Raw genomic sequence first — 56,739 nt, forward strand, 5'->3', positions numbered from 1 at the left:
CCGCAGCGCCAGCGCCATGGCCCGGGCGTACTGCGTCGGATCGTGCGCCTGCCGGTCGTGGGTGTGGTGGGCGTCGGTGTGGTGCGCGTCGGTGTGGTGCGCGTCGTGCGTCGCCCCCCAGCCGGCCACCTCGCCGTAGATGGTCGCGCCCCGCTCCCGCGCGTGGTCGAGCTCCTCGACGACGAACACCGCGCCGCCCTCGCCGGGCACGTAACCACCGGCCGCCACGTCGAACGGCCGGTAGGCCCCATCCGGGTCGGTGCCGCTGCTGAGCAGGCCGCCACGCAGCTGGCAGGCCAACGCGTACGGGCTCAGCGGGCACTCGGTGCCCCCGGCGATGACCACCGGGGTACCCCGCCGGATCATGCGTACCGCCTGGGCCAGGCTGTCCAGGCCGCCGGCGGTCTCCGACACCAGTACCCCGCACGGACCCTTGAACTGGTGGTGAATGGAGAGCTGGCCGACGCTGGCGGCGTAGAACCAGGCGATCGACTGGTACGCGCCGACCGTGCGCGACGGCTGGCTCCACAGCCGCTGCAGCTCCCGCTGGCCGAACAGGTTGCCGCCCGACGAACTGGCCAGTACCACCCCCACGCCGTACGGATCGTCGGTCACCTCGGCCAGCCCGGCGTCCTGCAGAGCGAGCCGGGTGGCCGCGAACCCGAGGTGCGTCCAGCGGTCGGTCTGCACCACCCGCCGGCTGTCGGCCCACTCCAGCGCGTCGAACTCAGTGATCTCGCCGGCCAGCGTGGTCGGGTACCGCGCCGGATCGAACAGGGTGATCCGCCGCAACGCGCTCTCCCCGGCCAGCACCCGCTTCCAGTGCGCGTCCACCCCGACCCCGGTCGGGGCGACCACCCCGACCCCGGTGACAACCGCCCGCTGACGCTCGCTCATCGCACCGCCTCCGTGAGCCGCCGGAAGACCATTGCCGACTGAAATCCGCCGAATCCGCTGCCCACCGACAGTGCGACGTTCACGTCCACCTCGCGCGCGGTGTTGGGGACGTAGTCCAGGTCGCACTCCGGGTCGCGGGTGGCCCAGTTGGCGGTCGGCGGCACGACTCCGGTCTCGATGGCCAGCGCGCAGGCGGCCATCTCGATCGAGCCGATCGCGCCGAGCGAGTGGCCCACCATCGACTTGATGGAGCTGATCGGCAGCTCGTACGCCGTCTCACCGAGCGCCCGCTTGAACGCGGCCGTCTCGTGCCGATCGTTCTGCCGGGTGCCCGAGCCGTGCGCGCTGATGTACGACACGTCGCTCGGGTTGAGCCGGGCCTCGTCCAGCGCCGCCGTGATGGCCAGCGCCATCTCCGCGCCGTCGGGCCGCAGGCCGGTCATGTGGTACCCGTTGCTGCGGTTGGCGTAGCCGACCACCTCGCAGTAGATGGGCGCCCGGCGCCGGCGGGCGTGCTCCAACTCCTCCAGCACGAGCACCGCGGCCCCCTCGGCGAGCACGAACCCGGTCCGGTTGCCGTCGAACGGCCGGGAGGCGTGCGCCGGGTCGTCGTTGGCGGCAGTGGTGGCCTTGATGGCGTCGAACGACGCGACGGTCACCGGCGAGATCGGGGTGTCCGACGCGCCGGCCAGCATCACGTCCGCCTCGTCGTCGCAGATGAGCTGGTGGGCGTGGCCGATCGCGTCGATGCCCGAGGTGCAGCCCGTGGAGACCACCTGGGCCGGCCCGTGCAGCCCGTGTCGGCAGGCGACGTCGGCGGCCAGGCTGCTCGGGATCAGCGCCTGGTAGAGGAACGGCATGGTGCGCTGGTGGTCGACCAGCCACTGGGCGCCGGAGTCGCTGGCCACCACGTACTCCCGCTCCAGCGCCATGGTGCCGCCCACGGCCGAGCCGAGCACGACCCCGGTCCGCTGCCGGGTCGCCTCGTCCGTACCCAGCCCGCTGTCGGCCAGCGCCTCGATCGAGGCGGCCAGCGCGAACTGCACGTACCGGTCGGCGCGCTGCCGCTCCAGGCAGGTCAGCCCGGCCGCCACCGCGTCGAAGTCGCACTCGGCCGCGATCTGCGAACGGAACGGGGACGGGTCGAAGAAGGTGATCCGCCGGGTGGAGGTCCGCCCCTCGGTGACGGTGGCCCAGAACCGGTCGCGGGTGACCCCACCGGGGGCCACCACGCCGATCCCGGTCACCACCGTGCGCCGGCGTGTCATGTCGAGGTCTCCGCCGGCGCGGCCGCGACCGGGGCGGACTCGGTGTCCACGTGGCCCAGCTCCGGCCGGGGTGCCAGCGGACCCAGGTGGAAGACGGCCTCGGCCGGTTCGGTACCGGCGTTGCGCAGCCGGTGCCGGGTATGCCTCGGGATGAACAGCCCCTCGCCCGGGCTCAGCGAGATGGGTTGATCGTCCAGGTCGACCGTGATCTCGCCACGGGTGACGTAGAGGAACTCCTCGCTGTAGGGGTGGTAGTGCTCGCCGATCCGCTCCCCCGGCCGCAGGGTCGCCACGCCCATGAAGCCCGAGGTGCTGCCCACGGTCTTGGGACCCAGCAACACCCGCAGCTCGCCGCCGCGCCGCCGGTCCACGGGTACCTCCGCCACGGCGATCACCCGCCCGGCCTCCCCAGCCGCCGCCTGACTCACCGGCGCCTCACTCACCGGCGCCTCACTCATCGCCGCCTGGCTCATCGCCGCCTCGGTCATCGCCGTCTCACTCATCGCTGCCTCCCGGTACCGTGGCCGGCCGCTGGGCCGCCGCGCGCTCCACGCGTTCGCGGATGACGTCCAGTTGCGGGCGCGAGTTGGTGTTGAGCCGCTCGGTCATCTGCCGGTTGTTCACCGGGGCGGTCGGGCGCATGGAGAAGTCCTGGACCCAGGTCATCCGCACGCCCTCGGGCAGTTCGTCGTAGCGCCAGAAGATGCGCATGTACTCGAACGGCCCGGTCTCCACCCGGTGCGCCCGCACCTCGTGCCGTACCGGGTCGCAGGTGCGCTCGCTGACCCAGGTCCAGCTGATCCCGTTCTCGTCGGGCACCATGGTCAGCCGGAACAGGACGGTGTCGCCGTTGCGCTCCAGTACCTGGACGTCGGCGTACTCGGTGAACAGGTCGGTCCACCGCTCGACGTCGTTGGTCATCCGCCAGACCAACTCCAGCGGCGCGTCGATGACCACGCTGTTCTCGGTGTGTCCCGGCGGATCGGGATTCGTCGCCTCCTCGGTCGGCTGGGCCGACCCGGTGGACTCACTCGGGCGCGCCGACGCGGTGGATTCGGTCGGCTCCGAGGCGGTGCGCTGAGCCGGCGCGGCGGGGCCGGTCGAGGAGGGCGGTGTCGCCAGCGGAGGATCGGTCGGGCTCGTCGCCGCGCCGTCCAGCACGCCGGCGACCTCGTCGATGGTGAGCTGGCCGGCGTTCTCCGGCACCCGCACGCCGTAGCGGTCGGCCACCACGGCCTCCAGCTCCAGCAGGGCGAGCGAGTCCAGGCCGAGCTCGGTCAGGGTCGCGTCCGGCGCCGCCGCGGCGGCGTCGGGATCCAGTCCGCAGTTGCTCACCAGGATCGCGGTGATTTCACCGGACGCGGCCTGCCGCCGGTCCGAGGTGTTGAGAGTCATCTGGTCTCCCCAGCCGTCAGTGGGTTGCGTCCATCAGTCGCTCGACCAGTGCGGTCGAGTAGCGCCCCTTGCGGAACGCCGCGTCGTCGAGAATCCGGCGCAGGAACGGGATGGTGGTGCGTACGCCCGCGCCGGCGATGTCGAACTCGTACAGCGCCCGGTCCATCCGGTCGAGGGCGAGATCGCGCTCGGGTGCCCAGACAATGACCTTGGCGAGCAGCGAGTCGTAGTACGGGCCGACCAGGTAGCCGGCGTAGCCGTGGGTGTCCACCCGGGTGAACGGGCCGCCCGGCGGTTGGAACCGGTCGAGGCGCCCGGGCGCGGGTGCGAAGCCCCGCTCCGGATCCTCCGCGTTGACCCGGCACTCCACCGCGGTGCCCCGCAGCCGGATCTCGTCCTGCCGCATCCGCAGCGGTATGCCGGCCGCGATGTGCAGCTGCTCGTGTACCAGGTCGATGCCGCTGATCATCTCGGTCACCGGGTGTTCCACCTGGATGCGGCAGTTGGCCTCGATGAAGCGGAAGTTCTCCGCCTCGTCCACCAGGAACTCGAAGGTGCCCGCGCCGCAGTAGCCCACGGCGAGCGCCCCACGCACGGCGGCGTCGGCGATGGCGTCCAGGGTGCGGGCGCACAACCCCGTCGCCGGGCCCTCCTCCACCAGCTTCTGGTGCCGGCGCTGCACCGAACAGTCCCGGGTGCCCAGGTGCACACCGTTGCCGTACGAGTCGCAGAGCACCTGCACCTCGATGTGCCGGGCGTTGACCAGGTAGCTCTCCAGGTACACCCGGTTGTCGCCGAATGTGGCCTGCGCGGCCAGTTGGGTGCGCGCGTACGCCTCGACGAGCTCGGACGGCGACCAGACCACCGCCATCCCGCGCCCTCCGCCGCCCGCGACGCTCTTGATGATCACCGGGTAGCCGATCTCCTCGGCCACGGCGCGGGCGGCCGCCGCGCTGGTCACCGGCTCGGTGCTGCCGGGCGAGAGCGGTAGGCCGGCCTCGGCCATCAGGGTGCGCGCCCGCGCCTTGTCGCCGAAGCCGCGCACCACCTCCGGCCCGGGGCCGATGAAGACCAGCCCGGCCTCCTCGCACACCTCGGCGAAGTCGGGGTCCTCGGAGAGGAACCCATAGCCCGGGTGGATCGCCTCGGCGCCGGTCTGCCGGGCCGCCTCGATGATCGCCGGGGTGTTCAGGTAGCTGTGCCGGCTGGCCGGCGGCCCGATCCGGACGGCCTCGTCGGCCAGCCGTACCGCGGCCGAGTCGGCGTCCGCCGTTGAGTAGACGGCCACCGTGCGCACGCCGAGTTCCCGGCACGCGCGGACGACCCGTAGCGCGATTTCGCCGCGATTGGCGATCAGTATCTTCTCGAACATCGACGCGCCCCTCCCCCGCCACTCACGCCGGCGCCAGTGCGATCAACGCCTGCCCGAACTCGACCGGCTGGCCGTCGTCGACGAGTACGTCGAGCACCCGGCCGGCCTGGCCGGCGGTGATCTCGTTCATCAGCTTCATCGCCTCGACGATGCCGATCACTTTCCCGGGTTCGATCAGATCGCCGACCGCCACGAACGGCGCCGCGCCCGGCTCGGCGGCCCGGTAGAAGGTGCCGACCATCGGCGACACGATGCTGGACTGTCCGGCCCGTTTCGCCGGCTCGGCCGGGTCCCGCTGCGCCGGCGCGGTGCCGTTCACGGCTACCGGTGCCGGCTCGGCGGGTGGCGCGGCGGCCGGTCGCGCCGGCCCGGCGACCGTTGTCTCGCCGTGCCATTCGACCTCGACGGCCGCGTCGCCGCGGGTGATCTGGATGCGCCGCAGCGGGCCGGTCACCTCGGCCGCGAGCAGCCGGGCCTGCTGGCGCAGTACCGCCAGCACGCCATCGTCATCGTCCGGATTATTCATGGATGCTCCCCAGTTCGGCGTGGACCCGATCGCCGGCGGCACAGAACCGGCGGAACCGCTCCCGGCGGCGCCTCACCAGTTCCTGGCCGGGTACGTCAAGCAGCGGCGCGAGCGTCCGCGTGAGGGTGTCGCGCAATCCGCCGGCCCCGGCCGGCTCGTCGACTATCCCGTCGATCACCCTCATCCGCAGCAGCTCGGGCGCGGTCAGGCCGAGCGCGTCGGCGGCCCGTGGCGCGGCGGCCGGATCGTTCCACAGGATCGCGGCGCAGCCCTCCGGGCTGATCACCGAGTAGACCGCGTCGTGCAGCATCAGTACCCGGTCGGCTACGGCCAGAGCGAGCGCTCCCCCGCTGCCGCCCTCGCCGGTGATGACGGCGACGACGGGCACCGGCAGGTCGGCCATGGTCGACATGCTCTCCGCGATGGCGGCGGCCTGACCCTGCTCCTCGGCCTGGATGCCCGGGCTGGCGCCCGGGGTGTCGATGATGGTGACCAGCGGCAGCCCGAGCCGGGCCGCCAGTCGCATCACCCGCACCGCCTTGCGGTAGCCCGCCGGGCTGGCCATGCCGAAGTTGCGGTCCAACAGTTCCGCGGTGCGGTGGCCCTTCTGGTGCCCGATCACCGCCAGGTGGATCCCGTCGAGGCGGGCGAGGCCCGCCACGATGGCCGGGCAGTCGGCGCTGAACCGGTCGCCGTGCAGCTCGACGAAGCCGTCGAAGTCCGTGGCCAGATAGTCCAATGTGGTCGGTCGGTCGGGGTGCCGCGCGGCGCGCACCACCCCAAACGCGCCGCCCGGGGACGGCGCCCGCGCCGCCGCGCCGGCCGGCAGCGCGAGTTCGGTCCGGCCGGGCCGCGGCGACGTCGACCCGGTCGCCGGCGCGGCCGGCTTCACCGGCGCGTCGAGCGCCGGCCACGGCTCGGGCCCGGGCGTCGCCGCGGACAGCAGCGCGCGCAGCGTCGGTCGCAGCGCCCGGCGCTCCACCACCATGTCCACGTGACCGTGACGGAACAGGAAGTCGGCGGTCTGGAAGCCGGCGGGCAGGGTCTGGCGCAGCGTCTGCTGAATCACCCGAGGACCCGCGAAGCCCATCCGGGCGCCATTCTCGGCGATGATCACGTCGGTCGCGGTGGCGAAGGACGCGGCCACGCCGCCGTACGTGGGATCGGTGATGACGCTGACGCTGAGCAGCCCGGCGCGCCGCAGCCCGGCGAGCGCCTGGACCGTCGTGGCCATCTGCATGAGCGAGAGCACGCCCTCCTGCATGCGGGCCCCACCGGAGGCGGTCACCACGACGAACGGCAGCCGCCGCGCCTGCGCCCGCTCCACCGCGCGCACGATCAGCTCACCGGTTACCGAACCAAGGCTGCCGCCGAGGAACCGGAAGTCCATCGCGGCGACCACCAGGCGGTGGCCGTCGATGGACGCCTCGCCGCACAGCACCGCCTCGGTCAGGCCGGTGGACGCGCGCGCGGCGGCCACCCGTTGCGGGTACGCGACCAGGTCGACGAACCCGAGCGGATCCACCGGTGCGACGTCGGCGGCGAACGGCGCGAAGCTGCCGGGGTCGACGAGCTGCTCGATGCGCTCGGTCGCGCCGAGCCGGCGGTGGTCACCGCACTCGGGGCACACTCCCAGATTGCGGTGTAGCCGTTTGCGGTACAGCAGCGTCGCGCACGACCCGCAGCGCACCCAGGACTGCCGCTCCGCGGTGGCCGGGCCGGTCATGGCCGGCACCTCACGGACAGCGGTGCGTGGCGACGGTACCCGTGCCGGGTCGGGGTGCTGGGTGGACAGTGGATGGTCGCCGGGCACGGCGAGAGGTAGGGAACGGCGGCGGGTTCCGGGCCCGCGCCGATCGGTGATCGGTCCATGTACTCCCCCAAGGTGGATCGCCGCACCACCGTGGAACGAGGGGTGTCAATCGCCTGTCACAGAAAACTCACAGGTTCCGTCGAACTATGACGCTGGGGTGACGCCCCGTGCCGCAGGATGGGTCCTGCGGCAGGCGATCCCCTCGCAGGTCAAGCCGGGTTTTTATGGGTAAGGATTCGGTCACACCCCCGCCCGAACCGTTGACGCAGCGTAGTAGCGATTGATAACGTTCGTCACGCTTTGATGGGTAAGCGGGGGTGTTCGATCGGGGCCCCCCGGTTGCCCGGAGCGGTGTCGCACCAGCCACCTCCGGCAGCGCGGCTTTCCACATGAGAGCTTCCGTGCAGGGGGTTCAACGATGGCCTCTGAGAACAGCGTGCCGGCTTCCGCGCGGAAGAGACCTCGGCCCGCCCCCGACGGCGACGCCGACATCCATTTGCTGCTGCTCGGCGGCTTCCGGCTGCTGCACGACGGCAAGCCCATGGCGGTACCGCGCGGCCTGCAGCGCACCATCGCGCTGATCGGCCTGCGCCCCGGCGCCACCCGCACCCACCTGGCCGGGCTGCTGTGGCCCGACACCCCGGAGGAGCGCGCGCTGTCCTCGCTGCGCACCGCGCTGTGGCGGCTGCGCCAGGATCGCGCCTGCCCGATCGTGACCGCCGGCGACACCGTGCGCCTCCATCCGATGGTTCACGTCGACGTCGACGAACTCGTGCGGGCCGCGACCGAGGTCAACCACGGCGACGATCCGCGGCGGGCCACCCCGGTGCTCGCCGCCGGCCGGCACGACCTGCTGCCCGGCTGGTACGACGACTGGGTGCTGTTGGAACGGGAACGCATCAGGCAGTTGCGGCTGCATCTGCTGGACGAGACGGCCCGCGCCCACCTGCGTGCCGGCGAGCACGGCGCGGCGCTGCAGGCCGCACTTGAGGCGATCGCCGCGGAGCCGCTCCGGGAGACCCCCCACCGACTGGTTGTCGAGACCCACCTTGCCGAGGGGAACGCCTACGAGGCGCTGCACGCGTTCTACGTCTACCGCGATCTCCTCCTCCGGGAGTTGCAACTGGAGCCGTCCGCGGCGATGTACGGACTGATCAACGACATCCTCTCTCCGATCTGTACGCCCGAGCAGCAGCGCCGCCCTCGTCCGGGTATCGATCCCCTGCGGAACACCCGGCCGGTCTGACCGCCGCGAGCACATCGACAGGCGTTTTTGGCGACGACAGGCGTTTGGGCGACGACAGGCGTTTTGGCGACACCGACAGCGATCCTGCGCGGCCCGGCGTCCCCGCACCGTCACCGGTAACGCCTCACGCCGATCGATGCGTGGTGACGGTAGAAAGACGCGGCGGCCGGCAAGGTCGCTGCCGTCGGGTCCGGTCGCGAGGGCCGGACGGTACCGGTGGTAGGAGGTCAACATCGCTACCTGTGCCCGTCCGCCGGGATATCTCAACTACCTAAGGAGCAGCTATGACCTTCCGAAGCGTGATTGTCGCTCGCATCGTTCCGGGCAGCGAGAGCAAGGTCGGCGATGTCTTCGGGTACTACGACAGGACCACCCGCCCGCAGGATAGCGGTGTCATCGGCCGCAGCCTGCTGTCGCTGGACGACCTGTACATCCACGTGATCGAGCGCAACGTCGACCCGAAGACGCTGGAGCGGCCCCGGGGGCTGCCCGCCTTCCAACAGATCGCCGAGGCCATCGCGCCGTACGTCACGCCGTACCCGAAGAACTGGAAGGTTCCGTCCGACTCCGTGGCCCACGAGTTCTACAGCTGGGAGGCGCCGGAGCAGCCGGCGATGTCCTCGCCCGACACCAACCAACTGGTCATCGTCGCGCACATCAAGCCCGGGGCCGAGCCCGAGGTCGCGAACATCTTCCGCGAGTCCGACGAGGGGCCGCTGCCGGCGAAGATGGGCGTCACCGGGCGCTGGCTGTATTCGAACGACGACGTGTACCTGCACCTGATGGAGCGCACCGACGCGGCCTTCGCCGACGTCGCACAGGAGAACCGCGAGGTGCCCGCGTTCGCCAAGATCATGGACGACCTGAGGCCGTACATCAGCCCGTACAGCCCGCAGACCTGGCACAGCCCGGAAGACGCGGTGGCCAAGGAGTTCTACCACTGGCGGGCCGAGGACTGATGACCGGGACCCGATCCGTGTCCCGCCGCGGCGGGCGGTGCCACCCGGCGACGGGCGGACCGCCCGGCCGCGCCGCCGAGGAGTGCCGGTGATCAGGACCATGCTGCGGGTACGCGCGCACCAGGGGCGCGAGGACGCCGTCCAGGCCGCGTGGCACGCCGTCGCCGGCCGGATCGGCGCGCTGCCCGGCAACCTCCTGCGGCAGCTGCTCCTGGACGCCAGCGACCCCCGCTCGTTCGTGGTCGTCACGGAGTGGGACGGCGAGCCCGCGCTGCGGGACTACGAGGACGGTCCGGTCGCCGCCAGCCTCGGCGAGGCGCTGCGCCCGCTGCGCGAGACGCCCTCGGCCCGGCCGGCCGGGTCCGCCCCGGACGGCTACCGGGTGATGCTCGGCCCCGAGGGGCTCGGCCCCGAGCGGCGCGAGTCGAGGATCTGCGTGGACGTCGAGGTCACCGTGCCGGCCGACCGGCGCGGTGAGTTCGAGCGCGGGTACGCGCAGGTCCTCGCCCGGATGGCCGGGGTGCCCGGGTACGTGCGCGAGGACCTGCTGCGCGAGCCCGGCTCGGACATCTACCACATCTTCGCCGAGTGGAGCAGCGAGGCACAGTTCTTCAGCTGGATCGGCAACCCCGCGCACGCGCAGGAGGAGGCGGGCCCGATCGCGCCGTTCCTGCTCGACTTCCGGCGCCGCCTGTTCCACCTGCCGGCGCACCCGCCCCACCTCCCGGCGCGCCCCTCGCACCTGCCGGCGTACGCCCTTCACCCACCGGCGAAACCCCAGCACAGGCCAGAACCCAGCATCGGCAAGGAGACCGACGTGGACAGGACAACGGACGTACTCATCGTGGGGGCGGGACCCACCGGCCTGACCGTCGCCGTCGAGCTGGCCCGGCGCGGCATCGACTGCCAGGTGGTGGAGCGGCTCGCCACGCCGCCCGGGCAGGCCGACAAGGCGATCGGCGTGCACTGCCGCACGATGGAGATCTGGGACGAGCAGGGGGTCGTGCGCGACGCGATGGACGCCGGCATCTGGCTGACCGGCCAGATGGTTTTCGTCAACGGCGAGCAGACCCACCGGATGAGCTGGGAACTGCCGGAGCTGCCGTACGCGCACCTCGGCCTGCCGCAGTACGAGACCGAGCGCATCCTCACCGAGCGGCTGGAAAGCCTCGGCGTACGCCCGAGTCGCGGGGCCGAGCTGATCGCGTTCACCCAGGACGACGACGGCGTGCTGGCCACCCTGGCGCTGCCCGCCGGCGGCGAGCACACGATCCGGGCCAAGTACCTGGTCGGCTGCGACGGCGCGCACAGCAGGGTGCGGGAGTTGCTCGGGTTGACGTTCTCCGGCGGGCTGGGCCATTTCCCGCAGCTGTTCATGCTCGGTGACGTGGACGTCGAATGGGACATGCCCGAGGGGCACCTGCTGCGGTTCATGCACGAGACCGACGGCCGGATGGACAACATGCTGGTGTGCGTGCCGCTGCGCGGCGAGTCCCGGTACCGGATAGCGACGCTGGCGCCGGCGAGGTTCTTCGCGCAGACCGGCGGGAAGGACGCCCCGCCCGGGTTCAGCGAGGAACTCGCCGAGCCGACCCTCGCCGACGTGCAGGCCGCCCTGGCCCAGCTCGCCCCGGCCGGTACCCGAGCGTCGAACCTGCGGTGGTCGTCGGTGTTCCGGATCAGCCACGGCATCGTCGACCGGTACCGCGACCGGCGAGTGTTCGTCGCCGGCGACGCGGCACACCTGCACCCGCCGGCGGGCGGCCAGGGTATGAACACCGGCATCCAGGACGCCTGGAACCTCGCCTGGAAGCTGGCCCTGGCGGTGCGCGGAATGGCCTCCCCCGGCCTGCTGGACAGCTACGAGGCCGAACGGCGCCCGGAGGGCGAGGAGATCGTCGGGCGTGCGGTGCGGATGGCCTTCACCGACGAGTTGGACCGCGAGGACCTCAAGCGCCAGTTCCTGCAGGAAATGTCGATGCTGCTCAGTTACGCGGACAGCCCGATGGTCGGCGAGTCGGTGTCCACTTCGGACACGCCGTGGGGCGGCCCCCGACCCGGGGATCGCGCGCCCGACGCCGCCGGCCTGTACCGCCGAGGGGTCGGGCACCCGCTGCGGCTGCACGACCTGACCCGCGGCACCCGGCACACGCTGCTGGTCTACGCCGACCGATCGGCCGGCGAGGCGGTGACCGCCGCCCTGGAGAAGCTGTGCGCCGACGTCCGCGAGCAGGCCTGCGGCGAACTCGACGCGTACCTGATCGTCAGCTCGGACGCCCGCGTGCCGTGGATGCTCGACCCACCCGTGATCCGCGACAACGCCGACGGGTTCCGTAACACGTACGCCGTCACCGGCACCGCGCTGTATCTGGTGCGCCCGGACGGGCACATCGGGTTCCGCAGCCGGCCGATCGACGCCGACGCGCTTCGCGGCCACCTGCAGACCGTGTTCGGTGGTGCGCGATGACGGTACGCACGGTGCTGGCCATGCGCGCCCGGGAGGGCTGCGAGCAACGGTTCGAGAAGGAGTGGCTGGAGGCGGCCGAGGAGATCCGCGCGCTGGACGGGTGCCTGAGCCAGGACCTGATCCGCGACGCCGACGACCCGCGCAGCTACCTCATCATCAGCGACTGGGCCGACCGGGAGCGGCTGGACGCCTTCGGTCGCAGCGTTCACCGCGACCGGCTGCTGCGCGTGATCCGTGACCTTCGGGAATCCGCGCAGCGCAACACCTACCAGGTCCTGCACAGCGTCCACCGCGAGCCCGAGGAGTCTCGATGACCGACCAGGTAGTACCCCCGTCGGAGTTCTACACCGACGATTTCGCCGCCGACCCCTACCCCGCCTTCGCGCGGCTGCGCCAGGACACACCCGTGTGTCCGGTCGGCGGCCCGCGCTTCGACTCGTACCTCATCACCCGCTTCGAGGACGCGAAGGTGGCGCTGAACGATCCCCGGCTGTCCAAGGACCTCTACGGCCCCGAACAGCACTACCTGCGCATCTTCGGGCCGAACTCGGAGGGGTTGAACAAGAACATGCTCAACTCCGACCCACCGGAGCACAGCAGGCTCCGCCAGGTGGTGTCGCAGGCGTTCACCTCGCGCCGCATCGAGGCGCTGCGCCCGAGGGTGGCCGAGACCGTGGACAACCTGCTCGACAAGATCATCCCGCAGGGCCAGTCCGACCTGATGCACGACTTCGCCATTCCGCTGCCGATGATGGTGATCTGCCAGCTGCTCGGCATCCCGGAGACCGACCACGAGCGGGTACTGGGCTGGACCCAGGTCATCCGCACGTCCGGGTCGTCCAGCCGCCCCCCGGAGGAGGAGCGGGCCGCCGTACAGCTGGCCCAGCTGCGGCTGCACCAGTACCTCACCAGCCTCGTCCAGTACAAGCGCGCGCACCCCGGCGACGACCTGATCGGTGCGCTGGTCGACGCCTGCGACAACGAGGGGAAGCTGTCCGAACGGGAACTGGTCACCACCACGTTCCTGCTGCTGTTCGCCGGGCACCAGACGACCGCCGACTTCATCGGCAACGCGACGGTGGCGCTGCTGACCAACCCGGACCAGCTGGACCTGCTGCGCACCAGACCGGAACTGCTCCCCTCCGCGGTCGAGGAACTGCTCCGGTTCGACGGCCCGCTGCCGGTGGCCAGCCCCAGGATCGCCACGGAGGACGTCGAGTACCAGGGGGTGCACATCCCCCGCGGGTCGATCGTCGGCGTGGTCATCAACGCGGCGAACCACGATCCGGCGCAGTTCGCCGACCCGGACCGGTTGGACCTGAGCCGGGTACGCGGTCCGCACATCGGCTTCGGTCACGGGGTCCACTACTGCCTGGGGGTGTCGCTGGCCAGAATGGAGGGGCAGATCGGCATCGGGGCGCTGCTGCGCCGGCTGCCGGGACTGCGCCTGGCGGTACCGGCGGACCAGCTGCGCCGGCTACCGGCGGCGTCGCCGTTCCGCGGCCTGCTGGAGCTCCCGGTCGAGTTCACCACCTGACCCGGTCCGGTCAGGGTGCCGCTACCCGGTGGCGCCGCAGGTGTGCCATCACCGCGTGGTTGGCCTCCCAGCCGTCAGGGAACTTCGCCGGTACGTTGAGGTGTACCGGCTCCGTCGAGGGGTGCGCGTCCAGCAGCTCCGTGATCCCCGCCCGGGCGACCACGACGCACGCGTGCCGGTGCCGGGAGGTGAGCACGCACAGCCGCCCGGACTCCAGGTGGAACGCGGTCGCGTCCCGCCGGCCCGACAGCGGGTGCAGCACGATCGTCACGTCGTACTCCCGGCCCTGCAGCCGGTTCGCCGTGTCCACCGTGATGCCGTCGCCGGCCGGACCGAGCGCGGCACGGATCGCCGCCACCTGATCCCGGTGCGCCGCCCCGATCGCTATCCGGTCCGCGGTCACCGGCGCGCCCCGTTCGGACCGCTCCGAGTAGGCCACCGCCCCGCGCTCCAGCATCCGCACCGCGAGCTGGGCGCAGGCCGTCGCGGCCTGCCCGTCGGTGCGTACCGCGTGCCGGGCCGGCAGTTCGTAGAGCGCCCAGCCGGTCTCGGCCGCCAGTTCCACCGCCTCGTCCAGCGGCCCGCGCCGCGACGTGGCCGTGGTCAACGACAGCCGCCGCTGTCCCGGCCCGGTGCCGGAGGTGAACCCGGTGAACGGGTAGAACGCCTCGGAGACCACCGGCGAGGCGGTGTGCGGCAGGCGCCAGGAGACCGGCAGCCGGTGCACCGGAAGCGGGTTGTGCCGCAGCAGCATGGCCACCGCGCTCTGCATCGGGTCCCAGGTGAGCCCGGTCCACCGGTCGATGTCCACGGTGGAGAACGGGTCCAACTGACCGGGGTCGCCGACGAACAGGGCGCGGTCGAACCGGTTGGCGATGCGCAGCAGCATGTCCGAGCGCATCTGGTACGCCTCGTCGACGATCGCCCACCGCCAGGAGCCGTCGGTGACGGTGGCCCACTTGGCGGCAGTACCGATGAGCACCCGCCGGCCGGGAAGGTCGGTGGCCTTCGCCCCCACGGTGACCGCCGCCCGGTCCAGGATCCGCGCGGAGGGCTGGTAGTCCTGAGCGGAGAGCCGGCCGATGGTCAGCCCCGGCACGGCGTCGGCGAGCCGGACGGCCAGGTCGTCGACCTGCTCGTTGGTCTGCGCCACGATGATGAGCGGGTCACCGCCGCCGGCGAGTTCGGCGGCGGCGCGGACCACCAGGGTGGACTTGCCGGCGCCGGGTGGGGAGTCGACCACCACGCCGCGGTGGGCGCCGGAGTCCAGGTCGGCGAGCACGTCCGGCAGGACGTCGGTGGCGCTCACCCGAGCGCCTCCGCGCGCAGCCGGGCGGCCAGCCGCAACAGCTCGGCCGCCTCGACCTGCTCCGGGTCCGGCGCCACGGTGCCCTCGGCGAGGCCGAGCGCCCGGTCCACCGTGTCGACGCCGCCGAGGTCGTCGCGGACCGTCCGGCCCAGCGTCGCGGTGTGGCCGTGCGCCTCGTCCCGGCAGAAGTACGCCAGGTCGCAGCTGCCCAGGCACTCTGGCGCGTACCGGGCGTCGAGTCGGTCCAGCGCGTGCACGAGGTCGGGCACCGGCCGGCGCGGCACCCCGGCCGGATCGGGGGCGAGATCCAGGGTCAGCTGGTCGGGCAGCTCGGCGACGAGGTCGCCGATGCGCGACAGGCGGGACAGCTGCCGGCGCAGCACGGTCAGCTGCTTGCGCACGTCGACCCGGGCGGCGGTGGGCCGGTTGGCGAAGTTCTCGGGGCAGACCAACACCACCTCGTCGGCCACCGTCTCCGGCCCGTACCCGAGTTCGGCGAGCAGGCCGCGCAGCGCCAGCACGTACACCGCGGCCTGGGTGACCGCCGCGGCCACCTTGTCCCCGTCGGCCTGGCCGTCGATGATCGCGAACGACTTCACCTCGACCACCCAGAACTGGCCGCGCACCTGGAAGGCGATCAGGTCCGGCTCCAGGTAGGCCGGCCGCCCGCCGACGTCCAGCCGCAGCATCGGGTGGTCGAACAGGGTGCCGGCGTCGTCGCCGGCCTCGGCGGCCCGGGCCAGCAGCCGGCGGGTGCGGGCGTGACGCGCCTCGCGGGTGTCGTCACCGTCCACCGGCTCCAGGTCGTCGTAGGACACCCGCGGGATCGGCAGGTCCAGCTGCTCGCGCAGCAGTCGCAGCAGTTCGGCGCAGCCGTCCGCCTTGACCTGGGACTCGAACGCGTTGCCCCGGGTGATGGCGTACCGGGACTGCCCGGCCTGCACGGGGAAGCCGATATGGGCGGCCAGCCGCTGCTTGTCGAGTCCGGCCGCGTCCAGCACCGCCCGGCGGGCGCACCCGGGATTGCTGGTCAGCGCCGCGATCGTGCGCGCGTTGTGATCCAGCGGCTTCGCGGTGCCGCGGATGCGTTCCAGTCGTACCTCAGTGTCGTTCACGGCTCTCGTACGGCGCTCCAGCCTCTTCCGGCAATGATCAGTCGCATGGTAGCCGGCGGTGCCCAGGTTGGTTGACGTCCGCGCGCCGAGTCCTCACCCGGAATCGCGTTCGGCCGCGTCGCGGGACCGGGCGGACGGGTGCCGTGCGGACGACTGCGTCATGGTGCGGTAGACCTGGCCCGGCCTCATGGCCGGCTGGCTCAGCGGGTGGGCGCGCTCGGGCCGGATGCTGTCGAGGAACAGTTCGACATTGCGGCGCCACGCGCGCGGGGCGATCGCGCGGGTGACCTCCGCGACCCGGCCGTTCGACAACATGATGAAGATCAGGTCCTCGACGGTGAAGTCGGCGCGGATGGCGCCCGAGTCCCGGGCGGAGTCGAACAGCTCCTCGATGCGCCGCTGGATCTGCGCGCGGATCGCCAGGAGCCTCGGCGCCCGGTCGTAGGGGGTGGTCATCAGGTTGAGGTAGCCGCCCCGCTCCGCCTCGAGCGCGCAGGTCGCCATGAGGTAGTCCGCGACCCCCGCCCACCGGTCGGGGTTGGCCACCGCCCGCTCGGCCAGCTCGAGTTGGGTGAGCAGCGGCTGTTCGAGTACCGCCTCCCACAGCTGGTCACGAGAGGGAAAATGCCGGTACAGGGTGCCCGGCCCGACCCCGGCCGCGCTGGCGATCCTGTCCATGGGCACGGTGAGCCCCTCGGCGGCGAACAACTCCCGTGCCGTGTCGAGGATTTTGTCCCGGTTACGCACACTGTCGCTGCGTTCGGCGCAGGAGTTCTCAGATGTTCATCGCCACCATCGTCGTCAGCCTCGTCTTCGCCGCCCTGCTCCTGGTCTCCGCCGCCGGGAAGCTGCGGCGCTCCCCGTCCCAGGTCGGCACGTTGGAACGGGTCGGCGCCCTCGGGATCGCACCGGTCCTCGCGGTCCTCGAAATCGCCGGTGCCGTCGGGCTGGCCGCCGGCCTGGCCTGGTGGCCGCTCGGGATCGCGGCCGGCGTGGGCCTCGCGCTCTACTTCATCGGCGCGGCCGGCGCCCACCTCCGGGTGCGCGACCGTACGATCGCCGCACCCGTGGTGCTGCTGGTGGTTTCGCTCGCCGCCATCGCGCCGCGCCTCGCGTCGGCCTGACCGTGGGGCAGTGGCCGGCGCCTCTTCCCGAGGCGGCGGCTCAACCCACCGGCACCCGGGCGCGCAGCCGCTTTCCCCAGAACAGCGAGCGCGGGCGGTTCTTGTCGTAGTCCCACGGGAACCGGGTGCAGTGGCCGCCGAGCAGCCGGAAATGTGCCAGGGCACGCTTGCGCTCCCCGGTGTAGCTGAACCAGCCGGCGGCGTAGTTGTGGGCCAGGTAGTCGGCGGGCCGCTGGCAGGGTTCCATCGTCATCAGGTCGGCGGCCCGCCGGGCCTCGTCGCGCGCCTGCTCGTCCTGGAACACGTCCGCGTGGGCGAGGCGGTCGCGCCGCCACCACTCGAAGTTGGCGACGAACAGCAGCGAGTGGAGCGGGGATCCGGGCGCGGCGGCGGCCGTCCACTTGCCCACCTGCTCCCTCATCACCTCCACCGGCGTGCCCCACATCGGGGACAGTGAGTACACGGCCTGGTAGTACCCGGCCAGGTGGCCGGGCGAGCACAGCTCCAGCCTGGCCAGCCGGTTGAGCGTCTCCTGCGCGCCGACCTGCTGGCCGCGCGCCATGTGCAGCAGGTACAGCCACGGCGTCGGGTCGGTCGGCGCCAACTGCGCCGCGGCCCGGCACAGCGACTCCGCGTGCCCGAGCACCGAGACGAACTCGGCCAGCCGCCGCCCCTCGGTCTGCGACGCCAGCCGGGCGCCCCGGACCTCCCAGGCCCGCAGCACCTCCACCGCGCCGCGCAGGAGCAGGGCGCTCGGATCGCCGGGCCGGGTGGACAACCACGCGTCCAGGCCCGGCGGCACCCTGCCGCGCGTGCCCCGCACGATGGTGGCCGCCGCCACGGCGACCCGGTCCGACCGGTCCTCCCCGTCGACCACACCGTCGGTCAGGGTGCCGCACAACGGTCCCCAGTTGTTCGGAACGCGGGCGGCGTCGCGCACCGCGCTCAGCTCCGGCCGCCCGTACGTGATATCCAGCGTGACCATCGGTTCCCCCACACCCCGGCCGCACCGTGGCGACCCGGCCGGATCATATCCACGGTGCCGCCCGGCGCACAGGCCCCCCGATCGCAGGAACCTCAGGTCCGTGCGGAACCACGCGAACACGTCGAACTGGGTCAGGGTGTGCCGTCACGCATGCGCCCCGGGGCCGGCGACGCCGCCTGGGTGCGGCCGGTGCCCCGGGCGGCCGGTGCCCGCCGCGAGCAGGCACCGGCCGCCGACCGCGGCGGGGGGATCAGTTGGCGACCACGACCGGCCGGGTGACCGTGTACTTCTGGCCGAACTCGTCGGTGGCGGTGGCCAGCAGGGTGTGCCGGCCGTTGGTCAGCGTGGTCGTGTCCAGGGTGAACGTCACGGTTCCGGGCTTCGGCTGGTACTGGTACTGCAGCCCACCGCCGTCCACGCGCAGGTCGTAGGCCCGCAGCCCGGTACCGGTCAGCTGCACCGCGATCTGAACCTGCCCGCCGACGGCCTGCCCGTCCCCGGGTGTGCTGAACGCGACGCCGGGCAGCCCGACGTTGCCGCCGCGCAACGACACCGTGAGGTTCGGGTCCCAGTTCATGCTGAACGGGGTGTTGCGATCGGCGGACAGCACGCCATCGTTCACGTACAGCGGGGCGGCCTGGACCGCGGAGACCCGTGGCCCGCCGGCGTTGTCGGTGAAGTACACGATGTAGGCGCTGCCGCCCTGGGACAGGAAGAACGGGTGGTTGCCGTTGGCGCTGTCGTTGGTGCGGGTCCCGGGGTCTCCCAGCAGTGGTGTGCTCTGGATCGTCCAGGTCGAAAGGTCGGTCGAGCGGTACACGTTGATGGGCGGGCCGGCCGTGCCCATCCAGTAGAACCCGTCGTACCAGAACACCTGGGGCGCTTCCTGGCCCTTGTTGGTCAGCACCGGCCCGTTGACCGTCCAGTTGGTCAGGTCGTCGGAGTCGGCGGAGTAGATGTGCGAGCTGTGCCCCTCGTCCTTGAACCACATGCGCCACCTGTGCGCCGAGCCCTGCGGCAGCGGGTAGATGCACGGGTCGATGACGTTGCCGCTGGACAGCGTCAGCGGGCCGATGAACTCCCAGTTCCACAGGTTGTCGGAGGTGTAGTGCAGGATCGTCCGGACGGTGGTCCAGTTGATCGGCACGCCGGTGATGAAGACGACGAACATGTGGTACTTGCTGCCGTCCCACAGGATCTCGGGTGCCCAGTAGGTGTTGCGGCCCGGCTGGTAGCTCAGCCCCTCGGCGACCCCCCGGTACAGCCAGGTCCGGCCACCGTCCGAGCTGGACGCGATGCCGATGTCGCTGCCGTGTACCCAGGCGACGCCCTGCCCGGCCACGTTGGCCCGGCGCCCGGTGTAGAACATCCACCACTCGCCGGTCTGCCGGTTGTAGATGACCGTGGGGTCCGACGCGCCATCGAAGATGGGGTCGCGGAACAGCGGCGCCGGAGGCTGGTTCGGCACGGTCGCGGCCGGAGTCACCGCCGCCGTGGTCGCCGCGCCGGTCGAGTCGGGCGAGGTGGACGCCGGCGCGGCGTTGGCGGACTGGGCGGCGATCAGCCCCAGTGCGGTACCGGCGCCGATGGCCGCCCCACCTTGTAGCAATCTCCTGCGGGGAATCGGTCCTGTCATCGCAACCCCTCTCTGTGCGGGCGCGTCCGGCTCGGCCCGACGCACGCGCTGTCGTGTCACCACCTGCTCGGGTGCTCGAATTGTTAGCGGTAACTTCAATCACGTCAAGAGTGATCTCTTCGTCCATGACGTGTCTTCGCTGCTGCGAGCGGCGATGGCGGCCCACCGGGTGCGCGACGCAGGGTTCCAGAAAGGCAAATACATGTTACCGTTAACAACGGTGCCCTGGCCGACCCGGCGCCGTGCACGACCACCGCGAAGGCCGCCGGGCCGGCCGCGCCCATGCTCGTCGCGATGGGCGCACCTCGGCGGGGAGCGCGCTTCGTCGGGCGCTTCGTCAAGGAGCGCGCTTCGTCAAGGAGCGCGGTCGAGCCGGGTCGTGGTGAGTGCGAGCGTCGCCGACATCCGTCCCGGCCCGCCGACGCCGAGGTCAGCCGCTACGACGCCGTCGCCCGACTGTCCCGGGCGCGCCGATCGCGCCGATCCCCGTACGACCGCGACCAGGCCCTCGCCGCCGATCCGGTATAAGTAGTGCACCGTTGACGCGCGATAAGGAGCGTAATTACCAATGATTGCCACCCTTCCCGACATTCTCCTCGCGGACGGCGCCAAGCAACAGATCGCCGCCGACTGCCAGGCACTGGTCGGGCAGGAGCTCTCCGCCAAGTCCGGGATGTCGGCCGCCGCCCTCAAGGTGGCCTACAAGGCAGTGACCGCGTTCGCCCCGGGCTACTACCAGTCCACCGTCGAGGACATGGTTCCCGACCTGCTGACCCAGCTGCAGCCGTTCTGGGCGGACTTCCACGCCGCCGGGGGCGGCGGACAGTTCGGCGACTACCTCGTGGGGCGCGGCGACGAGGTGTCGGAGGCCATGCTCGGCGTGACCGACAACCTGGCGAAGCAGTCGGAGCGCCCCACCATCGCCAAGGCATACGGCGCGGTGCGCGGTGGCGCGAGCAAGCACATCGAGGCGGCGCTGCCGGCCGTCGGCGCGCTGGTGGAGAAGCACGCGGGCTGACCGCGTCCCGGCCCGCGCGGCCGTGCGCACCATCCCGCCGCACGATCCCGCACTCCGACACCGCGGTGGCCACGTCCCAAGGCGAGAAGCCGGGGCGTGGCCACTGTCGTTCACGCGGCGTCACTCAACCGGCGCAGCGGTTGGCGCCGGGCGGCGGCGCGTCGGAGCCGGTTGGCGGCACGTCGGAGCCGGTTGGCGGCACGTCGGGTGGCGGCACGTCGGGTGGCCGCACGTCGGGTGGTCCGGGGGCGGGTGGCGGCGGGGCGGGTGGTCCGGCGGGGCGGGTGGTCCGGCGAGCCGGCGATCAGGGGATCCGCGCGACCGCGCCGTAGCAGCCGATCGCTTCGGCCGGCGGCCGAGGCGGTGGCTCGTTCTCGGACCGCCATTCGGACACGCCACGGATGCCGGGGTCGATGAGCTCGAGCCCGTCGAAGAACGCGGCGAACTGCACTCTGGTGCGGACCTGGAACGGCTCGTCCCGGACGATCTGGTCGAGCCGCGCGGCAGTGTGCGGGGGCACGAAGTCGGCCGTGGCGTGCGACATCACCAGGCAGCTGCCCGGGGCTAGGGCACGCACGAGCGAGCCGACCAGGTCATACGGGCGCTGGGCGTCGGGGAAGAAGTGCAGGACGGCGACGAGCATCAGCGCCACAGGCTGCGACAGGTCGAGGGTGCGCCGCAGGTCGGGGTGCTCCAGGATGTCCCCGGGCCGGTGCAGGTCGGCCTCGAGGTAGGCGGTCGCGCCCTCCTCCGAACCGGTGAGCAGTTCCTTGGCGTGCATCAGCACGATGGGGTCGTTGTCGACATACACGACGCGGGACTCGGGGGCGATGCCCTGCGCGACCTCGTGCGTGTTGGGGCTGGTCGGGATGCCGCTGCCGACGTCGAGGAACTGCCGGATCCCGCTGCGCGCCAGCTCGGCCACCGCCCGGCGCATGAACCGCCGGTTCTCGACGACCGTGGTGCGGGCGGCGGGGAACGCGGCGATCATCCGGTCCCCGGATTCCCGGTCGGCCGGGAAGTTGGTGGTCCCGCCCAGCAGATAGTCGTAGCGCCGGGCCGGATGGGGGATCGTGGTGTCGATCCGCGACATCGAGGGCAGGGGGTCGGCTGACATCCTTCCGATCGTAGCGGTCCCCGGCCGTTGGCGCTCACCGTTGTCGATATGATCGGTCGCCATCGGTCCACGGTGGACAGCATCCCAGGATTCAGTGCAGGGGCAACGTCCCGACGACCTCGCCCTCGAACACCTCGCCCGTGGGTTGGAAGCCCATCCGCAGGTAGAACCCCTCCGGGCCGGTCGCCCCGGGAATCCACAGCACGGCGGCGCGGTCGAAGCCCCGGTGCCGCCCCTCGGCCAGGACCGCCTCCACGGCGAAGCGACCGTAGCCCTTGCCCTGATGGCCGGCGGCGATGTTCAGTCGCCAGATTCCGCAGCGAAAGAACTCGACCGGCGGGTCGGGGTCGAACGCGCCCATCACGAACCCGACCAGCTCGTCAGCGTCATAGACCAGGCGCGGCCACGCGATGTCCGGCGAGGCGTACGCCTCGGCCAGCGAGACGGCGACAGGTGCCACGAAGGACTCCTGGTCCGGCCGGATCGCCAGGCGGCAGGCGCTGCCAACGTTGTCGGGGGTAATCGGTTCCAGGCGCGGATTCGGCGGCATGCCGCACGCTAACACCGCCCTGCTCCGCCCGCCCACCCCGCGTTTCCGCCCGCTCCGCGTTGCCCGACCGCCCCGCGTTGCCCCGCCCGGCCCTGTCCCGAGTCACCCAACCGCTCGGTCACGTGCCGCAGCGCGGAGCGCGACGAGAGGCGCGCGTCACACCCGCACCGGCGCTGGGCCACCTCACGTTCCGCCGAGCCGCGGCGTCAACACTGCATAACCGTCAACCCAACGAGGAGATCGCCATGACCTCACGTCTCAGCTACGGCAACCCTCTCGCAATCGCGTTCGTGAAGCACATCAACGCGGCGGGAAAGGTCGTCGCGGATTCGAGCCTGCCGGCCGCGACGCAGGAACTGGTGAAGATCCGGGCCAGCCAGATCAACGGCTGCGGCGCCTGCCTCGACATCCACACCAAGGAGGCCGCGCGAGCCGGAGAGTCTTCGGTGCGTCTCAACCTGGTCGCGGCCTGGCGGGAGGCAACGGTGTTCACCGAGGCCGAGCGGGCGGCCCTGGAACTGGCCGAACAGGGCAGCCGCATCGCCGACGCCGCCGGTGGCGTCACGGACGAGGCATGGGCGAACGCCGTCAAGCACTACGACGAGGAGCAGCTGGCGGCATTGGTCGCCCTCATCGCTCTGATCAACACCTACAACCGCCTGAACGTCATCACCCAGCAGCCGGCCGGCGAGTACCAGCCGGGTCAGCTCGGCTAACCGGGCCAGTTCGGCTAACCGGGCCAGTTCGGCTTACCGGGCCAGCGCGGCCGGCCGCGCGCCGGGCCCGCCCAGGCACCGGCCCCGCCCGGGGGCAGCGCGGCCGGATCGGGTCGCGGCGCGGGCGCACGCCCTCCAACGCCTCCCCAGGGCCGGCGGCCTACCGGTTGGGCGCCGGCCCTCGGGCCCCGGTCGTCGCGGTCGCGGGGCCGGGGCGCGCCGAGGGCCCGGGCGAGCGGTCCGACCGACCTCGAAGGGAGTCGCGGATGCCCTACGCGTAGTTCGCCGTCACCATCGCCACGATCGTGGCGAACGCCGGTGTGGGCATCGCCGATCTGGCGCGGGCAAGGTTCGTCCTCGCCACCTCGGCCAGCGTGAGGGTGCCGCCCACCTGGCTACCCACCCTGAGGATTCTCAAAATCGCCGGAGCGGTCGGCATTCCGCTTGGGCTGCTCGGCGCTCAACCCATCGCAATCGCGGCGGCCATCGGCCTCATCCTCTTCTTCGTAGGGGCGGTCGTCGCGCACCTTCGCGCTCGCGCGCTCCGGGCGATCGTCGGCCCGGGGCGGTATCTTGCCCTGGCCGTCGCATCACTGATTTTGCTTGTGGCGCGGTGAGTTCGCTCGACATCGGCCCTCACCCCGACGATCCCGCCCGCGGCTGAGCCTAGTCTTGCGACGTGGACCCTCATCAGCTGAGTCGTGAGCAGGCGCGCCAGATCGCGGTGCGGGCCCAGTGGCTGCACCGGGACGCGCCGCCCGATCTGCTGGGGCTGGTCCGGCAGCTGACCCTGCTGCAGGTGGACCTGACCCCGGCCGTCGCGCCCAGCGCCGATCTGGTGGCCTGGAGCCGGCTCCGGTCGTCGTACTCCCCCACCGATCTCGAATCGGCGCTGGAGAATCAGACCCTGCTGGAGTTGCGGGGCCTGATCCGGCCGGCCGAGGATCTGGCGCTGTACCGGGCGGAGATGGCCGACTGGGACAAGGGCGGCGACGCGGGCGGCTGGCAGGCGGCACAACGGGACTGGGTCGCGGTCAACGAGGGCTGCCGGCGGGACATCCTCCACCGGTTGCGTAGCGACGGTCCGCTGCCGGCCCGGAACATCCCGGATACCTGCGAAGTGCCGTGGCGGTCGACAGGCTGGACCAACAACCGCAACGTGCTGCGTCTGCTGGAATTCATGGAGGCACGCGGCGAGGTGGCCGTGGTGGGGCGGGAGGCCAGCCGGGACCGGCTCTGGGACCTGGCCGAACGCGTCTTTCCCGACGACACGGTGGTTCCCGCGGCCGAGGCGCTGCGGATCCGCGCACAGCGGCGGCTGCGCTCGCTGGGTATCGCGCGCGCCAGCGGACCGGGCTGGCCGGTCGAGCCGGGACTTCTTGGCGAGATCGGCGAGCCGGCCGTGATCGAGGGCGTACGGGGTGGTTGGCTGGTCGATCCGGCCGCGCTGGATCAGCCGTTCTCCGGTCGGGCAGCGCTGCTGTCCCCCATCGACCGCCTGGTCTACGACCGCAAACGGATGGTGGAGATCTTCGAGTTCGACTACCAACTGGAGATGTACAAGCCGGCCGCCAAACGGCGCTGGGGCTACTGGGCGCTGCCGATCCTCTACGGCGACCGCCTGGTCGGCAAGCTCGACGCCACCGCCGACCGGCCGGCGAGGGTGCTGCGAGTCAACGCCATCCACCGGGACGTGCGGTTCGGCAAGGCGATGAACACCGCCATCCACGAGGAGATCGAGTCGCTGGCGACGCTGCTCGACCTCAAGCCACAACTGCCGTAACGCCAGCCACCCCTCCGGCGTCATCGGCCCGACCCGGTCGGGACGGAGTCGGCGGACTCGGTGGCACTATATCGCCCGGCGTAGTACGCTCGGCGATATAACGTAGGACGGAGTAACGCGTGGGCGACGAACTGGGCCGTTGGGCCGAGCCGGGGCTGCTGGTGCTGGCCAGCCTGGCCGACGGCGACAAGCACGGATACGCCATCACCACCGACATCGCCGATCAGGTCGGCGTGAGCCTCGGCCCGGGCACGCTGTACGCGGCGCTGAGCCGGTTGGAGGACCGGGGCCTGATCGAGGGCCTGCCCGCCGAGGGACGCCGCCGCCCGTACCGGCTGACCGCGGCCGGGGCGGCCGAACTGTCGGCCCAGGCGACCCGGATGCAGCGGCTCGCGACGCTGAGCCTGGGCCGGCTACGGACGGCCACGGCGTGACCGGCGACCCGTGGCTGGTCCGCGCCCTGCTGGCCTGCTACCCGCCGGCCTGGCGCCGCCGGTACGGCGACGAGTACGCCCAACTGCTCTGCGACCTGCGCATCCACCGGCGCCCCCGGCTGATCGTCAACTCGTTGGCGGGCGCGATACACACTCAGCTGAGTCAAGGAGGGCTCATGTCCAGCCGTTCCCCGATGACCACCGCGATCTGGGCCACCGGCCTGTTCACCGTGGCCGGTATCGGGTTCCAGAGGCTCGCCGAGGACTTCACCGGCGTGGCCGGCATCGCCTACCCGCTGCTGATCGCGGCGGCGGGGGTCGCGTTGCTCGCGCTGGTCGCCGCGGCGGCACCGACCGCGGTGGCGCTGCTACGCGGCCGGGACACCGGCGCCTGGAAGTACCTGGCCGTTCCGGTGGTCGGCGCCGCCGCCTGGTACGGCGTGCTTCGCCTGGCGCTGGCCATCTCCCACGGCCACGGCGTGCACTCCGCACCCAACGTCACCGGGTTCACGCTCGTCGCGGTCGCCGGCATCGCCGTCGTCGCGGCCACCGCCTGGGCGGCCGCCATCGTGCTGCGCCGGGTACCGGCCGACCAGCCGGCCCGCTTGCGGCCGACGGCGCTGATCGTGCTGGCCGCCGGCATGGCCACGACCACCGTCGTCGCCCTGATCTGGGGCCTGCGGGTGCACGCCAACAACCCGACCGCGTTCCACGGCGACCAGGGGATGCTGGCCACCCCGTTCGTGCCCAGTTGGATAGCGACGGTGGTACTGATGGCCGCCGCGACCGCCTTCGCCGCGATGGCCGGCCGCCGCCAGCTGAGCCCCGCCCGGTAGTGAGCCCCGCCCGGTAGTGAGCCCCGCCCGGTAGTGAGCCCCGCCCGGTAGTGAGCCCCGCCCGGTAGTGAGCCCCGCACCCCGAAACCACCTGGCCTCCCAGCCCGCCACGGTCAACCCATACCTTCCCCCAACCTGCCGGCGAACCGCCGAGAAAGGGCGATCCTCCATGTCCGCACCCGCCGCACCGGCGGCGACGATCCGCGTCGACGACCTGTCCAAGCGCTACGGCCGCCAGCAAGCGGTCGACCAGCTCACCTTCGCGGTCGACGCGGGGCAGATCTGCGCGCTGCTCGGACCCAACGGAGCCGGCAAGACCTCAACCATGCGGATGCTGGTCGGACTGTCCACACCCGACACCGGCACCGCCCGCCTCGCCGGCGAGGCGGTCAGCCTCGGCGCCCCGGTGCTGCGGCGCGTGGGTGTGCTCATCGACGGACCCGCGTTCGTACCGCACCTGAGCGGCATCAAGAACCTGAAGCTGCTGTGGGCGGCGGCCCGGCGGACCTGGCCACCGCGCGGCCTGGACGCCGCACTCGACCTGGCCGGGCTGGGCGCCGCGATCGACCGCAAGGTCAAGGGTTATTCGATGGGCATGAAGCAACGCCTCATGCTCGCCCAGGCGCTGATGCGCGTGCCCGACGTCCTGATCCTGGACGAGCCTGCCAACGGCCTGGACCCGGCCGAGGTCCGCGCCCTGCGGGAACACCTGGCGGCACTGGCAAGGGCCGGCGCCACGGTCCTGCTCTCCAGCCATCAGCTCGCCGAGGTGCAGCAACTCGCCACCCACATCGTCGTCATTCACAAGGGCCGGCTCATCAGCACCGGGCCGCTGGCCGACGCGCTCGGCGGCGCCACCGGCACCTACCGCATCCAAACCGACGACCTCGACCGGGCCCTGACCGTCCTGCGCGAAGCCCCCGGGGTGACGGCGGTCGTCGCACACAACGGAGAGGTCATCGTCACCGCGCCCACCGTGCCCGCCGGCGAACTCGTGCAGGCGCTCGTCGGCGCCCGCGTCGGCGTCATCGCGGCCAACCCGGCCCATCAATCCCTCGAAGACGCCTACCTCGCCATGACCGAAAGGCACGCCGATGCTGCGCGTTGAACTGGCCACCCAGCTGGTGCGGATCCGCACTCTGATCGCCATGGCCTTCCTCGCCGCCGTCCCGGTCATGGCCGGCCTGTCCTTCGCCCGCTACGCGGGACACCGCAACGGCAACCAGAGCGGCCTGTTCGGCGCGTCCCCCTACTCGGCGCTCAACCACACCATGGCCAGTCTCGAATTCATCATGCCGCTGCTGTTGCCGATCATCGTCGCGCTGCTCGCCGCCGTCATCGCCTCCGCCGACCGTGACTGGGGCATCCTGCGCTACCTCTACGTCGCCCCGATCACCCGGGCGCGGCTGCTGACCGCGAAACTCGCCGCCGTCGGCATCGCCACCACGCTCGCCCTCGCCTGCGTGCTGGCCGCCGGATTCGTGACCGGCCTGGCCATCTTCGGCTGGCACCCATTCCACCGCATCGGCTCCGCCGACCTGACCACCGGCGACGCCATCGCCCGCGCGCTGTCCGCCAGCGGCTACACCCTGCTGTGCATGCTCAGCATGGCCGCGATCGCGTTCACCCTCGGGCTGCTACTGCCCCATGGCGCTGAAGCCCTCGCCGCGGCCGTCGCGTTCGTCGTCGCCGCCAGCATCCTCAACGGTCAGCCCGCCCTGCACGCGCTCGCCGTGGTGCTTCCGGTGCACTACTGGCAGAACTGGGTCGGGCTGTTCGATCCGGACGGGACCGCCAACCTCACCACCGGAGTCCTCGTACAGGTCGCCACCGTGGTGCTGTGCACGGCCGTCAGCCTGGCCGTAGCGCGCCGCCGCGACCCCGCGGCGTGACCGGCGACCCGCGTCCCGACCGGCCTGCCGGACCGGCCGATACCTCAGCTACCCGGCACGCCGCCGCTACCGGCGATTCCAGCGCGCGCCGCCGTCGAAGTATCCCTTGTTGCGTTCGATGAAGGCGTCGACGGTGAGCGGCGCGACGCCCGTCAGCGTCTGGACGACGTTGTTGGTGCCGGCGAAGACGCCGTTGCGGTAGTCGATCGCGACGTTGACCAGGTGCTGGACGAAGTGCGGATCCTGGCCCTGCCGTTCGAGCGCGGCCTCGAACTCGTCGAGTTCGACCGGTGCGTAAGTGACCTGCCGATCCAGGACCCGCGTCATGGTCTCCGCCATCTGGTAATGGTTGAGTTCCACCGGACCGTACAGCGGGTAGATCTTCCCGGCGTGCCGCTGGGGATCGGCGAGGATGGCAGCGATCACCCGCCCCTGGTCCTCCGCGGCGATGGGCGCGTGCTGCGCGTCGGCGAAGGGCAGCCGAAGCTCGCCGGTCGTCCGGTCGAGGGTGCTGATGAGCCACTCGGCGAAGAACGTGGGCCGCAGGTGGGTCACCGCGCCGTCGAAATGGTCGAGCAGTCGTTCGGCGATCCAGTGCTGACGGGCGGCATTGCTGACGGCGTCGCGCCGGGCCGAGATCTGCGACATGTTGACGATCGCGGCGACGCTGTTCTCCTCGGCCGCCTGCAGGAACGTGGCGGTGGCGTCGATCAGGCCCGGCGCCACCGGATACACGAGGTATGCGGCGTCGATGTCCCTGGCGGCCCGGCTCACGGCGTCCAGGTCCAGCAGGTCCCCGACGACGATCTCGGCGCCAGCCGCGGCGAGCCGGTCGGACCGCTCGCTGGTGCGGCGGACCAGCGCGCGTACGTGATGGTCCTGCCGCAGGAGCGTGGTCGCGGCGTACTCGCCGGTCTTGCCGGTAGCGCCGGTGATCAGGATGTTGCTGGGCAAGATGTGGTTCCTTCCGATGCGGTGCTGGTGCGCCGCTACTTGGCCGCCTCGTCGCCGACGAGGTTCCCCCGCATGAGCCACGTCGGGCCCTCCGCGTAGTTGCTGGCCTCGGCGAAGAACGCGCCGAAGTAGGGGCCGCTGGCGTGCGCGTTGAACGCGTCGGCGTCGGTGTAGACCTCGTTCAGGTAGAAGAGGTTCTGGTCCTTCTCGTCGGCGATGACCTCGAAGCGGTGCGAGCCGGGCTCGTTCGCCAGGGAGTCATGCGCGGTCTTCTTGGCCGCACGGACGAAGTCGTCGCGGTGCTCCGGCTGGACGGTGAAGGAAACGAGAAATTGGTACATCGGAACAGCCTCCTCAAGAGAACGTGATGCCGGCGATACGTCGCCGCCGACGCCTGGCCGCGGACCGCCGCACGGTCAGCTGGAACCCAGTTCAGTCAGTGAACTGGGTTACCGTAACACACGCCAGTTCAGTGAGCGAACTGGTGCGATACGCTCTGAACATGTCCCTCCCCAGCACCTACGCCGACCGCAACTGCTCGCTGGCGCGGGCGTTGGAGGTCCTCGGAGAGCGGTGGACGCTCCTGATCATCCGCGACGCGTTCCACGGGGTACGCCGGTTCGGCGACTTCGCCGCTCAACTCGGGATTCCCCGCGCCAGCCTGACCAGCCGGCTGAAGTTCCTGGTCCAGGAGGGCGTGCTCGCCCGCGAGGACGACGCCGCGGGGAACGTGGAGTACCAGCTGACCGCGAAGGGCATCGCGCTGTGGCCGACCGTGCGCACGCTGATGGACTGGGGGGACGAGTTCTACTCCCCGAACGGCGCAAAGCGCGTCATGCGCCATGATCAGGACAAAGGTCTCCTCGACCGCGAGGGACGCTGCCAGGAGTGCGGGTCGGTCATCCCGGTGCCGGAGATCCAGATCGAACCCGGACCCGGATTCGAGCCAACGGGCTCCGATCACGACCCCGTGTCCCACGCGATGAACACCCCACGTCGACTCCTCGAACCGATCACGATGCCGCGTATACCCGTGACGGGCGAGCGCTAACTCGGCACGACGCGCGCCCACCCCTCGCGGCATCCGGCGGAGTGGACGGAAGGGGGTACGCTCGTAGGGTGAGTTCGGAAGTCGAACCACATCGCCGTACCGAGAGGACCGCGGACGATCTTCATCACGTCCGCGCTGGCCATCTTCACCGGCCTGGGACTGGGCTCGATCATCCTGTCCCTCGGAGCGCAGATCTCCAAGGACCCGATCCACACGCACAGCGTCTTCGTTCAAGGCCTTGTCTTGGGCATCTCCTCCGCCGTGATCGGTATCTCGGCGCTGCTGTTCCGGCCCTTTGCCCCACGCACCGCGATCATCGCCGGCGGGGCCAGCGGCGCGGCGGCACTCGCCTTCCTGGTGCCCTCGAGCCTCGCGCACTCCCTGCCGCTGTACATCGCATCGCAGATCAGATCCTCGGCGGCGCCGCCATGGGCCTCGCGCCGCTCGGTGGGATCGGGCTCATTCAGCGTGGCGCGCCAACGCGACCGGGTGACCCGACCTCACCCACCCTTCGGGCGGTCAGCCCGTCGCCGCCGCGTCCTCCAAGGCCCGCCCGTTCGTGCGCGGGCCAGCAGCCGCCGGCCAGCGTCGCGCACACCGTCAGCCTCGGCGGGTTCACCGGTCGCCAGACCATCCTCGCGGTCTGGAATATCGCCGACACCGCCAACGCCTTCTACTCCTGCATCGACGTGCAGATCGGTGGGGGCGGCGGCGGAAACTCCACCGCCGCCGCCACCGCCCGGACGCCGCTCGGCCCCGACCTGGAGCCCGACCGCGGTGTACGTGGGTGGTAACACGGTTTCCTACAACGGGCACACCTGGCAGGCCAAGTGGTGGACGCAGGGCGAAACCCCCGGCGCCTCGGACGTGTGGGCCGACCAGGGCACCTGCTCGACCGGTGCGGCCGCGCCAACCGTGACCGTGGGCACGCCACGATGACCCGCGTGGGGTTTGCTGCGCCCGGTCCTCAGCTGCTCCGGACCTCAGCTCTCGCCCGTCCTCAGCTCTCGCCGGTCCTCAGCTCTCGCCGGTCCTCAGCTGTGCCGGTTCTCGACTGTGCCGGTTCTCGACTGTGCCGGTTCTCGACTGTGCCGGTTCTCGACTGCCCGCGGTTCTCAACTGCCCGCGGTTCTCAGCGTCCGACGGTTCTCAGCGTTCGACGGTCCTCAGCGTTCGACGGTTCTCAGCTGTTGCCGGTTCTCCGGACGCCGGTTGGGGCCCCTGGGTCGGTTGCGCGTCAGCCGGCCCAGGGGGTCGTCTGCAGGGTGCCGGTGGTGCCCAGGTCGATCGGACGCGGCGGCACGACCAACTGCGCCGGATCGCCCTCCCGGGGCACGATCTGAAGGTACGCGCCGGTGACCGGCGTGCCGTTGGTGACGATGTCGTGCCACTCCAGGATGACGAACGGACCATGGCCCGGCGATGCCGTGATCGTCCCCGGATCCGGTGAGGCACCGAACGCCGGCCGGTGCGTGACGGTCACGGCAAACGGCCGCCGGTCGGCCGACAGCACCTGGATGCTCGGGTATCCGCCGACCGTGTACGGCTGCGAACCGCAGTTGACCAGGTCGAGTTCGAGGGTACGGGTACCGGCCGCGGCCTGCGGGTCTTCGGGGACGATGCGCACCCCGGACGCCGGGCAGGGCGGCGGTGAACCGTTCGCGGCCATCGTCTCGCTCGCCGATGCCGTCGCGGCGTTCACCGGCGGCGCGGCGTTCCTCGGCGGCACGGCGGCCGCGCCGCCTGCCCCGGCCCTGGCCGCTCCCGGCCCGTTGTCCGGCACCGTCCCGGGCTGCGCGCACGCGGTCAGCTGCGTCGCCAGCAGGATCGCGCCCGCCAGGGCGCCGAAAACCTTGCCCGCGATACCGTTTCCTCGCCCAGTCGACATCGCCCGTCACGATAACGGGTCCGCGCCCGCGGCGGGGCCCCAGCCCCGGCCGCGGCCCCTGCTGTGGCAACCCGGGTGGGTCGCCGGTCGCAACCGCACGACGCCAACCGGCAGGGCACCCGCGCCTCGGCCGCCACGCGCCGTACTCTCGAAATCTGCGACGGCGCTGTACGCGGCCAGCCGCAGCGGCCTGACGATGCCGCTACCCTCGCACGGGGCCGGTCGGATTCGGCCCGATAGCAGGAATTCCTGGATGCGGGCGAGCGTGTCGCTGGTACTCGTGTGCACGTGACCGGCCATGCCGAGTGACTTCGCGGTCGCGACGTGCCCCGGTGTGTCGTCGATGAAGAGGGTCCGCGGGGCGGGCGCCCACACGTTCCAGGGCCACCGTGTAGATGCGAGGGTCGGGCCTGGCATACCCGACTTCGCAGGACAGGACGATGGCATCGACCAGGTCCAGGAGGCCGGCGTTCGCCATTTTGGTGCGCAGCTGTGGCCAGGTGTTGCTCACGATGGCGGTCTTCGCCGAGTGGCGCAGGTCGTACCCGGTCGTCGTTCCTGCCGAAGAGTGCGGCGAGGAAGGCGGGTCGGGACATGCCGAGTCGGGCGCTCCACTCGCCGGCGGCAGCGGTCAGGTGGTCGGCGACGAGGACTTTCGGCGGGTGCGAGAGCTGCCGGCGGGGCGGTCCAGCGAGCGCTCGTGGCGATCGTTGCCGGTGGGTGTCATTGCCTGCGGTGGTAGATGTTGCGGCGGGGTTGTTGGTCGGGGTCAAGGTATCGGGGTGGGATGAAATCGGGTAGCCCGTCGCCGGCGATCCTGACCCGCCAGTCGCCTTGGTGGATCACCCGGTGGTGGTGTGCGCACAGCAGCACCCCGTTGTCGAGGCTGGTCGGCCCGTCATCCAGCCAACTGACGAGGTGGTGCCCGTCGCACCACCTCGGTGGGCGATCACAGCCCGGAAACGCGCAACCCCGGTCGCGTAGCACCAGGGCGCGGCGGATCGGGCCGGTGAACAGGCGCCGCTCCCGACCCACGTCCAGGACCTGACCCGTGCTGCCCAGCACGGCGGGCACGATCCGGGCATCACACGCCAGCCGGCGGGCGGCGGCCGGGCTGAGCACGGTCCCATCGTCCAACGTGGCGGCGCCGACCTGCCGGCGTAGGGTGTCCAGGTCCACGGTGACGGTCACCTGCGGCCGATCCCCACCATTGTCGGGCAACTCCCCACCGGCCAACGCCAGCCGGCACACCTCCACCAGGGCATCGGCGCGTCGCTGCTGCGGGCTACGCAACCCCGCCTCATCAACCGGTCTGGGTGCGCACAACGGATCGATCGCCGCCCGGACCACGGCGGCGGACTCCCGGTCCAGCCACCCGGTCAACCGCACCCTCGCCTGGCCCGGCACGTCCGTCAGATACAGGCACCGGTCCGCGTGGGCACGGTCCTCGTCCCGGGCCAACTGTTGCGCGGCCTGCCTCTCGACGACCTCGGGGGCGACCACGTCCAGCAGTCGACCGGTCAGCCGACCCAACTCCCTGGGCCCGAACACCGCACACTGCCCAACCAGAAACTCCTCCCCCTCGGCCCGAACATGCCCCGGCAAAGTCGGGACAGCGGCCGCGATCACCTGCGCCTGCTCAAGATTGACCGTCCCGGCCGCCAATGCCTCCACCGTCTTCGGCAACCCGCCGTGCAACGCCGCAGCGAGCCTCACCTGACGCGCCGCCGTACCCCCAGACAACCGATACCGGTCACGCAACCACGCGGTCGTCGTCGTAGCACCCTGCCGCCGGGCAAGGTCCCGCCCATCGACCTCCCGAATCAAGCCCAGCCGGACCGCGTCCAACCGCGACGCCAACGCATACGCCCGATCCAAACAGTCAATCAACACCTGCGGGGACTGAGCCCAGACCGACGCGTGCGCGAGCGACCGCACCGCGTGCTCCAGCTCGATCAACGGATCCCCGTCCACGAACCAACGCTACCGACGGGGTACGACACTAACGGCGGCGATCGGCCCTTGCCGATGGGTGATCTGTTGCGGATGGTGAACGGTGGTGAGCCGCCGGGAGCGACCCCGCGCCGCTGGGAGAACCGGGTTAGGGTGATCCGAACCTCGGTGCCGCGGCCCGCGAGGCCCGGTGCACGGTCGATCCATGGCGAATAGGGACGGGTAACGATGGCAGCAGAGCCGAACGCGGCCGACGAGAGGCCGGAGCACGGGTCGTCGATGGGGCTGGACACCAGCGTGGCGCATCCGGCCCGGGTCTACGACTACTGGCTCGGGGGCAAGGACAACTTCGCCGCCGACCGTGAGGCGGCCGAGCGAGTGCTCGCGGCAACCCCCGGTCTGCGCATCCGGGTTCGCGCGAACCGCGCGTTCCTGGCCAGGACCGTGCGGTACCTGGCCGGCGAGGCGGGCATCCGGCAGTTCCTGGACCTCGGCACCGGAATCCCGTCGGCCAACAACACGCACGAGGTGGCGCAGGCGGCTGCCCCGGCGGCGCGGGTCGTGTACGTCGACAACGATCCGATCGTGCTCACCCATGCCAGGGCGCTGCTGACCAGCATGCCGGGCGGCAGCACCGACTACCTCGACGCCGACCTGCGCGATCCGGAACGGATCCTGGCGATGGCCGGAAACATCCTGGACTTCGAGCAACCCGTCGCGGTCATGCTGCTCGGGGTCCTGCACCTCGTGCGGGACAGCGAGGATCCGTGGGGCATCGTCGAGCGCGTGATGGCGGCCGTACCGTCGGGCAGCTATCTGGCGATCTCCCACCCCGCCATGGAGATCAACCCGGGGCAGGAGGAGGCGCAGAGGCGCTACAACGAGCGGGTCTCGACGCCGCAAACCCTGCGGACCCACTCGGACGTCGAGCGGTTCTTCGCCAACCTGGAGTTGGTCGAGCCGGGCCTGGTGCAGGTCCACCAGTGGCGGCCGGAGCCCGGCGATCCCACGCCGGAGGACGGCACGAGCGCCCACGGCGGGCTGGGCCGCAAGCCCTGACACCGGCAGGGGACCGCGCGGCCCCCGATGCCCCCGCGTCGAGCGGTCCGACGCCGGAGAGGACCACCCGAACCTATACGCGGCGCAACCGGCTGGTCACCACGCCAGAAATCCGATCCCATCTCTGACGTGAACCGTCTTGCCGCCGGCGGCGTGACTCCACGACGGGAAGACGGAGTGCCGTGCCAGAGGTTGGCATACCCTCGTTGAACTTTGGGTTGCTGAACGGACAGATCCCGTTGAACCGCGCGGAAACACTTCCGCGCCGGGCGCATTCGGCATTCTCCTTCCGACGGAGCGCGTGTTTTGATCGCACGACCCAGGTGACGAGGGAAAGGGAGCTCGGGTGGACAACCAGCCTGCCGTGGCCACTCGGGACCGCAGCCCCTCGCTAACCGGCCTGCGCGCGTGGGCCGCCGGCACGGTGGTGGTTTACCACCTGTCCACCGAGGTCGGGCAGCTGCCGGTGTTCAGCGAGCTGTTCCGGTTCGGGCGGATGGGGGTCACCCTGTTCTTCGTGCTGTCCGGCTTCGTGCTGACCTACACCTATGACGGCCGGAGGATTAGCAAGCGGACGTTCTACTGGCGGCGCTTCGTCCGGATCTGGCCGCTGCACATTCTCGTGCTGGCCGGCAGCGCCGCCGTGCTCATCGCGCTGGGCGCCACGCTGTCCGCCAAACACCTGGCGCCGTCGGTGGTGCTGCTGCACGCCTGGCTGCCGAACTCCCGGATCGTCGGCGATACCGTCGGCGCTTCCTGGTCACTGTCTGACGAGGCGTTCTTCTACGCACTGTTCCCGTTCCTGCTTCCCTTCGTGGCCAAGAGGTTCCGGTACTGGCGACAGACCATCGCCATCCTGTTCGGGTGCTACGCCGCCTACTTCGTCATCGTCTCGCTGACCCTGCACGGGTACACCCAGAGTTGGGCGCTGGACTACCTGCCGGTCGTCCGGATCAGCCAGTTCATCGCCGGCATGGCGATCGGGGTGGCCTTCAAGCGCGGGGTGAAGGCGCCGGTCTCGCTGCGCATGGCGCTGCTGCTGACCATCGGGTGGGTGGCGGTGACCCTGGTGTGGGCGCGGGTGCCGTGGGACTTCCCGTTCCAGCCGTACTCCGGCTCGCAGGCGTTCGCCTTCCCGGTCTTCGCCCTGCTGATCTGGGCGCTGGCCGAGCGGGACCGGGCCGGTCGGTCGCCGTGGCTGGTCGCGTCGCCGATCGCTATCCGGCTCGGGCACTGGTCGTACGCGTGGTATCTGGCACACAAGGTGACATTCCCGGTCTGGACCCGCATCGCGGGACAACCGCACACCGGCCGGCAGATCGCGCTGGCCTGGGTGGTCATCTTCGTCAGCAGCCTGATTCTCGCCGGCCTGTTGTACCAGTTGTGGGAGAGGCCGGTCGAGCGCTGGCTCAAACCCAGGCTGCTGGGCCGGGAGGGGCCGCCCAGCGGCAGCGGTCCGACCGCCGGCGGCTCGACCGGCAGCCACCCGACCGGCGGCGATTCGCCCGATCCGTCCCCCCTGCCCGCCGCGTCCGCCGCCGGCCCGCCGTCGCCGGCCCAGGCGTGAGCGCGCCAACCGGGAACGCAGCAGCCGTGAGCGAACCGGATGGGCGGGGCGAAAGAGTAGGGCTGGCCATACCCGGGGAGTAAGGCTCGGTGGCTGGGGCAGCCGTGGGCGCCTGGCTAGCGTGGGCCCATGTCCATACAGCGTCAACCCGAGCGCCCGACCCGCGTGCTGGGCTCGTTGCGCCGCCGCGGTTTCCTTCTCTCGGCCTGGCCGTGGCGGTCACTGGCCTATCTCGCCGGCACCGCCGTCATCGCGACCCCCGTGTCGATCGCCATGGCCTGCGTCACGTTGCCCTGGCTCGCCCTGCTGGGCTGGGCGGTCAGCGGGCACGAGCGCGGCACGTCGGTGACCGTACCGGAGCTGGTCGCGGCCGTGCTCGTCGGCGCGGTACTGGTCACCACGCTGGGGCCGGCGCTGGCGATGCCGCTCGCCGCGCTGGAGCGCCGGCGGCTGGCCCTCATCGACGCGCGCCCGATCTCCTCGGGGCACCGGCCGCCCCCGCCCGGCCTGGCCGCCTGGCTGCGCGCCCGGTACACGGAGCCGGCCACCTGGCGCGAGGTGGCGTACGCGGCGTTCATGGCGTTCGTGGTGCCGGTCGGGTACGGCATCGCCGCGCTGGCGGTGTTCCTGGACCTCGTGCTCATCGCGAGCCCCTGGCTGGCCGGCGACTCCGCGAACGAGATCTCGCTCGGGCCGGCCAGGGTGATAACCGCCGGCCAGGCCGCACCGTACGCGATCGCCGGGGTCGTCCTGTTGCCGCTGGTGCCGTACCTGTTCGGGCTGCTCGCCTCGGCGCACGGCGCCGTCGCGCGGGCGCTGCTCGGCGACGCCGGACACGCCGCGCTGCGCGAGGTGTCGCGGTCCCGGGCCAGGCTGGTGGACGCCTTCGAGGCCGAGCGCAGGCGCATCGAACGCGACCTGCACGACGGCGCGCAGCACCGGCTGACCAGCCTCACGCTGCAGCTGGGGATGGCCCGCCTGGACCTGCCCGAGGGCTCGGCCGCGGCGGGGCCGCTGGCCACCGCGCACGATCAGGCGAAGGAGCTGATGGTGGTGCTGCGCGACCTCATCCACGGCATCCATCCGCAGGTGCTGTCCGATCTCGGCCTGCCCGCCGCCATCCGGGAACTGACCGGCAGGTCGCCCGTGCCGGTGACGCTGACCGTCCAGAGTGGACTCGACCAGCGCCCGCCCGAACGGCTGGAGAGCGTGGCGTACTTCGTGGTGTCCGAGGCGCTGACCAACGTGACCCGGCACGCCGGGGCGGCGCACGCGCAGGTGGACCTGTCGGGCACCGGCGGGCTGCTGGTCGTGGAGGTCCGCGACGACGGCCACGGCGGGGCGGATCCGGACGCGGGCAGCGGGCTGACCGGCCTGGCCGATCGCGTCGCCGCCGTGGGCGGCCGGCTGCTGCTCGCCAGCCCGACCGGCGGCCCCACCCTGGTCCGGGCGGAGCTTCCGTGGAACCGATGACCCGGGTCGTCCTCGCGGAGGACGGGGTGCTGCTGCGTGAGGGTCTCGCCGGGGTGCTGGCGCGGTTCGGTTTCGAGGTGGTGGCCGCGGTCGGCGACGCCGGGGCGCTCATCGACGCGGTGCGGACGGGCGAGACGGATCTGGTGGTGACCGACATCCGGATGCCGCCGGGCTTCTCCGACGAGGGACTGCGGGCCGCCGTCGAACTGCGCGATCGGCACCCGGGGCTGGCCGTCGTGGTGCTCAGCCAGTACATCCAGTACGAGTACGCGTCGGCGCTGCTGGACAGCGGCGGTGGCCGGAGCGTCGGGTACCTGCTCAAGGACCGGGTGGTGGACGTGGCCGACTTCGTCACGGCGCTGCGTACCGTGGTCGGTGGCGGAACCGTCGTCGACCACGAAGTGGTACGGCAGTTGCTGCGCCGCCCCCGCGACCCCCTGGCGACCCTGTCCGCCCGGGAGCGAGAGGTGCTCGCGCTGGTGGCCGAGGGGCACTCCAACGCGGCCATCGCGCGGCGGCTGTTCGTCACCGAGGCGGCGGTCGTCAAGCACGTCGGCAACATCCTCGCCAAGCTCGGCATCCCGCCGACCGAGGACGCGAACCGCCGGGTGCTGGCGGTGCTGGCCTACCTGCGCGCCACCGTCTGAGCCACCACCGCCTGAGCCGCCGCCCGGGCCGCCGGGCATGCCACCGGAACGGCCCAGGCGACGGCGGGCACCGCGTGATGGTTCACGAGGGCGAACGGTCGCGTCCCGAGTTCATCACCAGCTCACGCAGGCTGTCCAAAGTGGCCGACGGATTGAGGATGGCGGTACGCAGCCGCCGCAGTTCGGTGGCCGTCTCGCGGGCCTCGTAGCGCACCCGGAGCATCTCCCGGTCCAGTTCCTGAATGCGCACGCGCAGGGGCTCGATGAGAGTCAGGGCGGTGTCTGTCAGCACATCGGCGGTGTCCGCCTTGGTCTTGCGCCAACGCAAGGCCGCCGCGGTCGCGGCGCCCAGGCCCCCACCCGCGCCAATGATCGACAGCATAGATGTGATGATGTGAGTCCAGTTGCTATTCATGGTTGGTGCGCTGTCCAATGAGCGTGGTTACTTCACCGATAATCTGTGCCTTGACGGCCTGATCGAACCTGCGCAGATCCCCCCAGATCTGGGTCAGGCGCCACCAGGACCCGGCTCCCACCGCCGCGACGAACCCGCCCGCTGCCGCGCCGTCGATCCCGGCGAAGGCCACGACACCCACCGTGTACATGGCGGCGGCCGTGCCCAGCACCAAGACCGCGATGGCCTCGATCGACAGGCTCGTCTGAATGGCTCCCCGCCAGAACACGCCGAGGAGTCCGACGACACCCGAGACCGCCAGGAGGATCACCCAGACGAGCCTTACCGGCCCGGGCATCGCGGCGTCCACCGCGGGCGGGCGGGTATTGGTCAGGATCAGGATGGTGGCGACCACGAGCGCCGCGATCAACACGACCACCTCGAAGGGGTGGCGACCCGAGGTGATCCGGATCGGCGTCATGGCTCCTCCTCGCATCCGACCGGGGAGGGCTTCCCGCCGGCCGCTCCGCCGGCCCGACTCGCCGCGATCCGGGGTTCGCCGCGCCGATCCTAGGAACGACATAGGCATTACCGCCCTCACAGAGAGTCATGGATTTTTGGAAGCGCCACGCCAGGAGTTCCCAGACGATCTCGAATTAACTACTATGAGTGAAGGTAGCCCCTTCATTCTCCGAACGCCCGCGGTCCTGCGGTCGTCGTCGAACATCGGGGCTGACCTGCTGGTCGAGATAGGTGTTGAGGCTGCGGGTGGGGCAGCGCGGGCGCTTCGGCCCGCCGTTGCGTATTGGACTGACCTCTACGTTGCCGGCCATCAGGTCGGCGAAGGTCTATTACTGTTAGTAAGCGTGCCCGGGTTGGGTCTGCTTTGTCAAACGTCCACCCGACGAGCCGCATCTGCGACACTCACGCCTGTCTGTGATCCGACATGCCGGCCACCTCACTCGTTGGAGCCCGCGGCTTGCCGGCCCCACGTCGCGTTCGCGAGCAGGTCGCGCAGCCGCCGGGCGGAGCGCGGGAAGGGCGTGTCGGGCGCCGACAGCCGGTGCTCGGCGGAGTCGCTGTCGACGTCGAAGTACAGCGCGAACTCGACGCGGTTGCCGGGCTGCTGGACGAACCCGATCACGTGCTCCACGAAATCGGGGTCGTCGCCGCCGCCGTGACCGTCCACCCGGGACACCAGCCCCCACTCGGGCAGGGCCAACTCGGCGCCGTGCCGCGTCGCGAAGCTCACCCAGAACTTCAGGCCATGGTCCCCGCCGTTCACCTCGCCCCACACCGCGCGGGTGCGGGCCAGGCGCTGCCCGGCCGTGGCGGTGGCCGGGATCGGGTAGGTGCGCGGCTGCCACGAGACGTCGTACACGTCGAGCCCGATGATGTCGACGTATGAGTCGCCGGGCCAGGCCCGCTCGGCCGCGAACGACTGCGCGCCGATCGTCGGGTTCCAGAGGAACGTGAAGCGCTGCCCCGGTACCGACCGCATGACGGTGACCAGCCGCCGGAAGCAGCCGGCGAAGGCGCGCTCGTGGCCGGCGGCCGACCAGGCGTACCAGGTTCCGTTGAACTCCCAACCCGGCCGCACGATGGTGTCTGCCAGCCGGTCGGCGATCAGGTTGCCGCCCAGCGCCCGCCAGCGCGGGTCGTCGTCGCCGGCCGCACACTGCTCCAGCGTCGATCCGTCGGAGTTCACCGACCGGGCGGGCATCGGCAGCATGGGTACCGACAGCACGAGCCGGCGTCCCGAGTCACGCCACGCGTCCAGCAACCAGCTCGGGCCGGTGATGGTGTCCCAGGAGTCCGCGGGAAGGTAGTCGATGCCGTACGGCGCGGGTACCCCGGACCAGAGCTGCCACTGCGGCAGCCGGGCCGTACCCTTGGGCCCGCTGCCCAGGTAGGCGCCGAGCACCGGTCGCGACGGGCCATCGTGGAGCGCCGGATCGGACCGGTCGCGTCGCGGCGCGCAGGCCGCGACGACGGCCAGCAGCGCCAGCGTAACGAGGCTCGCCACGGTGGCGAGCCGGCTCACAGCGTGCCCGTCCGCACCAACAGGGAGACCCGGACCCCGGTCAGCCGCCACTCCTGCTGCGCGGTGAACTCGTCGTGCAGCAGGGCCGCGGTGGTCGCCGGCATCTGCGCGAACCGGTCGGCGCTGTCCGGCGCGGTGGACACGAGCCAGATACGCGGGGTCTCGCCCGCACAGCTGCCCGGCTCCTTGCACTCGAACGCGCCGAAGGTACCCAGCTGCTGCGAGGACACGGCCAGGAAGATGTCGCGCGGTGCCGGGTGCCCGCGCAGCTCGTAGGCGAACGCCCGGCGGCCGTTGCGGGCGGTACCCGCGTAGGCGACGCCGTCGGACGGCCGGAGGTGGGCGGCCACCACGCGGGCGGCGGCGCGCAGGTCCGGCTCCCCCACCACCGGGGAGCGCCGGGCTGCGTGCTGGCCCGGCACCCCGACGAAGGCGATCGCGACGGCGAGTCCGAACGTGAGGACCGGTACCAGCCACCGGGCGCCGCGCACGCGGCCCAGCGCGGCGTGCCCGACCGCGGCGGCCAGCAGGCAGTACGCCGGGAGCGTGAACAGCAGGTACCGGAACAGCAGCAGGTGCAGCACCGGGAAGGTGAGGTAGCAGAACACCGGCGGGAACAGCGCCCAGCACACCAGCATCACGGCCTTGTCCCGGGAGGCGCCGTTCCAGGCGACCAGTTCGTGTGCGGCCGTGTCCGACCCGGCACCGTCCTGCCGTACGCCGTCCGGCCACCCGTTCCCCGCCGTGGCGCGGTCCCGCGCGTCGGCGAACACCGGCGCGTACGGGCCGGCCAGCCACAGCGCGAGGGCGCCCAGCCCGGCCAGGACGAGCAGCGCGGCGGCCACCGCCCCCGAGCCGAACGTCTTGCCCGGCAGTTGGGCCAGCGCCTTGCCGTCCGCGCTGATCCAGTCGATCGCGCTCGACTCGTGGGAGCCCTTGGCGGCCAGGGGCAGCACCACGGTGACGACCACGGCCAGCGGCACGCACCAGCGCAGGATCCGGAAGTCCCGGCGGCCCCGCATCGCGCGCAGCACGAAGTACGTGTGCGACACCAGCGCGGTGAGCGCGACGAAGTGCAGCAGCGCCACCGCGGTCATCGCGGCCGCGTACCCCCACCACCGCCGCCACACCGGCCACAGCGCGGCCCGCACCAGCAGCAGTCCGGCCAGCACGGTCGCGGCCATCACCAGGGCGTACGGCCGCGCCTCCTGCCCGTACCGGCACACCGCGGGCAGGCAGGCCAGCAGCAGGCCGGCGGCCAGCCCCACGACGGTGTTGAACAGCCGCCTGCCCAGCAGCGTGGTGAGCCCGGCCGCGGCGGCCATGGCCAGGGCGGAGGGCATGCGCAGGCTGGCCGCGGAGTCCCCGAACACCGCTATCCACGCGTGCATGAACAGGTAGTACGGCGCCACCACCGCGTCCACGTGGTCCAGCAGCCGCAGCAGGTCGCCGGCCGACAGCGTGGCGGCGTACCAGGTCGCGTACTCGTCGTTCCACATCGCCCGGTGGCCGAGCCCGGGCAGCACGATGGCCAGGGTCACCGCCGCGGCGGGCAGCGCGAGCAGGGCGCTGGCCAGCCCCGAGCGCTTCATCGCGCGATGGTGGATGACCGGCGGACGTTCGACGGAGGCAGGGATCTCCAGGGTGCTGTTGACGCTGCGGGCGGTGGTGTCCATAGGGGTTACCGGGCTTCCAGTAGTGGGGCCAGCAGTGGGGTGAGCAGCTTGATGTAGGTGGCCGAGACGTGGCTGCCGTCGCGGTAGACCAGGGTGTTGCCGATCACCACCGGGCAGACCGAGCTGGTGCAGAACCACGGCGTCGGGTCGATGACCTTCACGCCCACCGCCGTCAGGGTGCCGGTGACGGCCTGGTTGCGGGAGGTGTGGATGGCCTGCGCGACCGGCAGGTCGCACCGGCGGATGTTCAGCGGGTCGCCGGAGACGCAGTCGGGCACGCTGTGCCCCCTCAGGTCGGGGGTGTCATCCATGAGGATCGAGCGGGCACCCGACGGCCGGATCGCGTTCACGGTGGACAGCCAGGCCTGCGCCCACTCTCCGTCGGTCGCCCCGTTGCCGTAGTACAACGAGGAGAGCAGCACGAGGCTCGGGCGCATCCGGTTGATCTGATCGATCGCCGAGGCGCGCCACTGCTGGCACTCGGTGTACGACTGGGCGCTGCCGGTGCGGTCCACCAGAATGGTGGCCGGGGTGCACCCCGCCTTGGCGAGCAGCGCCAGCCGCCAGTGCTGCTGCAGCGCTATCGTGTTGATCGCGTCGAACCACTGGTGGGCGTGCGAGTCACCGAAGATGACCACGATGGTCGGCGACGCCACGTCGCCACGCAGTTCGCAGCCGCGCTCGACGCTGGGCCCGACCGAGGTCTGGCCCAGCGTGGCCAGGCAGTCGCCGTCGTTCGGGTAGTCGTGCGACGCGTTAGTCAGCGGCGGCACCAGGTTGCCGGGCATGGCCGTGGCGTAGCTGCTGGTCTGGATCAGGCTGGTGAGTTGGGCCGCGTCGTCGGGGCCGGCGGTACCCGCCGACGGCGCCGCGAGCACGTGCGCGGTGTTCGTCGCGGTGCCCCGTCCCTTGACCGTGACCGGGATGCTCAGGCTCAGCAGGGCCAGCACGGCCGCGGTGGCGGTCAGCCCGCCGCCGAGCAGCAACCCGTGCCGCGGCCGGGCGCGCAGGCTGCGGTGAAAGCGGATGCGGTCCTCGATCGCGGTCAGCGACATCGCCGCGGGTACCAGGGCGGCCCCGGCCAGCGCCAGGTTGAGCGGCACCCCCGGATCGCGACCCAGCACGTACGGGGCGAGGATCAGCACCGGCCAGTGCCAGAGGTACCAGCCGTAGGACAGCCGGCCGATCTCCTGCATGAACCACCGGCGCAGCACCAGGATCGGGCCGAACCGGGGCGCCGCGGTGCCACCCGCGATCATCAGCGCGGCGCCGGCCACCGGCAGCACCGCCGCGTACCCGGGGAAGACCGTCGCGTCGTCGTAGATCAACGCGGAACACAGCACCAGCAGCAGACCGGACCAGGACAGCGCCGCGGCGGCGCTGGGGCGCAGCCGGGCCAGCCGGTCGGCCGCCAGCGCCACCAGCGCGCCGGCGGCCAGCTCCCAGGCCCGTGCCTGAATGCCGAAGTAGGCCCACGGTTCGCTGTGGCCGGTCTGCCACACGCACAGCACCAGCGACGCGCCGCCGAGCACGGACAGCGTCACCGCGGCCGAGGTCAGGCTCGCCCGCTTCGCCCAGGCCAGCGCGGCGAGCGCCAGCACCGCCGGCCAGATCAGATAGAACTGCTCCTCCACGGCCAGCGACCAGAAATGCTGCAACGGTGAAACCGCCTGCGTGGCGTCCAGATAGGACGTTCCCTGGATGGCCAGCCGCACGTTGATGAGGTAACAGATGCCGGCCAGCCCGTCGGCGGACACGGTCCTGGCGAACAGCGGCGGCGCCCAGTGCCAGGTGGCCAGGATGGTGGCCAGGGCCACCATGACCGAGGCGGGCAGCAGCCGCAGCGCCCGCCGGGCGTAGAACCGGCCGAACGCGATGCGCCCGGTGTTTGACAGCTCGCGGATCAGTTGGGTGGTGATGAGGAAGCCGGAGATGACGAAGAAGATGTCCACGCCGACGTAGCCGCCGGGCACCACGCTCAGGCCGGCGTGGTAGAGCACGACCAGCAGGATGGCGATCGCCCGCAGCCCCTCGATGTCCGGGCGGAAGTGAGTGTCCGTTCGCCTGGCCATCACGCCTCCACGCCGGCTGGGCTGAGTGTCTGTGTCTGTTGACTGGGGATGGCCAGGTCGATCACGTCGTGGTGTTCGATCCGGCGTACTCCCCGGTTGCCGAGCAGCAGCGGTATCTCGAAATACAACATCGGGATCGAGAACACCACGGTGGCCCAGACCCGCGCGCCGCCGTAGGTGAGCATCACGTGGAAGATGCCGATCCAGGTCAGCGCCAGCGAGCCGGCCAGCCAGATCCGCAGCGTACGCAGCACCCGCTTGGCGGTCGGGTTGCGTTTGGCCGCCCCGGTGGGCACCCACGCGGCGGTCCGGCCGCGGACGAAGTCGAACAGCGCGATCGCGTGGCAGAAGCCGATGAGCATCTGGATGCGCACCACCAGCGGGGACCACCGGTTCTCGGTCGCCCGGGGCATCAGTGTCGACCAGACGAACACGGTACCCACCAGCGGCAGGTAGTTCATCGGCCGGATCTGCAGCGGGAACAGCCAGAGCATCAGCAGGCCGGGGATCGGCACGGTGAACGCCGCCAGCGCGGTGGTGATGTAGTAGAGGAATCCGGTCCAGAAGCAGAGCTTCTGCTTGATCGACAGCTGGGAACGGTGGAAGTTCGAGTCGGCGAGCAGGCTCATGCTGCCGGTGCACCACCGGTACTGCTGGTTGGCGAAGCCGTCGAAGTTGTCCGGGCAGATGCCCTTGGCCAGGTTCACCGGTACGTACCGGGTACGGTAGCCGATCTTGGCGAGGTTGACCCCGGTGTGCACGTCCTCGCTGTGGCCGATCTGGGCGAACCCACCGGCCGCCCGCAGCGCGGCGCGCCGGTAGATGGCGTTGGTACCCACGCAGATCGCCGCGTCCACGGCGTCGCGGGCCGGCTGGACCCAGCGGTAGAACAGTTCCTGGGTGGCGCCGGCGGCCCGCTGGAGCCAGTTGAAGCCCGGGGTCGTCACGTCAAAGTACTGCGGCGACTGGACGATGCCGATGGTGTCGTCCTCCGCGAAGTACGGCATCAGCTCGAGGGTCATGTCGGGGCGTGGGACGAAGTCGGCGTCGAAGACGTGGATGAACTCGCCCGACGAGTGCTCGAAGCCGTACTTGAGGTTGCCCGCCTTCTTCAGCTCACCCCGGTTGGGGCGGCTCAGGTAGGTGAACCCGAACCGCTCCGCCAGGGTGGCCACCTCCTCGCGGGCGGAGTCGTCGAGGACGTACACCCTCAGCGCCCCGGGCCAGCGCAGCCCGGCCACGTGCCGGTAGGTGTTGGCGAGGATGTAGAGCGGCTCACCGGCCGAGGGCAGGAACACATCGACCGAGGGGTAGTGCCGCGGCCGGTAGGCGGCGACCCTCTCGCGGTGCCCGGCCAGGGTGCCGCGGCGCGGCCGGGTGCTGGACACCTGGCTGATCACGACGGCGATGATCTGCACCGTCATCAGCTCGTACAGCAGGCTGGTCCAGATCGAGTTCAGGGCCAGCCGGGACAGCCCGTACATCACCCCGGTGAACGCGCACAGGAAGAGCAGGAAAATCCAGCGCGCCTGCGGTCCGTAGTACTGATCCTTCTCCACCTCAGTGGGAGGCTGTGGCAGATACGGCGGGCCGGTGGGGCGGGTTCTCCTTGGCCGCGGCCGGACACGTGTGGTCACTGCCTCGTTCACCCTCAAACCTTTCTGCTGAGTTGGGCTTCAGATCACCTGGCGGAGCGGGACGGAGCGAACCTGCGGCTACCAACGGTTATCAATCAACTACGCAGGGGGACGCTAGTGGATGGCTCGGCAAACGGAGGGTCGGAAATGCTTCCCGATTTAGTGGCATCAACAACACGCCTGAGCCGCATCCCGCCGGCCGTCGCGCTCGTTAGGGGCGCTCATCACCCGGCCGCGCCCGCGACGGAGGCGCGCTCGCGCAGGCCCGTCCGACCGCACCTGGGCGCGACGAACGGGCCGACACGGACCGGGTCCGTGCGGCGTGCGTGCGGTGGGTGTGGCGCTAACCGCCGCGGTGCGCACCGGCGGCGGTGGCACCGGTGACCACCTGCGCGTCGGTGATGGTGTGCACGTCGGTCAGCGCGCCGGTGGCGGCGGTGTACCCGACGATCGCGGTGGGTGTCAGCGACGCGACCGGAACGCTGAGGATCTGGCTGCCGTCCACCGCGACGTCGAGCGTCGTCCCGACCACCGTGATGAGCACGTTGTGGGTGCCGGTGCGCAGGTTCGGCACGGCGGTCGAGGAGCCGAGTTTGGTCAGCCCGCCGCCGGCCGCGCCGGTGACCACCGCCACGAAGCTGTGCGAGTCGACACCCAGCTGCGGGTACGTCGAGAAGATGACGGCCGTGCCGGCGAGCCCGCCGAAGCCCAGGCCGCTACCGATCGAGCCCAGGCTGCCCGCCCCGCCGCTGGCCGGATTCACCAGGGCGAAGGTCGCACCGTTCGCACCGGTGCCGCCGTTCATGGACAGGCCGAACGAGGCGGCCAACCCGTCGGTGGCGACCGGCGTGGAGTAGAGGACGGAGCCCGCGGACAGGGCGCGCGCCGGAGTCAGCACCAGCGAGGCGCCGCTCATTGCGGCCGTGCCGTTGAACCGCCAGCCGCTGCCCGGCGGCGCGATCATGGTCGGGCCCGAACTGATCGACACGTTGCGCACCAGGTGCTGGTCGGTCGCCCCACCCGTACTGGCAGTGAAGGCCGGCAGGATGCTCGGCGCGAGGTGGACCGACTGGGACAGCACCTGGGTGCCGTCGATCCAGACGGTGAGCGTGCCGCCCGCGGCGCTCACCTTGACCGCGTGCGTACCGGTGCGCAGGGCCGGGATCGCCGTGGCGGCGGCCAGCCGCTCCACCGCGCCGGTGGGATTGGTGCTGAGGATGCTCACGAAGTTGGCCGACGGATCGCCGGAATTCCGGTAGGTGTCCAGGCTGACCGCGACGCCCGGCAGGCCACCGAAGCCGAGGGCGCTGCCGCCCGCGCCGATGCCCTGCGGCGTGTTGCGGGCCGCGTCGAGCATCGCGAAGGTGAGCCCGTCCGCGCCGGTACCCCCGCCGATCTCGGCGGTGAAGGAGGCGGTCAGCCCGTCGCCGGGCAGCGGCGTGGTGTAGATGGCGGTGCCGATCTTCTCCGGCTGGGCCGGAGTGAGGGCCAGCGTCGAGCCGGACATCGCCGCGGAGCCGTTGAACATCCAACCGCCCGCCAGCACGCTGGGCAGCGCGCTGCCGGACGGGGGCGCCGTGGCCGTGCCGACGACCGGGATGTCGTGCGACCCGTGCCCGTCATCCGAGCTGATCGAGTAGAACCCGTTGAACGTGCCGACGGCGCTGGGCGCGAAGGTCACCTGGATCTGCACGCTGTCGCCGGGGGTGAGCACCTGCCCCTCGGGCAGCGGCGTGTTCACCACGAACGGCAGCGCGGGCGGGGAGGCCTTGGTGATGGTGACGTTGAGGTTGCCGGTGTTCTTCACGGTCAACGTCTGGGTGGCGGTGAGCCCGACCGGTACCGAGCCGAAGTTCAGGCTCGACGGGGAGAAGGACAGCTCGGGGTGCCCGACCTGCCCGGTGCCGCTCAGCGCCACCGTACCGGTGCCGTCCGGCCCGCTGACCGAGATGGTGGAGGTATCGGTGCCCGCCGCGGTCGGCGTGTAGGTCACCGAGACGTTGACGGTCTGCCCCGGCCCCACCACCGTGCCGGTGCCGGGCAGGCCCGAGGCGGTGAACGGGCCGGTGGGCCCGGTGACGCCGGTGACCGTCTCGCCGGTGTCGCCGGTGTTGGTGAAGCTCGCGGTGAGCGACTTGCTGGCGCCCACCACCACGCCACCGAAGCCCAGCGTCGGCGGGTCGCCGGCGAATCCCGGCCGGACGGCGGTGGCCTGCAGTGCGCCGCCGAGCACCCCGGCGGTCCCGTCGGTGAAGGACAGGTCCAGCGCGCCGGTATACGAGCCGGGTGCCGTCGGCGAGAACGTGACAGGCACCTGGATCGACTCTCCGGCGGCCAGGGAGACCGGCAGCGCGGGCGGCGTGGGCACCGAGAACGGCGCGGACGTACTGACCCCGGTGACCGTGACCGGCCGCACCGCGGTGGCGGTGACGGTCGCCGTCGCGGTCTGCCCGACCGCCACCCCGCCGAAATCGGTCTGCGGGATGTTCAGCGCGGCGGTGACCGGCTGGCCGAAGCCGTACAGGCGCCCGTCGCGGGTGCCGACATAGACGCGGCCGGCGGACGACGCCGGGGTGCTGAATTTGACGCCGGTACCGATCGGAAAGCAGCGCAGCAGGTTCAGGTGGCCGCCCACCGGCACCGCGTTGTACGCGCACAGCCGGCCGTTCGCGCCGGTCGGACCGTCCACGTTGACCACCCACACCACGCCCGTACCCGGGGTGGTGCCGTCGGAAGTCACCAGCGGGGAGCCGGACGTGTACCCGAACGTCTCCGCGCTGTTGCCGGCGCTGGACAGGGTGGGTGAGCCGTTGCCGTTGACGCCGTACCGGAACGCGAGCATGGTGCCGGAGTTCTGCACGTAGTAGACCCAGCCGCCCTCGCCACCGTAGGCGGCGGGATGCCCCCACAGCCCGCGGAAGGGACCCACCCGCTGCACCACCTTGTCCCCGCCGAAGCTGCCCTGCCCCTTGCCACCGAGGTCGTCCCGGTTGAGCAGGAACACCCGGCCGTCCTTGCCCACCTCGACCATCAGGTTGGGCACCGACGGCGTGCCGAAGTACTGCGACGGCAGCGCCATCGGGCCGCCGGCCCCAAGGTCCTGGTCGTTGGTGTCCATCTCGTCGGCGTTGCTGGGGCTGAAGTAGTCCCGGGCCGACAGCGTGCCGTCGGCGGCCACGCCCAGCCGCACCACCGACTCGGACAGCTGCCCGGGCGGGCTCGCGCCGGGGCCGTCCGGCGCGGTGACGCCGTTGCCGCTGGTCAGGAAGATGCGCCCCGGCCCGTCCGAGACCAGCCCGCCGCCGCCCTGCCAGATGCCGGCCTTCTTACTGCTCGGGCCGGTCTCGTCCGCCCACATGTTGATGGCGCGGGTGTTGGTGTTGATGCCGGCCACCCAGCCGACGTAGCTGCCGTACCCGCAGTGGCTGCCGAAGCCGAGGTAGACCACTCCGCCCATCAGTAGCAGGCCGGGCCGCTGGTGCGCGCTGTAGGGCTGGAACGGGCGGGTCGGATCGTTGCTGGGCGAGCCGACGATCTGGACGGGCCAGCCCGGGCGCTCGGCGCCGTCGGTGGCGCTGACCGCGTGCAGGTACCAGTTGGGGTGCTGGGCGTCGGGCCCGTCGTTCACCTTGGTGGTGAGGTACACCGTTCCGCTGGACGGGTCGTACACGCCGGTCGAGGTGTTGCCGATGTCCGGGACCAGGTCGCCGCAGCCGATCGTGGAGGCCGGCCAGGCCGGTCCGAAATCGTCGGACCACTTCACCGCGCCGGTGACCGCGTCGAGGCCGTAGACCTTGTCGGTCTCGGTGCTCGCCACCACCGTGTCGCCGATGACCAGCGGCTGGGCGTACAGCTGGCCGTCGAGTTGGGTGGCGAAGAGCTGGCCGAAGTTGCTGCCGGTGACGACGCTGGGCGTGAGGTTGGGTTCGGCCCGGTCCCAGCTCGTACGCAGCGTGTCATCAGCCGCGGTGCGGACATCGGCGCGTGCCGGTACGGCGGTGCGCAGCTGCACCACCGTGCCGGCGACGGCGGCGACCAGCGCGAGGGCGAGCAGCCCCCGTCCCCACCGCACGTTCGCGACCCTGACCAGACGATCCATCACGTTCCCTGTCCCTCGTCGATACGGCGGTTGACGGCGGTACGCAGGCTTCTACCCGGTGCCGGTGGTGTCCGCCGTGGACAAACGAGCGGAGGGGTCGGACAGACACGTCGCGAAGCGATCGCAGCTGCCAGCGACGGTCACGCCGGTGTGCGTCCGGCGCGGATGGTACGGCGAATTCAATCAGCGTCCGCCGATGCTGCGGCTTCGGGTAACGGGCCGACCCATGCGGTTCGCGAAGTTACGTTGGAAGCTGGCCAGCGATTGCGGGCTGGAGTCGAAGCGCCAATTGCGGGAACCCGTTTCGTTGAAGAAACAGATGGTCGTGAGCCTCGGCAGATCGTCGCCGATCGCGAACAGGTCGGTCCACCACTGCGCCTTGCTGTGCGAGTCGTAGACCGGTGGGTTGATGTCCTTCGGGTCGCCGGCGTCCACACACCCGGTCTCGCCCACCCAGACACCCGCGTCGCGGCGCAGCGCGCCGACGCGGTCGTAGGCATTCGCCGTCGTGCCGGTCTTGCCGGCGAGCGTCTGCAGCGGACTCAACCACTGCCCGCTCAGTCCGTTGTAGCTGTCGTAACCGACGACATCGACATACGCACTGCCCGGGTAGAACGTCTCCAGCGGGTACGGCGTTCTGACCGGCACGTCGTTGACATTGGGACAGAAGTACCAGCGGATATTGATCGCGCGCTTGTTGGCCCGCTGCCGGGCGACCAGGTAGCGCCAGACCTGCGCGAACTGGGCCGGCGAGGTGCACTGGCTGCTCGCCACGGCCCCGGTGTACAGCGGGCTCCACGGCGTGTAGGAGCCGTTCATCTCGTGGCCGAAGCGGATGTATACGGTGGTGGGGAATGCCGCGAGGAAATCGAACCAGCCGTCGATGTACCGGTCATAGCTGCCGGCCAGGATGTCGCTGAAGCGAAGTCCGACGGTTCTGGACGGCTGCCAGGCCAGCAGGATATCGTGCCCGGTATCCGACGCGGTCCGGATCTCGGAATGCGTGACCGTCGTGCTGTCGAATGAGATGAACGTCGAATAGACATTGAATGCGCGGCCGACCTGGCGCTCGAGGGTATCGAAGTTGTAGACATTCGACCGGGTCGGCGAATAGCAGCCGAATCGCCGGTTCACCATAGCGGTCATGTCAGCGCCTCCTGGTGCTCGTTCCGGTATCGCGTCGCCGAATCCAACTCCCTCCGCCGGCCGGGCGCGGGTGGTGTTCAGAGGTCCTGTTCCGATTCTCCAAACCGGCCGGTCAATCGTCATGTCGGACTTCCGACGCTGCGCTCGCCATTCGGCGAGATGGCACATCGCGACACGGTTTCGCAACGGCAAGACCGTCGCGAGCACGATCGCACGCGCGAACCAGACCGCCGGGAATGTGAATAGTGAAATGCGTTCACTAATACCCGCTGACCGGCGGCGGATGACGCCGGGCAACCGATAAATGCGATTGCCGGACCGGCCCGCGAGTCCGCTTGCACAATCGCGAAATACACCACAAAGTGGTTTTTACTCATCGGGCCCAATGAGTTCAGTCCATCGCTCGGCCAGGTCGACGGCGCACCGGCGAAGCCTGGCCCCGCCAATCCAACTCGCTCATGGAGTCCCGCATGCACATACGCCGCATCGTCACGGTCCTCGCGCTCGCCATGGTGGGCGTGGTTTCGGTGGCGAGTCCCGCCCTGGCCTGGGCCACCACGCTCTGCGTCTGTCCTAACGCGATCACGGCGCACGTCGGTGAGCAGTTCAACGTCACGCTCACCGCGACCAACCAGGACAACGCCGGACGCGTCTACCGCATCCACTCGACCGATCTGAGTTCCTACACCGACCTGGTCTCCTGCGCCGGCTCGCCGGTCGCCGTCACCGCCTCGACCTGCGCGTCGGACGGCGGCACCGGGTACCAGACCAAGGTGCCGATCTCCTCCGCCGCCAGCGGGGAGAACGTCACCTTCACCCTGCTGGCCACCGCCGTGCATTCCACCCAGACCGTCACCGCCGAGGTCGTGGTCGGCGGCATCGTCCAGGCGAGCGCCACCTTCACCATCACCGTGCTCGACGGCCGGGCCGACCTGAAGGTGAAGCCGGCCGACGCCCGGCGCGACGCCGGCAAGCTCGCGGTCACCTTCGTCGCCGAGAACCTCGGACCCTCCTCGGACCCGCACGCGAAGGTCACGGTGAGCGCCGATTCCTGGCTCGGCGGCGTGGTGCGCGTCAACGACACCGACGGGTTCGACTGTGACCACCACGGATCGGTGGCCACCTGCACGAAGGCGCCGATGGACGCGTCACACAGCGCCCGGTTCGAGGTCGACTACCAGCCGGGGCTGCTGCTCATCGGCACGTTCGGCATCTCCATCCAGATCGACGGCACGAACGATCCGGACCTGTCCAACAACCACCGGACGCTGCGCTGCACGTTCGTGACCGGCCTGCTCAGCGGCTGCGCGTAGCTCGTCGTAGCTTCAGTAGCGGACAACCGGGCCGGCCCACCACACCACGGCGGGCCGGCCCGGCGCGTCAGCCGAGCCCGACCATCCTTCCAAGAGAAACGCGCCAAGAGACACCCACCAAAAAATCCGCCAAAAAAATCCCACCGGGTGTCGAGACGGCGGTGTCCGCTCCGAGGTACCGGTAACCAAGGGCAACAATCAACCGGGAGGGTCGACCACTATGAAGTACATGCTGCTGGCGTACACGAGCCAGGTGTCCTGGGCCGAGGTGGATGTCACGAGCGCCGAGTTCCAGGCGGTGTGCCAGTTCTACGCGGACCTCGGCAAGGAGCTCACCGAGTCCGGTGAACTGGTGCTCACCGAGGGCCTGGCCGACCCGTCGCTGACCCGCACCCTGCGCAAACGGGAGGGCGACGTGGCGGCCAGCGACGGGCCGTACGCGGAGGCCAAGGAGGTGCTGGTCAGCTTCGCGATCGTGGACTGCGACAGCCACGACCGGGCCATGGCCATCGCCGCCCGGGTCGTCGACGCGGTCGGCGACACCGTCGAGGTGCGACCCATCATGAGCGGCATGCCCGGCATCCAGGAGTAGGCGCTGTCACCCGATCGGGGCGTCGAGGACCTGCTGCGCGAGCTGGCGCCGCGGGTCCTCGGCGCGCTGGTGCGCCGGTACGGGCACTTCGACGTCGCCGAGGACGCGGTGCAGGAGGCGCTGCTGGCCGCCGCGCTGCGGTGGCCCGCCGAGGGGGTACCCGAACAGCCCCCGTCCTGGCTGATCCGGGTCGCCTCCCGACGCATGATCGATCAGCTGCGCGGCGACCAGGCGCGCCGGGCCCGGGAGGCGCAGGCCGCCGGTCGCACCCCGGTCGACCAGTTCGTGACACCCGCTGCCGATGCCCGTCCGGCCGGAGACGACTCGCTCACGCTGCTGTTCCTGTGCTGCCATCCCGCGCTGCGGCCGCCGGTACAGGCCGCGCTGACCCTGCGCGCCGTCGGCGGCCTGTCCACCGCCGAGATCGCCCGCGCCTTCCTGGTGCCCGAGCCGACCATGGCCCAGCGCATCGCCCGCGCCAAGCAGCAGATCAGGGCGTCCGGGATGCCGTTCCAGCTGCCGCCCGCGCCCGACCGGGCCGGCCGCCTGGACGTGGTCCTCCAGGTGCTGTACCTCGTCTTCAACGAGGGGTACCTGAGCACGTCCGGATCGCGGCCGGACCGGGTGGAGCTGTCGACCGAGGCGATCCGGCTGGCCCGCCTGCTGCACCGGCTGGTACCCACGGCCGGGGAGGTCGCCGGGCTGCTGGCCCTCATGCTGCTCACCGACGCCCGGCGGCCGGCGCGCACCGGCCCGGACGGCGCGATGATTCCCATGGCCGAGCAGGATCGGCGGCGGTGGGACCGGGCCGCCATCGCCGAGGGCGTCGCGCTGGTCACCGAGGCGATGTCTCACGCGCCGCTCGGCCCGTACCAGCTTCAGGCGGCGATCGCCGCGCTGCACGGCGAGGCGGAGCGCGCTGAGGACACCGACTGGCCGCAGATCCTCGCCCTGTACGGCATGCTCGACCGGATGACCGGCAACCCCGTGGTGACGCTCAACCGCGCGGTGGCCGCCGCGATGGTGCACGGACCCCGGGCCGGGCTCGCGCTGCTGGAGCCGCTGGACGCCGACCAGCGCCTGACCCGCGGTCACCGGCTCGACGCGGTACGGGCGCACCTGCTGGAGCGCTCCGGTGACCATGAGGGCGCGCTCGCGCACTATCGGGCCGCCGCCCGGCGCGCCACCAGCGTGGCCGAGCGGCGATACCTCGCCACTCAGGCCGCCCGGCTCGCCGCCGACAACGCCGCCAACGAAACCGCCAGCACCGAAACCGCCGCCACCGAAACCGCCAGCACCGAGAACTCCGCCGCCGAGAACCCCGACGCCCGACCCGCGTCCGCGGAGGCGTAGGTCGCGGATGCGTAGGTCCGGTCAGCGCTGGAGCGGTCGCGGCGACCTGCGGCGGGTCAGCAGGAGCGCGAGCCCGCCCGCGACGACCAGGGCCGCACCGGCCGTGATCGGCAGCTCGATCGAGCTGCCGGTGACCGGAAGCGCACCCTCGGCTTCATAGTCGAACACCGTCGAGGCCTCGCCCGTCGGTGTGCTGACGAGAAGTTGGGTCTGTCCGGCCGCGCACGCCGGGGCGGTGAAGGTGAGGGTGTCTCCCGTCGAGTCGACCTGGACACTGGCCGGCGGGAGATCGATGTCGCAGATCCGGACGCCGGTCTGGCCCGGCGCGAACCCGACTCCGGTGACCGTGATGGTGAAGCCGCCCTGCGTCGACCCGGACTGCGGATCGATCGAGTTGATCCCCACTATCGGCGCGGGCTCGACCGACTGCGTGGGGACGGGGCCGGCCGGGACGGTCGGGTCGTCGGGTGCCGCGTTGGCGGGTGCCGCGCCGAGGCTCGCCAGGCCCGCGAGCGCGAGCGCCAGCAACGCCGTTGATGATGTCCGCCGAAGATGTCCCATGGTGTTCTCCCCCGTATGAGATCGAGCCAGACGTTGAGCGATCTCACCCATAATCCTGTGCTTGTTCCTACTATGCACCTTGTGAGCTGTATACGGGGATTGTCCGTACTTTGTCGGGCCGGCCGGTTGCCGGCCATCGGCGCCGCCTTGTTGGCCGTCGGCTGGTTGCCCCTGGCCGGCGCGGCGCCGGCCGTCGCCGAGGGCACCCGAGCGCCGGGGCTGTCGCTGACCAAGATCGCCATCCCGACCAGCGTGTCCACGGCCGGTCAGCAGGTCACCTACCAGTTCGTGGCGACCAACACCGGCGAGGTCACCCTGAGCGGGCTGACCGTGGCCGACACCGACTTCACCGGCACCGGCACCCCACCGGTCATCACCTGCCCGGACCCCACCCTCGCCCCGAGCGACCAGGTCACCTGCACCGGCACGTACAGCGTGACCCAGGACGACCTCGACGCCGGCACCGCCATCAGCGACACCGCCACCGCCACCGGCACCACGCCCGACGGCACCGCCACCACCTCGTCACCGTCCACCGCCACCGTCGACATCACCGCCGCCCCGTCGCTGAGCCTGGTCAAGTCCGCGATCCCTAGTACGGTGACCGCCGCCGGGCAGGTGATCACCTACTCGTTCCTGGTCATCAACAACGGCACCGTCACCGTCAGCGGCCTGGTCATCACCGAAACCGCGTTCAGCGGCACCGGCACCCCGCCGGCCGTCACCTGCCCGATCACCACGCTGGCCCCCGAGGCGTCGACCACCTGTGCCGGCACCTACACCGTCACCTCGGCCGACATCGCCGCCGGCGGTCTCACCAACACCGCCACCGCCACCGGCACCGGGGCCGACGGCACCGCCACCACCTCGCCGCCGTCCTTCGTCGTGGTGGACACCGACATCAGCCCGGGTCTGGCGCTCACCAAGCTCGCCGATCCGGCCATCGTGTCCGCGGCCGGGCAGCGGGTGACCTACCGGTACGTGGTGACCAACAGCGGCGACGGGATCCTGACCGGCGTGTTGGTCTTCGACAGCGCCTTCAGCGGCACCGGTACGCCGCCGGCCATCACCTGCCCCGACACCACCCTGGCCGCCGGCGAGCAGACCACCTGCACCGGCACGTACCTCGTCACGCAGGCGGACGTGGACGCCGGAGGCGTGACCAACACCGCCACCGCGAACGCGACCGTACCGGGCGACGGCTCGATCGCCACGCCGCCCTCGGACGCCGCCCTCGACATCACCGCCGCGCCGTCGCTGTCGCT

General features: G+C 71.3%; 52 protein-coding genes (2 of these 52 running past the window's edge). 25 read left to right on the forward strand and 27 right to left on the reverse strand.

The features are described 5' to 3' along the window. The 7 genes in view from ABEA87_RS28550 to accD are tightly spaced (at most 22 nt apart) and all read right to left on the reverse strand, a layout consistent with a single transcriptional unit that may run on beyond the window. Positions 1–897 carry the 5' portion of a beta-ketoacyl synthase N-terminal-like domain-containing protein gene (locus tag ABEA87_RS28550; RefSeq protein WP_345634785.1) on the reverse strand. The gene continues 387 nt to the left of window position 1, outside the view, so only the first 897 of its 1,284 coding nucleotides appear in the window; it begins with the start codon at positions 895–897; its stop codon lies off the left edge, out of view. Next, complete coding sequence (locus ABEA87_RS28555; protein ID WP_345634787.1) at positions 894–2,165, reverse strand: beta-ketoacyl-[acyl-carrier-protein] synthase family protein; 1,272 nt, start codon at positions 2,163–2,165, stop codon at positions 894–896. Before ABEA87_RS28555 ends, ABEA87_RS28550 begins: the two co-directional genes overlap by 4 nt. After that, positions 2,162–2,668, reverse strand: coding sequence for a cupin domain-containing protein (locus ABEA87_RS28560; RefSeq protein WP_345634788.1), 507 nt, complete (start codon positions 2,666–2,668; stop codon positions 2,162–2,164). The genes ABEA87_RS28555 and ABEA87_RS28560 overlap by 4 nt, the downstream gene beginning before the upstream one ends. Then, the gene (locus tag ABEA87_RS28565; protein ID WP_345634789.1) at positions 2,661–3,560 is read right to left on the reverse strand and encodes an SRPBCC family protein; all 900 of its coding nucleotides are present in this window, start codon (positions 3,558–3,560) and stop codon (positions 2,661–2,663) included. The genes ABEA87_RS28560 and ABEA87_RS28565 overlap by 8 nt, the downstream gene beginning before the upstream one ends. A 16-nt stretch (positions 3,561–3,576) precedes the next feature. Next, positions 3,577–4,932, reverse strand: a complete 1,356-nt coding sequence (locus tag ABEA87_RS28570) for an acetyl-CoA carboxylase biotin carboxylase subunit (protein ID WP_345634790.1) — start codon at positions 4,930–4,932, stop codon at positions 3,577–3,579. Positions 4,933–4,954: 22 nt separating this feature from the next. After that, positions 4,955–5,458, reverse strand: a complete 504-nt coding sequence (gene accB, locus ABEA87_RS28575; RefSeq protein ID WP_345634792.1) for an acetyl-CoA carboxylase biotin carboxyl carrier protein — start codon at positions 5,456–5,458, stop codon at positions 4,955–4,957. Further along, entirely contained in the window at positions 5,451–7,184 is a 1,734-nt protein-coding gene (gene accD, locus ABEA87_RS28580) for an acetyl-CoA carboxylase, carboxyltransferase subunit beta (protein WP_345634794.1), read from the reverse strand. Before accD ends, accB begins: the two co-directional genes overlap by 8 nt. A 505-nt stretch (positions 7,185–7,689) precedes the next feature. Between accD and ABEA87_RS28585 the strand changes: the two genes are divergently transcribed. From ABEA87_RS28585 to ABEA87_RS28605, 5 genes are all read left to right on the forward strand, one after another. Next, a complete protein-coding gene (locus ABEA87_RS28585; protein ID WP_345634796.1) occupies positions 7,690–8,517 on the forward strand; it encodes an AfsR/SARP family transcriptional regulator in 828 nt (275 codons plus the stop codon). 284 nt (positions 8,518–8,801) lie between these two features. Continuing rightward, positions 8,802–9,476, forward strand: coding sequence for a TcmI family type II polyketide cyclase (locus ABEA87_RS28590; protein WP_345634798.1), 675 nt, complete (start codon positions 8,802–8,804; stop codon positions 9,474–9,476). 88 nt (positions 9,477–9,564) lie between these two features. Continuing rightward, complete coding sequence (locus tag ABEA87_RS28595; RefSeq protein ID WP_345634800.1) at positions 9,565–11,943, forward strand: FAD-dependent monooxygenase; 2,379 nt, start codon at positions 9,565–9,567, stop codon at positions 11,941–11,943. Then, positions 11,940–12,257: a putative quinol monooxygenase gene (locus tag ABEA87_RS28600; protein ID WP_345634802.1), complete on the forward strand. Its 318-nt coding sequence runs from the start codon at positions 11,940–11,942 to the stop codon at positions 12,255–12,257. The genes ABEA87_RS28595 and ABEA87_RS28600 overlap by 4 nt, the downstream gene beginning before the upstream one ends. After that, a complete protein-coding gene (locus tag ABEA87_RS28605; RefSeq protein ID WP_345634804.1) occupies positions 12,254–13,480 on the forward strand; it encodes a cytochrome P450 family protein in 1,227 nt (408 codons plus the stop codon). The genes ABEA87_RS28600 and ABEA87_RS28605 overlap by 4 nt, the downstream gene beginning before the upstream one ends. Positions 13,481–13,490: 10 nt before the next feature. On the opposite strand, the gene ABEA87_RS28610 is transcribed toward ABEA87_RS28605, so the two are convergent. The 3 genes from ABEA87_RS28610 to ABEA87_RS28620 form a co-directional block, all read right to left on the reverse strand. Beyond that, entirely contained in the window at positions 13,491–14,789 is a 1,299-nt protein-coding gene (locus ABEA87_RS28610; protein WP_345634806.1) for an AAA family ATPase, read from the reverse strand. Beyond that, on the reverse strand, positions 14,786–15,904 hold the full coding sequence (locus ABEA87_RS28615) for a hypothetical protein (protein ID WP_345634808.1): 1,119 nt from the start codon (positions 15,902–15,904) through the stop codon (positions 14,786–14,788). The genes ABEA87_RS28610 and ABEA87_RS28615 overlap by 4 nt, the downstream gene beginning before the upstream one ends. 93 nt (positions 15,905–15,997) lie before the next feature. Beyond that, entirely contained in the window at positions 15,998–16,651 is a 654-nt protein-coding gene (locus ABEA87_RS28620) for a TetR/AcrR family transcriptional regulator (protein WP_345634810.1), read from the reverse strand. 32 nt (positions 16,652–16,683) lie between these two features. Here ABEA87_RS28620 and ABEA87_RS28625 point away from each other — a divergent pair, with 32 nt between their 5' ends. After that, positions 16,684–17,028: a DoxX family protein gene (locus tag ABEA87_RS28625; RefSeq protein WP_345634812.1), complete on the forward strand. Its 345-nt coding sequence runs from the start codon at positions 16,684–16,686 to the stop codon at positions 17,026–17,028. A 40-nt stretch (positions 17,029–17,068) separates the two neighbouring features. Here the strand turns inward: ABEA87_RS28625 and ABEA87_RS28630 are convergent, their stop codons facing one another. Together ABEA87_RS28630 and ABEA87_RS28635 are read right to left on the reverse strand one after the other, a co-directional pair. After that, on the reverse strand, positions 17,069–18,013 hold the full coding sequence (locus ABEA87_RS28630) for a hypothetical protein (protein ID WP_345634814.1): 945 nt from the start codon (positions 18,011–18,013) through the stop codon (positions 17,069–17,071). Between the two features lie 250 nt (positions 18,014–18,263). After that, a complete protein-coding gene (locus tag ABEA87_RS28635) occupies positions 18,264–19,649 on the reverse strand; it encodes an Ig-like domain-containing protein (protein WP_345634815.1) in 1,386 nt (461 codons plus the stop codon). Between the two features lie 568 nt (positions 19,650–20,217). On the opposite strand from ABEA87_RS28635, the gene ABEA87_RS28640 reads away from it, so the two are divergent. Further along, positions 20,218–20,667 carry a DUF6918 family protein gene (locus ABEA87_RS28640; RefSeq protein WP_345634817.1) on the forward strand — a complete coding sequence of 150 codons (450 nt, stop codon included), beginning with the start codon at positions 20,218–20,220 and terminating at the stop codon, positions 20,665–20,667. A 304-nt stretch (positions 20,668–20,971) separates the two neighbouring features. Here the strand turns inward: ABEA87_RS28640 and ABEA87_RS28645 are convergent, their stop codons facing one another. Together ABEA87_RS28645 and ABEA87_RS28650 are read right to left on the reverse strand one after the other, a co-directional pair. After that, the gene (locus ABEA87_RS28645) at positions 20,972–21,784 is read right to left on the reverse strand and encodes an SAM-dependent methyltransferase (RefSeq protein ID WP_345634818.1); all 813 of its coding nucleotides are present in this window, start codon (positions 21,782–21,784) and stop codon (positions 20,972–20,974) included. A gap of 91 nt (positions 21,785–21,875) precedes the next feature. After that, positions 21,876–22,244, reverse strand: a complete 369-nt coding sequence (locus tag ABEA87_RS28650) for a GNAT family N-acetyltransferase (protein WP_425570969.1) — start codon at positions 22,242–22,244, stop codon at positions 21,876–21,878. Between the two features lie 335 nt (positions 22,245–22,579). Between ABEA87_RS28650 and ABEA87_RS28655 the strand changes: the two genes are divergently transcribed. From ABEA87_RS28655 to ABEA87_RS28685, 7 genes are all read left to right on the forward strand, one after another. Then, positions 22,580–23,050 carry a carboxymuconolactone decarboxylase family protein gene (locus tag ABEA87_RS28655; RefSeq protein WP_345634822.1) on the forward strand — a complete coding sequence of 157 codons (471 nt, stop codon included), beginning with the start codon at positions 22,580–22,582 and terminating at the stop codon, positions 23,048–23,050. Between the two features lie 293 nt (positions 23,051–23,343). Beyond that, positions 23,344–23,667 carry a DoxX family protein gene (locus tag ABEA87_RS28660; RefSeq protein ID WP_345634909.1) on the forward strand — a complete coding sequence of 108 codons (324 nt, stop codon included), beginning with the start codon at positions 23,344–23,346 and terminating at the stop codon, positions 23,665–23,667. Between the two features lie 62 nt (positions 23,668–23,729). Then, positions 23,730–24,833, forward strand: a complete 1,104-nt coding sequence (locus ABEA87_RS28665) for a DNA glycosylase AlkZ-like family protein (protein WP_345634824.1) — start codon at positions 23,730–23,732, stop codon at positions 24,831–24,833. 119 nt (positions 24,834–24,952) lie between these two features. Then, positions 24,953–25,267 (forward strand): PadR family transcriptional regulator, encoded by a 315-nt coding sequence (locus ABEA87_RS28670; protein ID WP_345634826.1) that lies wholly within the window; start codon positions 24,953–24,955, stop codon positions 25,265–25,267. Continuing rightward, positions 25,264–26,103 (forward strand): hypothetical protein, encoded by an 840-nt coding sequence (locus tag ABEA87_RS28675; RefSeq protein ID WP_345634828.1) that lies wholly within the window; start codon positions 25,264–25,266, stop codon positions 26,101–26,103. The genes ABEA87_RS28670 and ABEA87_RS28675 overlap by 4 nt, the downstream gene beginning before the upstream one ends. Positions 26,104–26,272: 169 nt before the next feature. Continuing rightward, entirely contained in the window at positions 26,273–27,211 is a 939-nt protein-coding gene (locus tag ABEA87_RS28680; RefSeq protein ID WP_345634830.1) for an ABC transporter ATP-binding protein, read from the forward strand. Beyond that, positions 27,198–27,995, forward strand: coding sequence for an ABC transporter permease (locus ABEA87_RS28685; protein ID WP_345634832.1), 798 nt, complete (start codon positions 27,198–27,200; stop codon positions 27,993–27,995). The genes ABEA87_RS28680 and ABEA87_RS28685 overlap by 14 nt, the downstream gene beginning before the upstream one ends. Positions 27,996–28,061: 66 nt before the next feature. On the opposite strand, the gene ABEA87_RS28690 is transcribed toward ABEA87_RS28685, so the two are convergent. Both ABEA87_RS28690 and ABEA87_RS28695 read right to left on the reverse strand, forming a co-directional pair. Further along, positions 28,062–28,949 (reverse strand): NmrA family NAD(P)-binding protein, encoded by an 888-nt coding sequence (locus ABEA87_RS28690; RefSeq protein WP_345634834.1) that lies wholly within the window; start codon positions 28,947–28,949, stop codon positions 28,062–28,064. Positions 28,950–28,984: 35 nt separating this feature from the next. Further along, positions 28,985–29,290 carry a putative quinol monooxygenase gene (locus ABEA87_RS28695; protein WP_345634836.1) on the reverse strand — a complete coding sequence of 102 codons (306 nt, stop codon included), beginning with the start codon at positions 29,288–29,290 and terminating at the stop codon, positions 28,985–28,987. 161 nt (positions 29,291–29,451) lie between these two features. Here ABEA87_RS28695 and ABEA87_RS28700 point away from each other — a divergent pair, with 161 nt between their 5' ends. The 3 genes from ABEA87_RS28700 to ABEA87_RS28710 all read left to right on the forward strand — a co-directional run bounded on the left by ABEA87_RS28700 (position 29,452) and on the right by ABEA87_RS28710 (position 30,939). Next, a complete protein-coding gene (locus tag ABEA87_RS28700) occupies positions 29,452–30,000 on the forward strand; it encodes a winged helix-turn-helix transcriptional regulator (protein WP_345634838.1) in 549 nt (182 codons plus the stop codon). 428 nt (positions 30,001–30,428) lie between these two features. Beyond that, the gene (locus ABEA87_RS28705) at positions 30,429–30,794 is read left to right on the forward strand and encodes a lytic polysaccharide monooxygenase (protein ID WP_345634840.1); all 366 of its coding nucleotides are present in this window, start codon (positions 30,429–30,431) and stop codon (positions 30,792–30,794) included. Continuing rightward, positions 30,784–30,939, forward strand: coding sequence for a carbohydrate-binding protein (locus tag ABEA87_RS28710; protein WP_345634842.1), 156 nt, complete (start codon positions 30,784–30,786; stop codon positions 30,937–30,939). The genes ABEA87_RS28705 and ABEA87_RS28710 overlap by 11 nt, the downstream gene beginning before the upstream one ends. Before the next feature lie 298 nt (positions 30,940–31,237). Here ABEA87_RS28710 and ABEA87_RS28715 read toward each other — a convergent pair whose 3' ends face one another. Together ABEA87_RS28715 and ABEA87_RS28720 are read right to left on the reverse strand one after the other, a co-directional pair. After that, positions 31,238–31,888 (reverse strand): DUF4232 domain-containing protein, encoded by a 651-nt coding sequence (locus ABEA87_RS28715; RefSeq protein WP_345634844.1) that lies wholly within the window; start codon positions 31,886–31,888, stop codon positions 31,238–31,240. Between the two features lie 723 nt (positions 31,889–32,611). Continuing rightward, positions 32,612–33,862 (reverse strand): HNH endonuclease signature motif containing protein, encoded by a 1,251-nt coding sequence (locus tag ABEA87_RS28720; protein ID WP_345634846.1) that lies wholly within the window; start codon positions 33,860–33,862, stop codon positions 32,612–32,614. A gap of 207 nt (positions 33,863–34,069) precedes the next feature. Between ABEA87_RS28720 and ABEA87_RS28725 the strand changes: the two genes are divergently transcribed. From ABEA87_RS28725 to ABEA87_RS28740, 4 genes are all read left to right on the forward strand, one after another. Then, positions 34,070–34,900 carry an SAM-dependent methyltransferase gene (locus ABEA87_RS28725; protein WP_345634848.1) on the forward strand — a complete coding sequence of 277 codons (831 nt, stop codon included), beginning with the start codon at positions 34,070–34,072 and terminating at the stop codon, positions 34,898–34,900. Positions 34,901–35,246: 346 nt separating this feature from the next. Next, a complete protein-coding gene (locus ABEA87_RS28730; RefSeq protein WP_345634849.1) occupies positions 35,247–36,467 on the forward strand; it encodes an acyltransferase family protein in 1,221 nt (406 codons plus the stop codon). A gap of 129 nt (positions 36,468–36,596) precedes the next feature. After that, on the forward strand, positions 36,597–37,940 hold the full coding sequence (locus tag ABEA87_RS28735) for a sensor histidine kinase (RefSeq protein WP_345634851.1): 1,344 nt from the start codon (positions 36,597–36,599) through the stop codon (positions 37,938–37,940). After that, on the forward strand, positions 37,937–38,587 hold the full coding sequence (locus tag ABEA87_RS28740) for a response regulator transcription factor (protein ID WP_345634853.1): 651 nt from the start codon (positions 37,937–37,939) through the stop codon (positions 38,585–38,587). Before ABEA87_RS28735 ends, ABEA87_RS28740 begins: the two co-directional genes overlap by 4 nt. Before the next feature lie 82 nt (positions 38,588–38,669). On the opposite strand, the gene ABEA87_RS28745 is transcribed toward ABEA87_RS28740, so the two are convergent. From ABEA87_RS28745 to ABEA87_RS28780, 8 genes are all read right to left on the reverse strand, one after another. Next, positions 38,670–38,969, reverse strand: a complete 300-nt coding sequence (locus tag ABEA87_RS28745) for a hypothetical protein (RefSeq protein ID WP_345634855.1) — start codon at positions 38,967–38,969, stop codon at positions 38,670–38,672. A gap of 25 nt (positions 38,970–38,994) precedes the next feature. Next, the gene (locus tag ABEA87_RS28750; RefSeq protein ID WP_345634857.1) at positions 38,995–39,462 is read right to left on the reverse strand and encodes a hypothetical protein; all 468 of its coding nucleotides are present in this window, start codon (positions 39,460–39,462) and stop codon (positions 38,995–38,997) included. A 477-nt stretch (positions 39,463–39,939) separates the two neighbouring features. Then, positions 39,940–41,007 (reverse strand): glycosyl hydrolase, encoded by a 1,068-nt coding sequence (locus ABEA87_RS28755; RefSeq protein ID WP_345634859.1) that lies wholly within the window; start codon positions 41,005–41,007, stop codon positions 39,940–39,942. A 14-nt stretch (positions 41,008–41,021) separates the two neighbouring features. Then, positions 41,022–42,701: a glycosyltransferase family 39 protein gene (locus ABEA87_RS28760; protein WP_345634861.1), complete on the reverse strand. Its 1,680-nt coding sequence runs from the start codon at positions 42,699–42,701 to the stop codon at positions 41,022–41,024. Positions 42,702–42,706: 5 nt separating this feature from the next. Further along, positions 42,707–44,773: an acyltransferase family protein gene (locus ABEA87_RS28765; protein ID WP_345634863.1), complete on the reverse strand. Its 2,067-nt coding sequence runs from the start codon at positions 44,771–44,773 to the stop codon at positions 42,707–42,709. Next, on the reverse strand, positions 44,773–46,332 hold the full coding sequence (locus tag ABEA87_RS28770; protein WP_345634865.1) for a glycosyltransferase family 2 protein: 1,560 nt from the start codon (positions 46,330–46,332) through the stop codon (positions 44,773–44,775). The genes ABEA87_RS28765 and ABEA87_RS28770 overlap by 1 nt, the downstream gene beginning before the upstream one ends. Positions 46,333–46,753: 421 nt before the next feature. After that, the gene (locus tag ABEA87_RS28775) at positions 46,754–50,509 is read right to left on the reverse strand and encodes an Ig-like domain-containing protein (protein WP_345634867.1); all 3,756 of its coding nucleotides are present in this window, start codon (positions 50,507–50,509) and stop codon (positions 46,754–46,756) included. A 183-nt stretch (positions 50,510–50,692) separates the two neighbouring features. Next, entirely contained in the window at positions 50,693–51,655 is a 963-nt protein-coding gene (locus tag ABEA87_RS28780) for a glycoside hydrolase family 26 protein (RefSeq protein WP_345634869.1), read from the reverse strand. Positions 51,656–52,125: 470 nt separating this feature from the next. Here ABEA87_RS28780 and ABEA87_RS28785 point away from each other — a divergent pair, with 470 nt between their 5' ends. The 3 genes from ABEA87_RS28785 (at position 52,126) to ABEA87_RS28795 (ending at position 54,913) form a co-directional block, all read left to right on the forward strand. Further along, complete coding sequence (locus ABEA87_RS28785; RefSeq protein WP_345634871.1) at positions 52,126–52,968, forward strand: hypothetical protein; 843 nt, start codon at positions 52,126–52,128, stop codon at positions 52,966–52,968. A gap of 220 nt (positions 52,969–53,188) precedes the next feature. Then, positions 53,189–53,560 carry a YciI family protein gene (locus ABEA87_RS28790; protein WP_345634873.1) on the forward strand — a complete coding sequence of 124 codons (372 nt, stop codon included), beginning with the start codon at positions 53,189–53,191 and terminating at the stop codon, positions 53,558–53,560. 3 nt (positions 53,561–53,563) lie between these two features. Continuing rightward, positions 53,564–54,913 (forward strand): RNA polymerase sigma factor, encoded by a 1,350-nt coding sequence (locus tag ABEA87_RS28795; RefSeq protein ID WP_425570972.1) that lies wholly within the window; start codon positions 53,564–53,566, stop codon positions 54,911–54,913. Positions 54,914–54,934: 21 nt separating this feature from the next. Here ABEA87_RS28795 and ABEA87_RS28800 read toward each other — a convergent pair whose 3' ends face one another. Then, a complete protein-coding gene (locus tag ABEA87_RS28800) occupies positions 54,935–55,474 on the reverse strand; it encodes an IPT/TIG domain-containing protein (protein WP_345634877.1) in 540 nt (179 codons plus the stop codon). A gap of 81 nt (positions 55,475–55,555) precedes the next feature. Here ABEA87_RS28800 and ABEA87_RS28805 point away from each other — a divergent pair, with 81 nt between their 5' ends. Further along, positions 55,556–56,739 carry the 5' portion of a DUF7507 domain-containing protein gene (locus ABEA87_RS28805; protein WP_345634878.1) on the forward strand. The gene runs 451 nt beyond the window's last position, so 1,184 of the gene's 1,635 nt are visible here — the first part of the coding sequence; it begins with the start codon at positions 55,556–55,558; its stop codon lies beyond the right edge, outside the window.

The organism is Rugosimonospora acidiphila (genome assembly GCF_039543385.1).
In the GTDB taxonomy this organism is placed as follows: domain Bacteria; phylum Actinomycetota; class Actinomycetes; order Mycobacteriales; family Micromonosporaceae; genus Rugosimonospora; species Rugosimonospora acidiphila.

What these genes read in the sequence shown, in the direction of transcription:
- ABEA87_RS28555 (WP_345634787.1), bottom strand. Translation starts at nt 2,165, where the DNA reads ATGACACGCCGGCGCACGGTGGTGACCGGGATCGGCGTGGTGGCCCCC.
- ABEA87_RS28560 (WP_345634788.1), bottom strand. Translation starts at nt 2,668, where the DNA reads ATGAGTGAGACGGCGATGACCGAGGCGGCGATGAGCCAGGCGGCGATG.
- ABEA87_RS28565 (WP_345634789.1), bottom strand. Translation starts at nt 3,560, where the DNA reads ATGACTCTCAACACCTCGGACCGGCGGCAGGCCGCGTCCGGTGAAATC.
- ABEA87_RS28570 (WP_345634790.1), bottom strand. Translation starts at nt 4,932, where the DNA reads ATGTTCGAGAAGATACTGATCGCCAATCGCGGCGAAATCGCGCTACGG.
- accB (WP_345634792.1), bottom strand. Translation starts at nt 5,458, where the DNA reads ATGAATAATCCGGACGATGACGATGGCGTGCTGGCGGTACTGCGCCAG.
- accD (WP_345634794.1), bottom strand. Translation starts at nt 7,184, where the DNA reads ATGACCGGCCCGGCCACCGCGGAGCGGCAGTCCTGGGTGCGCTGCGGG.
- ABEA87_RS28585 (WP_345634796.1), top strand. Translation starts at nt 7,690, where the DNA reads ATGGCCTCTGAGAACAGCGTGCCGGCTTCCGCGCGGAAGAGACCTCGG.
- ABEA87_RS28590 (WP_345634798.1), top strand. Translation starts at nt 8,802, where the DNA reads ATGACCTTCCGAAGCGTGATTGTCGCTCGCATCGTTCCGGGCAGCGAG.
- ABEA87_RS28600 (WP_345634802.1), top strand. Translation starts at nt 11,940, where the DNA reads ATGACGGTACGCACGGTGCTGGCCATGCGCGCCCGGGAGGGCTGCGAG.
- ABEA87_RS28605 (WP_345634804.1), top strand. Translation starts at nt 12,254, where the DNA reads ATGACCGACCAGGTAGTACCCCCGTCGGAGTTCTACACCGACGATTTC.
- ABEA87_RS28625 (WP_345634812.1), top strand. Translation starts at nt 16,684, where the DNA reads ATGTTCATCGCCACCATCGTCGTCAGCCTCGTCTTCGCCGCCCTGCTC.
- ABEA87_RS28630 (WP_345634814.1), bottom strand. Translation starts at nt 18,013, where the DNA reads ATGGTCACGCTGGATATCACGTACGGGCGGCCGGAGCTGAGCGCGGTG.
- ABEA87_RS28635 (WP_345634815.1), bottom strand. Translation starts at nt 19,649, where the DNA reads ATGACAGGACCGATTCCCCGCAGGAGATTGCTACAAGGTGGGGCGGCC.
- ABEA87_RS28640 (WP_345634817.1), top strand. Translation starts at nt 20,218, where the DNA reads ATGATTGCCACCCTTCCCGACATTCTCCTCGCGGACGGCGCCAAGCAA.
- ABEA87_RS28645 (WP_345634818.1), bottom strand. Translation starts at nt 21,784, where the DNA reads ATGTCAGCCGACCCCCTGCCCTCGATGTCGCGGATCGACACCACGATC.
- ABEA87_RS28655 (WP_345634822.1), top strand. Translation starts at nt 22,580, where the DNA reads ATGACCTCACGTCTCAGCTACGGCAACCCTCTCGCAATCGCGTTCGTG.
- ABEA87_RS28680 (WP_345634830.1), top strand. Translation starts at nt 26,273, where the DNA reads ATGTCCGCACCCGCCGCACCGGCGGCGACGATCCGCGTCGACGACCTG.
- ABEA87_RS28685 (WP_345634832.1), top strand. Translation starts at nt 27,198, where the DNA reads ATGCTGCGCGTTGAACTGGCCACCCAGCTGGTGCGGATCCGCACTCTG.
- ABEA87_RS28695 (WP_345634836.1), bottom strand. Translation starts at nt 29,290, where the DNA reads ATGTACCAATTTCTCGTTTCCTTCACCGTCCAGCCGGAGCACCGCGAC.
- ABEA87_RS28700 (WP_345634838.1), top strand. Translation starts at nt 29,452, where the DNA reads ATGTCCCTCCCCAGCACCTACGCCGACCGCAACTGCTCGCTGGCGCGG.
- ABEA87_RS28705 (WP_345634840.1), top strand. Translation starts at nt 30,429, where the DNA reads ATGGGCCTCGCGCCGCTCGGTGGGATCGGGCTCATTCAGCGTGGCGCG.
- ABEA87_RS28715 (WP_345634844.1), bottom strand. Translation starts at nt 31,888, where the DNA reads ATGTCGACTGGGCGAGGAAACGGTATCGCGGGCAAGGTTTTCGGCGCC.
- ABEA87_RS28725 (WP_345634848.1), top strand. Translation starts at nt 34,070, where the DNA reads ATGGCAGCAGAGCCGAACGCGGCCGACGAGAGGCCGGAGCACGGGTCG.
- ABEA87_RS28735 (WP_345634851.1), top strand. Translation starts at nt 36,597, where the DNA reads ATGTCCATACAGCGTCAACCCGAGCGCCCGACCCGCGTGCTGGGCTCG.
- ABEA87_RS28740 (WP_345634853.1), top strand. Translation starts at nt 37,937, where the DNA reads ATGACCCGGGTCGTCCTCGCGGAGGACGGGGTGCTGCTGCGTGAGGGT.
- ABEA87_RS28745 (WP_345634855.1), bottom strand. Translation starts at nt 38,969, where the DNA reads ATGCTGTCGATCATTGGCGCGGGTGGGGGCCTGGGCGCCGCGACCGCG.
- ABEA87_RS28750 (WP_345634857.1), bottom strand. Translation starts at nt 39,462, where the DNA reads ATGACGCCGATCCGGATCACCTCGGGTCGCCACCCCTTCGAGGTGGTC.
- ABEA87_RS28760 (WP_345634861.1), bottom strand. Translation starts at nt 42,701, where the DNA reads ATGGACACCACCGCCCGCAGCGTCAACAGCACCCTGGAGATCCCTGCC.
- ABEA87_RS28765 (WP_345634863.1), bottom strand. Translation starts at nt 44,773, where the DNA reads ATGGCCAGGCGAACGGACACTCACTTCCGCCCGGACATCGAGGGGCTG.
- ABEA87_RS28775 (WP_345634867.1), bottom strand. Translation starts at nt 50,509, where the DNA reads ATGGATCGTCTGGTCAGGGTCGCGAACGTGCGGTGGGGACGGGGGCTG.
- ABEA87_RS28780 (WP_345634869.1), bottom strand. Translation starts at nt 51,655, where the DNA reads ATGACCGCTATGGTGAACCGGCGATTCGGCTGCTATTCGCCGACCCGG.
- ABEA87_RS28785 (WP_345634871.1), top strand. Translation starts at nt 52,126, where the DNA reads ATGCACATACGCCGCATCGTCACGGTCCTCGCGCTCGCCATGGTGGGC.
- ABEA87_RS28790 (WP_345634873.1), top strand. Translation starts at nt 53,189, where the DNA reads ATGAAGTACATGCTGCTGGCGTACACGAGCCAGGTGTCCTGGGCCGAG.
- ABEA87_RS28800 (WP_345634877.1), bottom strand. Translation starts at nt 55,474, where the DNA reads ATGGGACATCTTCGGCGGACATCATCAACGGCGTTGCTGGCGCTCGCG.